55 protein-coding genes (2 of these 55 only partly in view) are annotated in these 57,671 nt (G+C 44.4%); 40 read left to right on the top strand and 15 right to left on the bottom strand.

The features are described 5' to 3' along the window. Positions 1–323: the 5' end (the start) of a substrate-binding periplasmic protein gene (locus tag ABD744_RS17910; protein WP_344799934.1), read on the bottom strand. 427 nt of this gene lie to the left of the window's left edge; 323 of the gene's 750 nt are visible here — the first part of the coding sequence; the start codon lies at positions 321–323; its stop codon lies beyond the left edge, outside the window. A 110-nt stretch (positions 324–433) separates the two neighbouring features. On the opposite strand from ABD744_RS17910, the gene ABD744_RS17905 reads away from it, so the two are divergent. The 4 genes from ABD744_RS17905 to ABD744_RS17890 all read left to right on the top strand — a co-directional run bounded on the left by ABD744_RS17905 (position 434) and on the right by ABD744_RS17890 (position 2,719). After that, a complete protein-coding gene (locus tag ABD744_RS17905) occupies positions 434–1,105 on the top strand; it encodes a TIGR02117 family protein (RefSeq protein ID WP_344799933.1) in 672 nt (223 codons plus the stop codon). A 116-nt stretch (positions 1,106–1,221) separates the two neighbouring features. Then, the gene (locus ABD744_RS17900) at positions 1,222–1,653 is read left to right on the top strand and encodes a T6SS immunity protein Tdi1 domain-containing protein (RefSeq protein ID WP_344799932.1); all 432 of its coding nucleotides are present in this window, start codon (positions 1,222–1,224) and stop codon (positions 1,651–1,653) included. A gap of 470 nt (positions 1,654–2,123) precedes the next feature. After that, on the top strand, positions 2,124–2,540 hold the full coding sequence (locus tag ABD744_RS17895; protein ID WP_344799931.1) for a response regulator transcription factor: 417 nt from the start codon (positions 2,124–2,126) through the stop codon (positions 2,538–2,540). A 14-nt stretch (positions 2,541–2,554) separates the two neighbouring features. Continuing rightward, a complete protein-coding gene (locus tag ABD744_RS17890; protein WP_344799930.1) occupies positions 2,555–2,719 on the top strand; it encodes a hypothetical protein in 165 nt (54 codons plus the stop codon). A 65-nt stretch (positions 2,720–2,784) separates the two neighbouring features. On the opposite strand, the gene ABD744_RS17885 is transcribed toward ABD744_RS17890, so the two are convergent. Then, a complete protein-coding gene (locus ABD744_RS17885; protein WP_344799929.1) occupies positions 2,785–3,783 on the bottom strand; it encodes an NADP-dependent oxidoreductase in 999 nt (332 codons plus the stop codon). A gap of 137 nt (positions 3,784–3,920) precedes the next feature. Between ABD744_RS17885 and ABD744_RS17880 the strand changes: the two genes are divergently transcribed. Both ABD744_RS17880 and ABD744_RS17875 read left to right on the top strand, forming a co-directional pair. Further along, entirely contained in the window at positions 3,921–4,820 is a 900-nt protein-coding gene (locus ABD744_RS17880; protein ID WP_344799928.1) for a LysR family transcriptional regulator, read from the top strand. 155 nt (positions 4,821–4,975) lie between these two features. Continuing rightward, the gene (locus ABD744_RS17875) at positions 4,976–5,656 is read left to right on the top strand and encodes an outer membrane protein assembly factor BamD (protein ID WP_344799927.1); all 681 of its coding nucleotides are present in this window, start codon (positions 4,976–4,978) and stop codon (positions 5,654–5,656) included. Positions 5,657–5,720: 64 nt separating this feature from the next. Here ABD744_RS17875 and ABD744_RS17870 read toward each other — a convergent pair whose 3' ends face one another. Continuing rightward, positions 5,721–6,593 (bottom strand): AraC family transcriptional regulator, encoded by an 873-nt coding sequence (locus tag ABD744_RS17870; protein ID WP_344799926.1) that lies wholly within the window; start codon positions 6,591–6,593, stop codon positions 5,721–5,723. An 89-nt stretch (positions 6,594–6,682) separates the two neighbouring features. Continuing rightward, positions 6,683–7,345 (bottom strand): alpha/beta hydrolase, encoded by a 663-nt coding sequence (locus ABD744_RS17865; RefSeq protein WP_344799925.1) that lies wholly within the window; start codon positions 7,343–7,345, stop codon positions 6,683–6,685. Positions 7,346–7,540: 195 nt separating this feature from the next. Between ABD744_RS17865 and ABD744_RS17860 the strand changes: the two genes are divergently transcribed. The 17 genes from ABD744_RS17860 to ABD744_RS17780 all read left to right on the top strand — a co-directional run bounded on the left by ABD744_RS17860 (position 7,541) and on the right by ABD744_RS17780 (position 24,781). Continuing rightward, positions 7,541–8,545 carry an adenosine deaminase gene (locus tag ABD744_RS17860; protein ID WP_344799924.1) on the top strand — a complete coding sequence of 335 codons (1,005 nt, stop codon included), beginning with the start codon at positions 7,541–7,543 and terminating at the stop codon, positions 8,543–8,545. A 338-nt stretch (positions 8,546–8,883) separates the two neighbouring features. Beyond that, complete coding sequence (locus tag ABD744_RS17855) at positions 8,884–9,303, top strand: RDD family protein (protein ID WP_344799923.1); 420 nt, start codon at positions 8,884–8,886, stop codon at positions 9,301–9,303. Between the two features lie 19 nt (positions 9,304–9,322). Beyond that, positions 9,323–9,751, top strand: a complete 429-nt coding sequence (locus tag ABD744_RS17850; protein WP_344799922.1) for a hypothetical protein — start codon at positions 9,323–9,325, stop codon at positions 9,749–9,751. 151 nt (positions 9,752–9,902) lie between these two features. Next, the gene (locus ABD744_RS17845) at positions 9,903–10,328 is read left to right on the top strand and encodes a hypothetical protein (RefSeq protein WP_344799921.1); all 426 of its coding nucleotides are present in this window, start codon (positions 9,903–9,905) and stop codon (positions 10,326–10,328) included. A gap of 127 nt (positions 10,329–10,455) precedes the next feature. Further along, positions 10,456–11,247 carry a YegJ family protein gene (locus tag ABD744_RS17840; RefSeq protein WP_344799920.1) on the top strand — a complete coding sequence of 264 codons (792 nt, stop codon included), beginning with the start codon at positions 10,456–10,458 and terminating at the stop codon, positions 11,245–11,247. A gap of 224 nt (positions 11,248–11,471) precedes the next feature. Beyond that, positions 11,472–13,334 (top strand): M48 family metallopeptidase, encoded by a 1,863-nt coding sequence (locus tag ABD744_RS17835; RefSeq protein WP_344799919.1) that lies wholly within the window; start codon positions 11,472–11,474, stop codon positions 13,332–13,334. 27 nt (positions 13,335–13,361) lie between these two features. Next, the gene (locus tag ABD744_RS17830) at positions 13,362–14,234 is read left to right on the top strand and encodes a TraB/GumN family protein (RefSeq protein WP_344799918.1); all 873 of its coding nucleotides are present in this window, start codon (positions 13,362–13,364) and stop codon (positions 14,232–14,234) included. A gap of 349 nt (positions 14,235–14,583) precedes the next feature. Next, positions 14,584–14,853, top strand: coding sequence for a ComEC/Rec2 family competence protein (locus tag ABD744_RS17825; RefSeq protein ID WP_344799917.1), 270 nt, complete (start codon positions 14,584–14,586; stop codon positions 14,851–14,853). Between the two features lie 158 nt (positions 14,854–15,011). Then, a complete protein-coding gene (locus ABD744_RS17820) occupies positions 15,012–15,983 on the top strand; it encodes an RDD family protein (protein ID WP_344799916.1) in 972 nt (323 codons plus the stop codon). Positions 15,984–16,084: 101 nt separating this feature from the next. Continuing rightward, positions 16,085–18,256 carry an exonuclease domain-containing protein gene (locus ABD744_RS17815; protein WP_344799914.1) on the top strand — a complete coding sequence of 724 codons (2,172 nt, stop codon included), beginning with the start codon at positions 16,085–16,087 and terminating at the stop codon, positions 18,254–18,256. 193 nt (positions 18,257–18,449) lie between these two features. Continuing rightward, a complete protein-coding gene (locus ABD744_RS17810) occupies positions 18,450–20,597 on the top strand; it encodes a pyridoxamine 5'-phosphate oxidase family protein (RefSeq protein WP_344799913.1) in 2,148 nt (715 codons plus the stop codon). Positions 20,598–20,670: 73 nt separating this feature from the next. Further along, positions 20,671–21,081, top strand: coding sequence for a hypothetical protein (locus ABD744_RS17805; protein WP_344799912.1), 411 nt, complete (start codon positions 20,671–20,673; stop codon positions 21,079–21,081). 1 nt (position 21,082) lies between these two features. Continuing rightward, entirely contained in the window at positions 21,083–21,613 is a 531-nt protein-coding gene (locus tag ABD744_RS17800; protein ID WP_344799911.1) for a MerR family transcriptional regulator, read from the top strand. A gap of 109 nt (positions 21,614–21,722) precedes the next feature. Beyond that, positions 21,723–22,664, top strand: coding sequence for a helix-turn-helix domain-containing protein (locus ABD744_RS17795; protein ID WP_344799910.1), 942 nt, complete (start codon positions 21,723–21,725; stop codon positions 22,662–22,664). Positions 22,665–22,718: 54 nt separating this feature from the next. After that, complete coding sequence (locus ABD744_RS17790) at positions 22,719–23,009, top strand: putative quinol monooxygenase (protein ID WP_344799909.1); 291 nt, start codon at positions 22,719–22,721, stop codon at positions 23,007–23,009. Between the two features lie 108 nt (positions 23,010–23,117). Then, on the top strand, positions 23,118–23,894 hold the full coding sequence (locus ABD744_RS17785) for a substrate-binding periplasmic protein (protein ID WP_344799908.1): 777 nt from the start codon (positions 23,118–23,120) through the stop codon (positions 23,892–23,894). A gap of 170 nt (positions 23,895–24,064) precedes the next feature. Beyond that, positions 24,065–24,781: a hypothetical protein gene (locus ABD744_RS17780; RefSeq protein ID WP_344799907.1), complete on the top strand. Its 717-nt coding sequence runs from the start codon at positions 24,065–24,067 to the stop codon at positions 24,779–24,781. Between the two features lie 10 nt (positions 24,782–24,791). On the opposite strand, the gene ABD744_RS17775 is transcribed toward ABD744_RS17780, so the two are convergent. Next, positions 24,792–25,433, bottom strand: a complete 642-nt coding sequence (locus ABD744_RS17775; RefSeq protein WP_344799906.1) for a glycine-rich domain-containing protein — start codon at positions 25,431–25,433, stop codon at positions 24,792–24,794. A gap of 38 nt (positions 25,434–25,471) precedes the next feature. Next, entirely contained in the window at positions 25,472–26,353 is an 882-nt protein-coding gene (locus ABD744_RS17770) for a LysR family transcriptional regulator (RefSeq protein WP_344799905.1), read from the bottom strand. Positions 26,354–26,472: 119 nt separating this feature from the next. Here ABD744_RS17770 and ABD744_RS17765 point away from each other — a divergent pair, with 119 nt between their 5' ends. Next, positions 26,473–26,904, top strand: coding sequence for a PACE efflux transporter (locus ABD744_RS17765; protein ID WP_344799904.1), 432 nt, complete (start codon positions 26,473–26,475; stop codon positions 26,902–26,904). A gap of 132 nt (positions 26,905–27,036) precedes the next feature. Here ABD744_RS17765 and ABD744_RS17760 read toward each other — a convergent pair whose 3' ends face one another. Beyond that, a complete protein-coding gene (locus ABD744_RS17760) occupies positions 27,037–28,077 on the bottom strand; it encodes an MBL fold metallo-hydrolase (RefSeq protein ID WP_344799903.1) in 1,041 nt (346 codons plus the stop codon). A 190-nt stretch (positions 28,078–28,267) separates the two neighbouring features. Between ABD744_RS17760 and ABD744_RS17755 the strand changes: the two genes are divergently transcribed. After that, complete coding sequence (locus tag ABD744_RS17755) at positions 28,268–28,876, top strand: TetR/AcrR family transcriptional regulator (RefSeq protein WP_344799902.1); 609 nt, start codon at positions 28,268–28,270, stop codon at positions 28,874–28,876. 18 nt (positions 28,877–28,894) lie between these two features. On the opposite strand, the gene ABD744_RS17750 is transcribed toward ABD744_RS17755, so the two are convergent. Next, positions 28,895–29,758, bottom strand: a complete 864-nt coding sequence (locus ABD744_RS17750) for a substrate-binding periplasmic protein (protein WP_344799901.1) — start codon at positions 29,756–29,758, stop codon at positions 28,895–28,897. A 242-nt stretch (positions 29,759–30,000) separates the two neighbouring features. Here ABD744_RS17750 and ABD744_RS17745 point away from each other — a divergent pair, with 242 nt between their 5' ends. Continuing rightward, positions 30,001–32,043, top strand: coding sequence for a 5'-nucleotidase C-terminal domain-containing protein (locus ABD744_RS17745; RefSeq protein WP_344799900.1), 2,043 nt, complete (start codon positions 30,001–30,003; stop codon positions 32,041–32,043). Positions 32,044–32,131: 88 nt separating this feature from the next. Here the strand turns inward: ABD744_RS17745 and ABD744_RS17740 are convergent, their stop codons facing one another. After that, positions 32,132–32,998 (bottom strand): PhzF family phenazine biosynthesis protein, encoded by an 867-nt coding sequence (locus tag ABD744_RS17740; protein WP_344799899.1) that lies wholly within the window; start codon positions 32,996–32,998, stop codon positions 32,132–32,134. Between the two features lie 137 nt (positions 32,999–33,135). After that, on the bottom strand, positions 33,136–33,750 hold the full coding sequence (locus ABD744_RS17735; protein WP_344799898.1) for an SMI1/KNR4 family protein: 615 nt from the start codon (positions 33,748–33,750) through the stop codon (positions 33,136–33,138). 360 nt (positions 33,751–34,110) lie between these two features. Between ABD744_RS17735 and bfr (ABD744_RS17730) the strand changes: the two genes are divergently transcribed. The 3 genes from bfr (ABD744_RS17730) to ABD744_RS17720 all read left to right on the top strand — a co-directional run bounded on the left by bfr (ABD744_RS17730) (position 34,111) and on the right by ABD744_RS17720 (position 35,981). Next, a complete protein-coding gene (bfr, locus tag ABD744_RS17730; RefSeq protein WP_344799897.1) occupies positions 34,111–34,581 on the top strand; it encodes a bacterioferritin in 471 nt (156 codons plus the stop codon). Positions 34,582–34,583: 2 nt separating this feature from the next. Then, a complete protein-coding gene (bfr, locus tag ABD744_RS17725) occupies positions 34,584–35,054 on the top strand; it encodes a bacterioferritin (protein WP_344799895.1) in 471 nt (156 codons plus the stop codon). 192 nt (positions 35,055–35,246) lie between these two features. Continuing rightward, a complete protein-coding gene (locus ABD744_RS17720; RefSeq protein ID WP_344799894.1) occupies positions 35,247–35,981 on the top strand; it encodes a substrate-binding periplasmic protein in 735 nt (244 codons plus the stop codon). A gap of 28 nt (positions 35,982–36,009) precedes the next feature. On the opposite strand, the gene ABD744_RS17715 is transcribed toward ABD744_RS17720, so the two are convergent. Then, entirely contained in the window at positions 36,010–37,539 is a 1,530-nt protein-coding gene (locus tag ABD744_RS17715; protein WP_344799893.1) for a sensor domain-containing diguanylate cyclase, read from the bottom strand. 74 nt (positions 37,540–37,613) lie between these two features. Further along, positions 37,614–38,423: a pseudouridine synthase gene (locus tag ABD744_RS17710; RefSeq protein WP_344799892.1), complete on the bottom strand. Its 810-nt coding sequence runs from the start codon at positions 38,421–38,423 to the stop codon at positions 37,614–37,616. 194 nt (positions 38,424–38,617) lie between these two features. On the opposite strand from ABD744_RS17710, the gene ABD744_RS17705 reads away from it, so the two are divergent. Next, positions 38,618–39,853 (top strand): PAS domain-containing protein, encoded by a 1,236-nt coding sequence (locus ABD744_RS17705; RefSeq protein WP_344799891.1) that lies wholly within the window; start codon positions 38,618–38,620, stop codon positions 39,851–39,853. A 232-nt stretch (positions 39,854–40,085) separates the two neighbouring features. After that, positions 40,086–42,551 (top strand): phosphatidylinositol-specific phospholipase C domain-containing protein, encoded by a 2,466-nt coding sequence (locus ABD744_RS17700; RefSeq protein ID WP_344799890.1) that lies wholly within the window; start codon positions 40,086–40,088, stop codon positions 42,549–42,551. A gap of 94 nt (positions 42,552–42,645) precedes the next feature. Here the strand turns inward: ABD744_RS17700 and ABD744_RS17695 are convergent, their stop codons facing one another. Continuing rightward, positions 42,646–43,530 carry a LysR family transcriptional regulator gene (locus ABD744_RS17695; protein WP_344799889.1) on the bottom strand — a complete coding sequence of 295 codons (885 nt, stop codon included), beginning with the start codon at positions 43,528–43,530 and terminating at the stop codon, positions 42,646–42,648. Positions 43,531–43,699: 169 nt separating this feature from the next. On the opposite strand from ABD744_RS17695, the gene ABD744_RS17690 reads away from it, so the two are divergent. The 4 genes from ABD744_RS17690 (at position 43,700) to ABD744_RS17675 (ending at position 47,808) form a co-directional block, all read left to right on the top strand. Then, on the top strand, positions 43,700–44,368 hold the full coding sequence (locus tag ABD744_RS17690) for a type 1 glutamine amidotransferase domain-containing protein (protein WP_344799888.1): 669 nt from the start codon (positions 43,700–43,702) through the stop codon (positions 44,366–44,368). 435 nt (positions 44,369–44,803) lie between these two features. Further along, positions 44,804–46,438: a M28 family metallopeptidase gene (locus tag ABD744_RS17685; protein ID WP_344799887.1), complete on the top strand. Its 1,635-nt coding sequence runs from the start codon at positions 44,804–44,806 to the stop codon at positions 46,436–46,438. A gap of 169 nt (positions 46,439–46,607) precedes the next feature. Beyond that, positions 46,608–47,039, top strand: a complete 432-nt coding sequence (locus ABD744_RS17680) for a GNAT family N-acetyltransferase (RefSeq protein WP_344799886.1) — start codon at positions 46,608–46,610, stop codon at positions 47,037–47,039. A gap of 271 nt (positions 47,040–47,310) precedes the next feature. Then, complete coding sequence (locus ABD744_RS17675; RefSeq protein WP_344799885.1) at positions 47,311–47,808, top strand: hypothetical protein; 498 nt, start codon at positions 47,311–47,313, stop codon at positions 47,806–47,808. Positions 47,809–47,824: 16 nt separating this feature from the next. Here ABD744_RS17675 and ABD744_RS17670 read toward each other — a convergent pair whose 3' ends face one another. Continuing rightward, the gene (locus tag ABD744_RS17670) at positions 47,825–53,116 is read right to left on the bottom strand and encodes an AAA family ATPase (protein WP_344799884.1); all 5,292 of its coding nucleotides are present in this window, start codon (positions 53,114–53,116) and stop codon (positions 47,825–47,827) included. Positions 53,117–53,296: 180 nt separating this feature from the next. Here ABD744_RS17670 and ABD744_RS17665 point away from each other — a divergent pair, with 180 nt between their 5' ends. The 5 genes from ABD744_RS17665 to ABD744_RS17645 all read left to right on the top strand — a co-directional run bounded on the left by ABD744_RS17665 (position 53,297) and on the right by ABD744_RS17645 (position 57,125). Next, positions 53,297–53,878 carry a class I SAM-dependent DNA methyltransferase gene (locus ABD744_RS17665; RefSeq protein ID WP_344799883.1) on the top strand — a complete coding sequence of 194 codons (582 nt, stop codon included), beginning with the start codon at positions 53,297–53,299 and terminating at the stop codon, positions 53,876–53,878. 73 nt (positions 53,879–53,951) lie between these two features. Further along, positions 53,952–54,872, top strand: coding sequence for a hypothetical protein (locus tag ABD744_RS17660; RefSeq protein WP_344799882.1), 921 nt, complete (start codon positions 53,952–53,954; stop codon positions 54,870–54,872). 217 nt (positions 54,873–55,089) lie between these two features. Beyond that, a complete protein-coding gene (locus ABD744_RS17655) occupies positions 55,090–55,737 on the top strand; it encodes a substrate-binding periplasmic protein (RefSeq protein WP_344799881.1) in 648 nt (215 codons plus the stop codon). Beyond that, a complete protein-coding gene (locus tag ABD744_RS17650) occupies positions 55,730–56,131 on the top strand; it encodes a hypothetical protein (RefSeq protein ID WP_344799880.1) in 402 nt (133 codons plus the stop codon). Before ABD744_RS17655 ends, ABD744_RS17650 begins: the two co-directional genes overlap by 8 nt. A 31-nt stretch (positions 56,132–56,162) precedes the next feature. Further along, a complete protein-coding gene (locus ABD744_RS17645) occupies positions 56,163–57,125 on the top strand; it encodes a ribonuclease Z (protein ID WP_344799879.1) in 963 nt (320 codons plus the stop codon). A gap of 39 nt (positions 57,126–57,164) precedes the next feature. Here ABD744_RS17645 and ABD744_RS17640 read toward each other — a convergent pair whose 3' ends face one another. Beyond that, on the bottom strand, positions 57,165–57,671 hold the 3' portion of the coding sequence (locus tag ABD744_RS17640; protein ID WP_344799878.1) for a LysR substrate-binding domain-containing protein. Its footprint extends 426 nt past the window's final position; 507 of the gene's 933 nt are visible here — the last part of the coding sequence; the start codon falls outside the window, past its right edge; it ends in the stop codon at positions 57,165–57,167.

Here is a 57,671-nt window from a genome sequence, read left to right as displayed (position 1 = left end):
GGGTCTGTAAAAGCGATGTCTTCAGGTTGCTGGGGGTTCCACTTCGGAGAGTCCGCAAAATTCAGGTCTATTTTGTGTTCATCGAACAGTTGATTAAGCCGACTGATCGGTTGCAAGGTAATGATGGCTTCATGACCTGTTTTGATCATCAGCTCGTTCAAAATATCTACGGATATTCCTTTCAGGTTTCCCTCTGAATCCTCCATCGCATAAGGACTCCAGTGGGCCGTGGACGCTTCCAGAATTTCTGATACAGAGGGTGTACTCAAACATAAAAAGCAGAGCATCAAGCAAGTGTTGCCTTTTATTTGGGAGAGAGACATTGATCAAATCCTGCTATATCATGAATTTTTCCTTGAGTTCTCTAAATCTAGTTGAGGGCTTACGACATCACAAAAATAATTGTATGAATGCTTTTGTTGTAATGATACGAATGATTATAGTCGTCGGTGTACTTGCATTGACTGCTTGTTCAACCCTGCCTAAAGCCATTGACGCTCAGAACCCAGATGTTCTTGTTCCAAGTCAGCAGCCAGTTAAGTTGCATCGGGTTTATATTGTCAGTCATGGCTGGCATACCGGCATAGTGATTCCTGCTCAGGAAATTCAACGAGTCATCCCTGAGCTGAGAGCACGTTTTGGAAATACCGGCTATCTGGAGTTTGGGTGGGGGGATAAAGGTTTTTATCAATCTCCTGAAATCACTGTGGGTTTAACGTTACAGGCCATCTTCTGGCCGACAGATTCTGTGGTTCATACGGTGGCAGTGCCTTCAGACGTTGAAGCGTATTTCGGAAGCAGTGAGGTTTCAGGGTTGTGTTTGGCTGAACTTGAATATGCGGCTTTGGTTGAGTTCATATCCGAAAGTTTTGCCCGAGATGCATCAGGCTCAGTGATATCAACCAAGACCGGCCTTTATGGCGAGAGTCAATTTTATACCGGAATTGGAAATTACCATTTAATGAACACCTGCAATAAATGGACGGCCAAAGGGTTGCAGAGTGCCGGTCTGGATATTTCTACAACGTTTAAACTGACGGCGTCGAGCATCATGAGCTATTTAGCTGATCAGCAAGCGTTGAGTAGTGGACAGGGTTGCCGCTAAGACAAGGCTATTCGTGTTTAATCTTTAAAGTTACGGCATAATAGCTGAAATTTGTTTCGGTTCTGAAGGCCTGCGTACAAAGGGCTATCGTGCCAAGTTATAAAAGATGAGTGATTATGAATATTTTAGATGAAGTAAGCGCGGCTTGGGGTTGGACTGGCATTGTTCCTGATGAACTGGTGACAGAAAATGAGTTTGGCAATTTAATCATTAAAGATCCAGAAGATAAATTCTGGCGGATATGCCCGGAAGAGCTTACCTGTGAAGTTGTTGCTGACTCTATCGATGCTTATAACGTGCTTATTCAGGATGATGAGTTTAACGAAGACTGGTTCATGGCGGACATGGTTGCGATTGGCGAGAAGAAACTGGGTGAGCTTAAGGAAGGTCACAAATTTTGTCTGGTGGTTCCTGGTGCTTTGGGTGGTGACTACGATGCGAAGAATATAAAAAGTGTTGCCTTTGGCGCTCTGATCAAAAAGTCTGGGGAAGTAGGCAAGCAACTGCATGATTTACCAGAGGGCGCTGAATTTAAGTTTGAAAAATAGGTTTTTTTTTGAGTTATTGAGCGTCATATCTTATGCGCTTTCAACTACGGATTTTCGAATTATTTCGGTCTGAGTTTTTAATTGAAGACTATCTCCTTGCTATTTTTTCATGAATTCAAAGAGGTAGTTTTTATCTTTTCATCCATGCTTTCTCAAATTTGGTCTTTTCAGAAATACAACTTTCAGTGCTCAATATTGTTTATCTTACACTTTGTCGGCTATTTAAGGCGTATGTAAGTGATCTATCAATACTGCTGTAAGTAAAATATGCCTTTTAGTATTGATGTGCTTGATCTTGTCTAATTTAAAGTTACTTCAAGAAATATTTGCTCGGGAGCTGGATGAGAAGTGCCACCTCAGAGGGTCGTTACCTTTCGTTTATAAGAACTTGATGTAACCAGTAGGTGGCTGTTCGTAGGTTGATATGTTCGTAAGTTGATGGTTATCGAGAATACGAAGAGAGCAAGGGGATGATATTTACTCACAAGGTCTTGATTGTTGGAGATCAGCAGTCGATTAAAATGTTAGTCAGTAATATTTTGTCCGATTACGACGAGTCTTTGGATATTGCGCTGGTAAATGATGGCCGGCAAGCATTGATTTCGATTGCTCATCACTTGCCGGATTTGGTGATTACAGATTTAGATATGCCAAATATGGATGGTATGGAACTTATCAATTACCTGATGAACATATCTTCCCGACCTAAAATAATTGTCCTTGTTGATTACAAGTTACCCAGTAAACAAAAAACGTCAGCCTTCTCGAATCACGTGATTGAGCGTTCGGGTGCCGATTATCGTTTAAGTAAAAGTGATATACGGACAGGACTGATTCCGTGCGTAGCTAAGTGTTTTTCACATAATTATGCAGGCTTGTCGTCATAACGGTGGAGATGACTATGGAAAACAACTCTCAATTAACATCCGGGGTGAAATTGAAGCTTGAGGTGGTTCAGGTTTTAATAAACAAAGGATACACCATACATGAGGCTGCAGAAGCAATGGATGTTCGGGTGTCTGTGATCAAGCACTGGTTGAATCAGCTGAAGCCAAATGAGGATTGATTCGGATGATGTTAAATTGAATGATTTCAGGCCTCTCCTGAAATCATTCAATGTCAGATTGTAATTTATAATTGTACGATCAGTTTCCCTTTATTCTCTCCGGTAAAGAACAGGTTTAAACCGTCAATGGCTGACTCCAGCCCTTCAAGGATATGACTTCGGTGTTTGATTTTACCTTCCATGACATAAGGTGTCAGCTTGGCGAGTAACTCAGGAACCTGGTGGAAGTGGTCTGGCATGGCGAAACCCTGAACGGTGATTCGTTTTTTGATCAACGGAATCCAGTTTGGCCCTGGGCTTGGCTCAGCTTTTGAATAGTCTGCAATCATGCCGCATACGACAATTCGACCATGATTATTCATTCGCTCAAAGATCAGGTTTTGAATTGGGCCACCCGTGTTTTCGAAGAACAGATCGATGCCATTTGGGGTCAGAGCGTCGAGTTGTTCAGAAAGGTTGCCAGATTTGTAATTGATGGCCGCATCAAACCCTAATTCATTTACGATCCAGTCACATTTTTCATCGGAACCTGCTACGCCAATTACGGTAAGACCATCAGCCTTGGCCAGTTGACCGACCAGTGACCCCACAGAGCCAGCAGCTCCGGTAACGATTAAGGTTTCACCCGCTTTAGGCTTACCAATATTAAATAAACCTTGAGTGGCGGTTAGGCCTGGCAAAGCAAAAATGGATAGCACGGTTTCATCAGGAAGAGGGGCCTGAACTTTGTTGATGCCTTGTCCTTCGCTCAATGCGTATTCTTGCCAGCCCAGCATGCCCATGACTCTGTCTCCGGCTGCGAAGTCTGGGTGATTGGATTCTACCACTTCACCTATACCTGATGAGCGCATGACTGACCCCAGCTCGACTGGTGGAATATAACTGTCGGTGGCGGGACTCATCCAGCCAAACATGGCAGGGTCTAATGACATGTGCGTTTGTTTTATCAATAGTTGGCCTGGTTCGGCCTTTGGAATGTCTTTTTCTACCACTTCAAAATACTTAGGTGTGATAGGTCCTGGCTCAGGGCGTGCGATTAGGTTAATGGCTTTATAGGTGCTCATTGGTCACTCCGTTTAGGTTTTTGTTCGTGTGGTGATCTTGTTTATTCGATGCTGGCTATTATTGATTGATAATATGCTGTGATATATGGCCGTATTTGTTAATCTTTATTGTCATTAAGACAATAATTGAGGCTTTTGTGGATCAGTTAAAGGCGTTGAAATATTTCGTTGAAGTGGTAAATACCGGAAGCTTTACCAAAGCGGCTAAGGCATTTGGTGTGCCACCGTCTTCTTTATCGCGTCGTGTAGCGGATTTAGAAGAGGCGTTAGGTGCGACCTTGTTGAAACGGACCACCAGAACTGTTTCTGTGACTGAAATCGGCCGAATGTATTTTGAGCAAATCAGCTCTATTTTAATGGATCTGGCGGCCAGTAATGAGGCGGTCAGCAGTTATCAATCCACACCTATGGGGCAGTTGAAGATCAGCGCCATGACTGGGTTCGGTGAAACCATTTTAATGCCTTTAATGGACGAGTTCAGCGAGCTTTATCCCGAAGTGGTTCTGGACATTACGCTCAGTGATACGGTTTCTACCTTAAGCAGGGACGACGTTGATATTGCAATACGTGGTGGTTATGCGCCGAATGAGCGTGTTATTGCCATTGAGCTTATGAACAATAACTTCATTCCAGCGGCTTCGCCTCAGTACCTGGAAAAGCATGGCACGCCAACGCATCCTCTTGAACTTAAAACGCACAAAGGTTTGTATTACCGTACACCTGTTGGCCCAACCCCTTGGATATGTACTCTGGATGGACAGCGTCATGATGTTTCGGCGCCTGCCGCTGCCATTTCTAATGCAGGAAAATGGTTGGTTAATAAAGCGCTTAAACACCAAGGTATTCTGATGGTGCCTCGGTGGGTTTTGAAACCTTATTTGGATGAGGGGTCTTTGGTTGAACTGAATATCAGACCTCAGGTCAGTATTACCGAAAATCCTAACTTTGGCGTGTTTCTTTTGTACCAAAAGCAACGCTATTTGGTACCGAAAATTAAGGCGGCTGTCGATTTTTTGGTGGCCAGAGTGAAGGCGTAAGTAGGAGGAAAGTCTTATTTTGGTCGATGTCTTACAGACAAACGGGTACTTTCGTTACTTAAGGTAACGGGAATTGAATGGTACAATGCGTTCCAAATTTTGAAACATACTCTGTCTAATGGATTAGATAATTGCTGCAAATATATGGGGCCGTTATGAACCTTTTGCCTATTAAATTTTTCTGGATTTCGATTTTGTTCGTTGCTTCGACAGTGACGTTCGCTCAGGGGGCCAGTCAGTATACTTCCTATCAACAAGCAGAATATGAAGAAGCAAAAGCATCTCGTTCGGTTGCTGCCCTTAATCGCTTCATTCGTAAATACCCGAACAGCAAATTAACCAGAACAGCTGTCTATGAAAGAGACCGCTTAGCGTATTTTGCATCAGCAAATTCCGGTTCATCTGACTCGGTTCAAAAATTTATTGATACTTACCCCAACAGTGCTTGGTTACCAAAAGCCAAATACATGCTCAAGCAGTTAAGAAAAGGTGAAAAATCTAAACCAGCACCTAAGAGCCTTGTCAGTAGCAGTGAGGATGGTTCGGAGCAAGTTGCGTCTAACAACAGCATGGACAGAGTAAGAAAGGCGTTGTCTGTCTATGAAACCAGCAACTCCGAGCGTCAAAAGCAACAGGAAGAGAAAGAAAAGCAGCAGGTATTACTGGCAAAGCAACAGCAGAAATGTGTTCGTTTGGGCGATCGCCTCAAAACTTATGAAGAGGGCCGTAATTGGTACAGCCTGGACGCCAAAGGTGAAAGACGTTATTTATCCGAAGATGAAGTGCAAAGAAATCGTCAGAATGTTCAGAGGAAGTACAATCAGCATTGCGGTTAATACACCACAGAGCTATTTTGATAAGGCTGCCGCAAGTGCAGCCTTTTTTATGAGCGTATGACTGCTATTTTAAGGCTAGGTAGATGTCCGTGAGTAAATCATTGGGAGCAACTTCTCTCGGGTTGTTCAGGTAATCTTCGAATGCGGGTTGATTGCCAGGCTCACGACCTGATTTAGGAAACCACTCGCCATATAGCCAAGCATACGCTTTATGCATATCTGAATAAGGTCCTTTAAAGCGTAACACTGCATATTCGCCGCCCTGTATGGTAGCCAGAGCCATGTTTTCATCTAGATCAATGTCATTTGAGCCACAGAGAGTAACGCAAGCAGCGGATCGGAGTTCGTTCTCCGGCACAGAGCTTGGGTCATCATAATAGACGCCTAAAACTTTCATTTCTGGATTGAACAGACCTTTTACTGCCAGCCAGCCAAATAACTTTTCAAACGCGTGCCCTATGTTGATGTAGGGGCCGGTATGAGGAAAACTGATTACTTCAAATGCTTCGACTTGCTTTATGTTAACTTCGTGCATGGAGGTACTCCTTGTCGTGCCTGAGGCACATCGGTCATTAATGTGAAATTGGGTATGACTGCCTTGTTTTCGATATTTGGCGGGTGGCATACCATAGGTTTCACTGAAAGCACGGGAAAAGGATTGCAAGCTGGTGTAGCCGGAAGTTTTTGCAATTTCGGCTACGGCCGAATCACTATTGGCCAACTTTCCGGCTGCTTTGTGTAAGCGCAAGCGCTTCACCGTCGAAGCAAGCGTCTCGCCATAGGTGGCATGGTAAATTCGATGCCAGTGATAAGGCGACATGCAAGCAACTTCAGCAAGTTTATTAAGATCTAATGGTTGATCCAAGTGATCATAAATGTAGTCAATAACCCATTGAAATCGTTTTTGATAGAGTGCTGTTGAGGCTTCGCCACTCATGGAATGTCCTTATTCGTATTGCATTTCAGTGAAGATAAAACCATAACACCAGGCTTTTTAACAAATCTTGCTGAGTTAACAGCAAGGCGCTACATCTTCAAAAGTTTCACCAGAATGTCACGGATGTCTCCGATTTGCTCCATACAAACATTGTGCTCCATATTGTATCCTTGATACTGGCAAGAATAGCCCAGATCCTTCAGGGTTTTATGCGCTTTTCGCCCCAGTTGATCTATGACTACCGGGTCTTGTGCACCGTGCTGAATGAAAATAGGCATGTTTTTATTTTGATCGCTTAGCTTTATGGAGTCCGACGTTGCGAAGTAAGTGGATAATGCCAATAACCCGGCAAGCGGCTTTTGAAAGCTTAAGGCGGTTTGGTAGGCAACCGCACCACCTTGGGAGAACCCTATCAGGACGATTCGCTCAGACGGAACCCCTCGCTCAATTTCACGTTCAATCAATCTGACGATTTCGTCCGACGACGCTTCGAGCTGTGCAACGTCGACTTTTCTGTCAATGTTCATTTCGAGAATGTCGTACCAGGCAGGCATGACGAACCCACCATTGATGGTGACCGGGATGCTCGGGGCGTGAGGAAATACAAAACGAACAGCCGCATTTTCAGGCAGGTTTAGCTCAGGCACAATCGGAGCAAAATCATTGCCATCTGCGCCCAGCCCGTGAAGCCAAATGACCGATGCAGTGGCGGGTTGGCTTGGGTTGATTTCCAGGCAAGGTATTAGGCTCATTATTGTGCTCCATGATGTGAAATTAGGGGGTCTATGATTGCTTCTGAGTTTACCCTCCTTTGCTTCAATCACCTATAGTTAAGTCGCTTCTTCCACAAACTGAATTTAATGCATGGGTCACTCAAGCCTTTTAAGGCGGATTAAGTTAAAATCTGTCTTTGTAGTCAAAAATTAGATCGATGAGAGGGATTGAATATGTCTGCGCTGACTGAAAGCTGGTTGAACGCATTACCGAAAGTAGAACTGCATTTGCACCTGGAAGGCAGTCTTGAGCCTGAACTGATGTTCGCTTTGGCTCAAAGGAATCAAATAGAGCTTCCGTTCAAAGACGTTGAAGCCGTTCGAGCAGCTTATGAGTTCAGTAATCTTCAGGATTTTTTGGACATCTACTACCAAGGCGCAAATGTATTGATTCATGAACAGGACTTCTACGATCTTACCTGGGCCTATCTCACTAAGTGTAAAGAGCAAAATGTTGTTCATGTGGAGCCGTTTTTTGATCCTCAAACGCACACAGATCGCGGTATCGCTTTTGAAACGGTGATTAATGGAATTAGCAGAGCTTTAAAAGACGGACAAGAAAAGCTGGGCATTTCCAGTGAATTGATTATGTGTTTTTTGCGTCACTTACCTGAAGAAGCCGCCTTCGATACGCTTGCTATGGCAGAGCCTCATTTAGATAAGATCATCGGTGTGGGGTTAGACAGTTCAGAACAAGGGCACCCACCAGAAAAGTTCAGCCGTGTGTTTGCTAAAGCTCGGGCGCTTGGCTTGCTGACGGTTGCCCATGCCGGTGAAGAGGGGCCAGCAGACTATGTATGGACAGCGATTAATGACTTGAAAGTTGGCCGAGTCGATCATGGTGTCCGTTCCAGTGAAGATGCCGAGTTGATGAAACACCTGGCTGAAACACGAATGCCTCTGACAGTATGCCCGCTTTCCAACACCAAGTTGTGTGTATTTGATGACATGAGCCAACACAATATTCTGGACATGTTAGCTCAGGGTATTTGCGTTACCGTAAATTCAGATGACCCAGCCTACTTTGGTGGCTACATGACTGAAAACTTCGTTGCGCTGGCCATTGATCTCGCACTGGATGAAAGTCAGGCTCGAGCATTGGTGCAAAATAGCATTGAAGGCGCATTTTGTGGTGACCAGCGAAAATCAGAAATGGCTGCACTCTTGAATGGTTATTAGTTAAATCAATCTGATGCCAATGGCTGAGTTACGGCCTTGGCATTTTCTTGGTTTTTGAATTACTTTGCTGTTAGCCTGCCAAGTAATTGTTCTGTTACTAGAAACAATTGAGCTCTGTTGTGTCCAGAAATACGAAGGATAATAATAAGAAGAAGGTTTAAAAATTAACCCTGTGCAGCAAAAGTAAAAAACAAAGAAAGGCGGGGGCACAGTTCTTATCTGCGAAAAATCTTATTCTTCGTATGGCGAAGCAATTTAAGAAATATATGATTCGAGTACTATCCTCTTGCACCAAATTCATGTTTTCCGTCAGAGCGGAAATGGTTAAAGGTTTATATATGCAATATCCATCGGTATCGAAACGGTACTTTGCGGCAGTGATTGATGTCTTTGTAATTTTGGGTATTTTTTACATTGCGTCTGAATCCCCTGTTGCGAGTTTAGCAAAAGCGAATATCTTTGTGGTGTATGCCATTGTCTTTTTGTACGAACCTGTTTTTACCTCAAAATTATGTACGTTAGGTCAATTTATGATGGGCTATCGTGTTCGCACACTGGGTGATTATAAGCGTATCGGCGTCTTTCAGGCATTGTCGCGTTATATAATAAAAATACCTCTCGGTATTATCTCGATGTTAACAATTCCTGCGCGAAGAGCTCGAAGAGCGATACATGATTTGGTAACCAGTACCATTGTCGTCAGTAATAAGGCTTTAGAAGGTCAAAGAAGTCAGGAAATGGCTTCATCTGATAATTGATTAACTTAAAATACTAAGTATGAATATTACTGACTATGTTTGGGAATGGGCTTTTCAGAAAGAAGAAAGGTTGGTTTTTAGTCTTTTTTCATTTGGAGAAGCTCTTGAGCTGCTGTCATGTGATCCTTTGCTTCAAATTGACACACTAGAAGGAGAATGCCCTTTTTTGACGTTATGGTACAACTGTTGTTGTGAAGTTTTATCTTTCAGGGAAAAGCTCAATAACCGCTCTCTTTCGTCGTTTTACGATGAAGAACTGCATAATGCTTTAGATGTGTTATCACAATCTTTCGAAGAGCTGACTATAAATGAATGTGCCGAAGGGACGGTAGATATTTTATACATGAACGGATGGTGCAAAATCAGAAGTTTAAGTAAATTGCCTTTGACGCTTATTCATTGGGAACTTTTAAGAGAGTTAAAGGGGGGCCTTTATAAGGTGCTGTGAGTTACGTTAAGAGAATCTTGAAGCATTTGGGTTTCTGATGTTATCGAAAGGGGCGTCAGGATAGCTAATAGATTCGTTCTTCGGTTTTTATTATCCTGCTCGTTAGCGCAAAGAATTCAACGAATGACACATCTATAGAAGGAATTATGATATGTCGATGAGTCTATACTTGTTTTTGACCTTGGATACGCCACTTAAAACAAAAAATTTGAATGAGGCGGCCAAGAGTTTAGGTGTTCCCATCGTCTACGAAGAAAACATTGATTTAGCGGGACATGCCGGTTTTTTACCTGCTGTACTGAATGGCTTAAAGACAGGAGTTGAAGTCTACAAAACACCGTATTCACAAGTGGCTGAGTTATTAGCTTCCAGTGACAGTGTTGATCCTGACAATACCGTTGTTATTGAATTTCGCTGGGGTGGTGATTTCTATGAAGGGACGACGGCTCTGTACACGGCAATGATATATTCTGCGAAATATAATGGCGTGGCATTTGATCCAATGAGTGGCAGGTACTTAGGTGCGGATCAATTAGTCCAAGGTGTCGAAGCATTTTTAAGTTATGGTGAACAGTGATTCGGCGCTAATAAGCGCTTCATGTCAGATGAATCCTCGAGTTCTCACACCAAATTCGGGGGCTTGGCCTGGGGTGTGAATGTTCAATTTTTTACCCATTTTTTATGAAACAAGATAAGGATGCCAAATGAGCGATCAAGGAAATATGATTTTACTCGATAGTAATGATCCGAAAATGTACGAGGCAAGCAAAAGCGCCCAAAAAGAATTTAAGTATTTTTGGCGTGAAGTGTCTTGGGAACGCAGAAGAATTGTACCTGCTTTGGAATTGGCGTGTGTAAAAGTTGCTTTTCGAACAGATCAACCGAAAGGAGAAGCGCCTGAGCTTGAGCATATGTGGGTCGGTGATATTGATTTTGATGGTGAGGTTATTTCTGGCACTTTGCTCAACGCGCCAAACTGGATTTCCGGTTTGAACGAAGCCGATTCAGTGACGGCAAATATTGCAGACGTTGGAGACTGGATGTTTGTCATTCAAGGCAAGGTTTACGGTGCTTTTACTGTTAATCTGATGAGATCGCGAATGAGTCCCGAAGAACGACAAAACCACGATGCCGCATGGGGTTTTGATTTTGGCGATGCATTTAATATTCTGTTGGAACATAAGCCTGTGAACAAAAGTGCTTTCGGCACCTCCGGTGCGGGTGAAACGATAGAATCGCCTGAACACCCAATGAGCTTGAACATGGGAGACTCTTTAGCTGAGCAGTTAAAGTCATCCAGTGAGTTGTTAACGTATTTGGATGAGAAGGGTTGGAGCATCTTGCACCAAGAAGCTTTGGCGGGCAATTCCACTTCCGTAAAAGTATTGTTGGATCATGGTGCAGATAAGACTCTAAAAACGCAGACAGGTGAGACGCCACTGGATTTGGCTAAAAAGCTGAATTGGGATCACGTTGTTGCCGTGTTGGAGAGCTAATGTTTAAGAACTGGTGCTAGTTGTTAGCCAGGTTCATTATTAATCTGATCTTGAACTTAAGAAAGTCAAACATCAGAAACAGGCAACAGTTACATCAAGTCTGAACTCATACATCTGAACCAATACAATTGACATTTTTGTCAGGTGCTTGTCTGATAGAGTTCTGTTAAACATGCCCTATGGATAGGGTTTTCGTAGAAAAGAATTTTGAATAAGGGATTATTATGAGTAACCTTCCGGATATGTCTGACTTTGAACGGCGCGTTCAGGCCGCTGAAAAGCTGGCTCAGACCAACCCCTCTCTCTATAAACTCAAACTGCTTTGCTATGCCTTATTGGGCTACGGCGTGATTTTCGCGCTGTTGTTTGCTTTGTTTGGCTTAATCGGCGGGATGATAGGTATGGCCGTTTACAGCACGGCACTGTTGCTGCTTCTGGTTAAAAAGAAGCTGATTCTGTTTATTATTCCGGCCATTTGGATACTGTTTAAATCCTTGTGGGTCAAAGTGGAAGCGCCAAACGGTTACCTGCTGACAAGGAAAAAAGCGCCACGACTATTCGATGAGTTAGATCGGTTAAGAACGGAACTGAAAGCTCCGAAGATTCATCAAGTGATTTTAACACCGGAGCTAAACGCTGCAATTAGCCAGACGCCAAGATTAGGCGTGTTGGGTTGGCAAAAGAATACGCTGATCATAGGTTTGGAACTGTTACTGATTCTTTCTCCTGAACAGGCCAGGGCCGTGTTGGCTCATGAGTTTGGTCATTTATCGGGGAACCACAGCCGGTTTAATGGCTGGATATACCGGGTTCGAATGACCTGGCATCGAATCATGTATGCATTTCAAAACGATGACGGTTTTGGTGCCAAGCTGATGCGTAAGTTTTTCGACTGGTACACACCAAGGTTTTCTGCGTATTCCTTTGCTTTAGCTCGTTCGAATGAATACGAAGCGGATCAAATATCGGCACAATTGACATCTCCACAGGCCGCAAGCAAAGCCTTGATCAATACTCACGTCACCGGCCCCTATGTAGATGAAAATTATTGGCAGTTTTTCTTTAAAAAAGCCGATCGTATGGCTGAGCCAGATCATGGGCCGTGGCAGGGGTTAAGTCATTTTCTGGGTGAACACGTGGCCTCACGCGATGAGCTTCAGAAGAAAATGGAGCAAGAACTTACGAATGAAACCGGGATGGAAGACACGCATCCGGCTTTAAAAGACCGAATCGGCGCTTTGTCTGCAACCGCAGCTGTACCGGAACCGGTAGATCAAACGGCCGCTGAAATTTGGTTGGCAGATGAATACCAGGGCATTATTCGTGATTTTGATACAGACTGGATTGCTGAGCACGGTGAACGCTGGAAAGAACGACACGAGTATGTGGTGGAAAGCCAGGCGAAACTGACTGAACTCAATAAGCTGAATAAGGACGAGCTCTCCGATGAGCAGCTTTGGGAGAAGGCCTCTTTGGTTGAAGAGTTTGTTGATAAAGAAGAAGCCTTTGATTTGTTCACTCAATTTCAAGTTCGCTATCCCGATGACCCGAATGTTGCTTTCGTACTCGGACGTCTTCTGTACGATAAGAACGATGAAGCGTTATTGGATCAGATGAAAATCGCGCTTAATCAGCCAAACCTGGTTCACTCAGCGTGTGAGTACGCATATTACTTTTTGATCAAAGCAGAGCGTATAGAAGACGCAAATTGGTGGTTAACTAAGTCTGAAGAGCAGTCCCACATTGACGAGATCAGTGAAAAGGAGCGCTCTCAGCTCACGCTAAAGTGCAAACTGGTTAAAGCTGAAATTGATGAAACGATGAAGCAACACATCATCAAAACATTGTCGGCCAACAAGAACGTAAAAAAAGTATGGATTGCCCAGAAACCCATGCAATATTATGCTCATGTACCTGCTTATGGCATTGCTATCGAGTTTAAGCAACGATTTGGCAGCGTCGATAAGCTGGTTCAAGAGGTGTTGGAGCAGCTGGATCTGGATTGCAGCTACTTTGTTGTACCTAAGTCGGGCGACTTTAAAAAACTTGCCAAGAAAATTATTAAACTGAAGGATCGCTTGGTTTAAGCGCTGCTTCCTATAAGGAATACGGTTATGGCATTAGTCAAACAATGGGTTTTGTTTCTACTCATTTTTGTGTCGATGGTTACCCCAAGCTTTGCAGACTCGCCTGTGTGGAAGGTATCCAAAGGTGATCATCATCTGTTTGTAGGAGGCACAATCCATTTGTTATCTAAATCGGATTACCCTCTGCCACCGGCATTTGAACAAGCCTATAAGCAGGCCTCATTGCTTGTGTTTGAGACGGATCTTGAAGCGTTGACTGATCCGGAATTTCAGAAATACATGATGAATGCTGTCACCTACCAGAACGGCACTTCCTTGAAAGAGGTTCTCAGCGCAGAAACCTACGAAGCGATGGCAAATTACCTCTCTGAGCGCGGTGTACCTATGGACCGTTTACCCAATTTCAAAGCGGGAATGATGTCTGTGACTATGTCGCTGGTCGAGCTTCAGCGTTTGGGTATGACTGGTACAGGCGTGGATGAATTTTATAACCTGAAAGCGTTACAGGATGAAAAGGGCATCGGTGAGCTGGAGACCGTTGAAACGCAGGTAGACTTCATCGCCAATATGGGTGAAGGCCAGGAGGATGAGCTGATTCGGTACACCTTAGAAGACCTAAAAAATCTGAACGAGTTGATGAAAGATCTCAAACATGCCTGGCGGCACGGGGATTTAGCAAAAATGGAAAAAGATATGATGTTGCCGCTAAAAAAGGATTTTCCTGATGTGTACCATCAAATGTTGGTCGAGCGTAACAATGCCTGGTTGCCTCAGCTTGAAAACATGATGAAAGATAAGCGTGTTGAGTTTGTTTTGGTCGGCGCATTGCACTTAGTCGGTGAAGATGGCGTTATTCACCAGCTGAAAAAGCGAGGCTATAAGGTTGAGATTGTGAAGTAACTTCTATGAAGGCTTTAAATCGCAGAAATCTTTCTTCGTTTTCTGGGCCAGTTAAAGTCTGAACGACGTCAGCTTGAGCTAAGAAGATTGGCTTAAGCTGACACTCAAAACCTGAAAATTATTTATTTGTTCGCTTGTTTTTGATCTACAATTCTTCGCCTCTGTCTTACGGAATTATCAACTGAAACAAAGGGTTAAATTCTCGCTTTAGTTTATTTCTTTGCCTGCATTATTTTGATGTCTAATTTGGGTTGCTGTGTTGTATGGTTGTCGCTGCCTATCGCAACTACGCTTACACAAAGCAGTATGAGTGATCCGTATTTAGGGAATAAATAACAGGAGCAGGCAAATGCAGGGACAGGAACTCACCTGGATACACTTCTTAGCCATCAGTGGTGCTGTTGTCGCCATGTTGATGGGCATAATTCTTACTTTCTATCGATTGCATGTCCTCGAACAAAATTTCAGCGCGAATTCGATTAAAGCTCTGGGTGTGTTGGTGTTTCTCCCAAGTTTGGTTATTTTTGCTGTGTTGACCAACTTTGGAAGTGAAACATTGGCTGCATTGCTGGGGACAGTGGCTGGCTATGTTTTGTCTTCTTCTGAAAGAGATAGCTGAATTTTTAAGCGTTATACGACCTTGACGTATGACCCCCTTTCAACCACGCTAGAAAATCAATTTTTCTAAAAAGTAGGTGTCTTGGCTCCGTTGCTAAATTCTTATTATGTTGTTCTAATGCGACAAAAATGCATTTGCCAGTAGGTTGATAGATAGGAATGAGTGACGCAGTGGAACAAGCATGGATAGCTAATTTTTGGAGAAGGCTGGGCGCCTTTTTTCTCGACTCATTGATACTTTGTGTTGTTGGGTTTCTTTTAGGGCTTTTTCTTGAAGACTACTTCGTAAAGCTGGGGGACTGGGGACGATTGGTTGGTTTTGTAATTGCTTTCCCCTATTTTGCAATTCTGAACAGTACCCTAGGCTCAGGTCAAACCTTGGGTAAACGCGTCTTGAAGATCCGTGTGGTTAATGCCCAGAACACAACGTTAAGCCTGACTTTATCTGGTATTCGCTATGCTATTTTGAGTGTTCCTTTTCTTTTGAATGGAGCCGGGTTTGGCTCTGACCAAAGTATTTTGAGCACTGTTTTTCTATCTATTATTTCTTTGGCTGTTTTTGGTGGCGGGCTCTCCATTTTATATCTTTATCTGTTTAACCGGAAAACCCGACAGTCTTTGCATGACATAGTGGTGGGCAGTTATGTGGTGAATGTTGACGTTGAGAAACAAGAGACAGAAGCTATTTGGAAAGTACATTACGGGGTAGTGGCTCTACTGTGTATCATTTCACTTGTTCTTCCAGGTGTTTCCTTCTTTGCTCAACAGAATCAAGTGCTTGAGGATATGTTGTTTCTTCAGAGAGAAGTGTTAAAAGAGCCGCTCGTTTCCCAGGCAAGTGTTATGAAGGGCGTTTCTAATTTTAAAATGTCTGATGAAGAAGCTAAAACTGTTACCTATGTTAATGTTCGGGCATTTGTAACGGATAAGAACATTGAGAATGAAACACTCGCCCGTGAACTGGCATCGTTGGTGGCTAAAAGTTACCCTGAGGCACCTGGCTTAGACTTGATTCGGGTAACGTTTACCTATGGTTATAACATTGGAATATGGTCTCAGTGGTATAACTATTATTATAACTTCAACCCAGCCGAACTTTCTGAGAAGGCGGTTACTGATCATTTGAAATAATGCGTTTTTGGAATGCAGTAGATTATTAAACAAAAGAGTTCGCCTCTTATGGATTGCTGCTTATACAATAGTGCTGATTAGGTGCAAAGCAGGTATAAGCAGTGAGCTATCGTAAAGAATTACCCGAGAAATATTATCTTCAGCACTTTGAAGAGTTTATTGCTTACATTTCTTCTGTTTGCGGTTCTTTATTGGATGATAAAGACAAAGCTTATCTTTCGTCGTATCAGGCGCTGCCTGAGCCAGCACAATGTTTGCTTGTACGGCTGTTGAATCGCAATATCACTTTAGTGGATGTTGAAACGTTAAGGTACGATGAAATTCCTGATATTGAAGCTCAGTTAGATACATTGGGCCATGCCGGTTTTATCCGATATGTCTCTGAATCGGACTGGCCCTTGGTGTTGTCTTCTTTGAACAAACACCATCTGACTCAGCTTCTGGATGTTCACCCCTGTGTTTCTTATAAGAAGTCCGCTAAGAAACCGGAGCTGATAGATTTGGTTGAAGCGCATTGCTCATACCCGAATGCCGTTGATCTGGGACTTTTTGATAACCACATAGTTAAACGACAAATGCCTGTCTTTGAGTATTGGTTGTTTTTGTTTTTTGGCAATCTTGATAGCCGTTTAAAACAGTTTTCGATGCGCGATTTGGGGGTGATTCAAACACGATCAGACGCCAACACTCCGATAAATCATTCGGCACGATTCGATGATCCGGATGCCGCCAAAAGCGCATTTATTTACGCCAAGCGTGCAAAGCAGTTAAAAGATATTTCGGATCAAGCGCTTGAGGATGATCTGGCGTCTTTAGTACGGGTGGAACCCATAGTTGGCGCTCAGGCTGAGAATTTTGCTAATAAGTACTTTCTTAAACTTTCGCGACGGCTTGAAAAAATAAGCGTGGATCATGCAATTTCTGTTTTGGAATTTTTAAAAACACCAGAGGCAGAGGAGCAGTGGATACGTCTTCAGTACAAGCAAGGTAAAAGAAGTGAGGTTCAGGCTCGGCTGGAGCACTTACTGGATGACGCTCAATCAGAGCATATTTTGCTGTTTGCAGAAGACTTTCTCGCCCGTAAATTCAATCAGAAGAAAACAAGTCCTTACACTGATGTATTGAGGGCGGCAAAGGTTCTGTCGGTTGAAGAGCTGTACCGTAATCATGTGGAATTGGGTGTTCAGGCACATTATCAGAACTCATCTACCGAGGTTTATTTTTCTGAGAATAATGTTTGGCGCAGTCTATTTGGTTTGTTGTTTTGGGAGATTATTTTTGATCCGCAAACCAATGTTTGCAATGAATTCGATGATCGTCCACAGGTGTTGATTGAGAACACATTCTATTCGTTATTTTCCCCCGGAATAGAGCAGCTTTTGGCTCTGTTGGGTGATGCCCAAAAAGCTGAGAGGCATTTAACGAAAGTGGCCTCTGAACAGTATGGAAAACATAACGGGCTGTTTTATTGGCAACCGGATGTGTTGGAGAGTGTGCTGTGCTTGGTTCGAAATGCTCAGCCAGAACCTTTGAGTGAGTTACTGAGATTGATGGCCAAGGATTATTATAATCATAATGACGGCTTCCCGGATCTTATGATTGTTGAGAAGGGCCAGTTAAGGTTTGAGGAGGTGAAAGCGCCGGGTGATCAGCTAAGGAAAAATCAACTGGTCATGATTAATACGCTTAAAAGCTGTGGCTTCGATGCGAGCGTGACTCGGGTAGAATGGTTTATTGATCCGAGCCAACCTTATGTGGTGGTCGATATTGAAACCACAGGCGGTAAAAAAGGCGTGCACCGCATTACCGAGATCGGTGCGGTAAAGGTGGTTGCCGGAGAAGTCATTGACCGCTGGCAAAGCCTGATTAACCCTCAGCGGCATGTCCCTTCGTTCATTACTCAGCTGACGGGTATAACCAATGAGATGGTGGCTGAGGCGCCCTTGTTCTCGGAGGTCGCGGAAACATTTTTTCAGTTTATGGAAGGGTGTATTTTTGTCGCCCATAATGTGAATTTTGATTATGGCTTTATCAAAGATGAATTTGAACGTGTTGGACAGCGGTTCAATATGCCAAAGTTATGCAGTTGCAAAGAAATGAGACGGCATTTTCCAGGGTATGAGTCTTATGGTTTGGCGAACTTATGTCGTGAATTCGATATTAATCTGAACAGTCATCACCGGGCTTTATGCGATGCAGAGGCTGCAGCCGAACTGCTGAATTTATTCAATGCAAAGAGGTTGTCCCAATCAGACTCCAAGCCGCCCAAGTGAACCAATAACAAAGAGCTTTAGTCGAACTTCTTCCTGACCTGTCTGCTCTCTGTAAGAACGCCTGAACTTTATTAGAGTATCGGGCTACTAATTTCTTAATTATTTGAAATTCGTAGCCTGTTTTATTCTGAATGTTCCAACGCTGCGATTTTTGATTGGCCTTTAAGGCATATAGACTAAAAGGGATTGATGCATGGGCAAGGCTTCAGAAATAACGCCGTTAGATAACTATGATTCAGCTTCGCCGTTTCATCGTGGCGAGCAGACTTTTCAGGCAATGACTGGCGTTCGGGATAAGATGGAACGCTTTGGTCGTCAGGTGATTCGTGATTTCATGCCGGATCAGCATCGCGAATTTTACCAGCAGTTGCCTTATGTGTTTGTGGGTCATGCGGACGATCAAGGATGGCCTTGGGCCTCCATTCTCTTTGGACAGCCCGGGTTTATTCAGTCTCCGCAGCCAACGAGTTTAACCATAGACGCCCGGTCGCTCGAAGGTGATCCTTTAACAGAAAGCCTTGCTAATAGTGAGGCGCCGATTGATTTAGGCTTGTTAGGGATTGAATTGACCACCCGGCGTAGGAATCGTTTATCTGCGTCTGTGGAGCTGGGTACTGACCAGCGGTTGAATGTGTCGGTTCGGCAAGCATTTGGCAATTGTCCGCAATACATTCAAACCCGAGATCTCGAATGGCTGGACGATTCAACACCCAATTCGGCGGAAGTACTTCCGTTTGAGAAGTCACTTGATCAAGCGGCTGTTGACCTGATTACCCGCTCGGACACCTTTTTTGTGGCCAGTTATGCCAGCAAAGGCGAGGTCACTAATGAACAGAATAAGGGGGTGGATGTTTCGCACCGGGGAGGAAAGCCCGGTTTTACCAAAGTCGATAACGGCACGACATTGACCATTCCTGATTATCTGGGAAACTTCCACTTTAATACCTTGGGCAATTTACTTGAAAACCCGAAAGCGGGCCTGTTGTTCATCGACTTTGACTCTGGGGATATTTTAACGCTGACAGGGCGGACCGAAATTTTATGGGATTCGCCGGAAACGGAATATTTTGAAGGGGCTGAACGATTATGGCGATTTCGTGTAGAGTCCGGTCGCTGGTTAAAAAATGCGTTACCGTTTCGTTTTACATTTGGCGCTTTTTCTCAAAACAGTTTATTAACCGGATCATGGCCGGAAGCAAAAAAACTGGCACAATCTGAACGAGAGAGAAATCAGTTTCAGCCTTATGTAATCCAAGAAATCAAAGAAGAAAGCAGTGTTATTAAATCGTTTTATCTTGAACCTCGGTCATCGGATTTTATTCCCGCGAGGTTCAAGGCGGGGCAGTTCATTACCTTAAGAATGCCAGTTACCCAAGAAGACCAAGGCTCAACCGTGGTTCGTACCTATACGGCTTCCAGTGCACCCAGTGATGGTTTTTTAAGAATCAGCGTTAAGAAAGAGCCAGCTGCATCTGATGATCTGCCGGAAGGGCTGGTGTCTAACCGATTACACAGTGATTTTTCTGTGGGGGATGTGGTCGAGATAAAATCACCTTCTGGTGTATTTACGTTTGACCCGTCGGAAACCAGACCGGCCGTTTTAATTGCCGGTGGTATTGGTATCACGCCAATGATTTCAATGGCCAGAGAAGCGCTTGCTTATGGGATTAAAACTCGCAGTATGCGAGCTATTACGATGATCTCGGCAGCAAAAAATGCTGAGCAGCGTGCGTTTTTTAATGAGATAAGTGCGTTGGTTCAAAGCTCTGATGGTCATGTTAAAAGCTATTGGTCATTGAGTAATCCAGAGCCGGGTTTAAAGCCGGGAAGGGATTTTCATCATCACGGCCGAATCTCCAAGGAATTGCTGCAAGCAGTACTTCCTATCGATGATTACGATTTTTACTTATGTGGCCCGGTCGGGTTTATGCAATCGGTCTACGATTTGTTATTAACGCTTGGAGTTCAGGATAACAATATTCACGCAGAAAGTTTTGGGCCTTCGTCGTTGCACCGTCGACCGGAATTAACCAAAGATCAACCGTTACAGGCTGAAATAGCGGATGAAGCTGTGGTTGTGTTCTCCAAGTCAGGTGTAGAACAATCCTGGACGAAAGAGGATGGGCCGATCTTAGATTTCGCCGAATCTCATGGATTAACCCCCGAATTTGGTTGTCGAACCGGCCAGTGTGGTTCGTGTAAAGCGGTCGTGAAAGCCGGACATCTGGTGCACACTCAGGAGCCTGGCGTTGAGCTAAATGCCAATGAAGCTTTGCTGTGTTGCGCTGTGCCCTCCGAATTGGATGACAAGCCGATGCCGGAAGTGGTGATAGAAATCTAAACTTAAATGACAGCTTGACCTGACTATTACTTCACTCTTTATGATGCCGTTAATGCATTATAAAGAGGTGAGTATGAGAGACGTTAGCCGTGAAATCAGCGATCAAGCGTTTATTGCGCAATTTGAAAACCTGACACTTGATCCAGTGTATTTTGATCACGTCGGACATTTGCGTTTAACCTGGTTGTATCTGAATCAATACACGCTGGATGTGTCGATTCAAAAAGTGTGTGAAGGTATCAATGTCTATGCAACGCATTTGGGGGCACCCGACAAGTTCCATGTGACGATTACCCAAGCCATGGTGTGCCTGGTTGCCGCGCGCATGCAGCCACAGGAGCGAAGTTGGCAGTATTTTTTAGCAAATAATCAAGATATTGTTGAAAATGCACTGTCAGTGTTATGTCGTGACTACACTAAAGAGCGGTTGCTCAGTGAAGAAGCCAGGCACGTCTGGCTGGAACCGGATTTAGGGAGGAGCTAGTTTGTATACGATTGGTCAATTAGTGTATTCGTTTGGTCTCTCTCGAAGTACTCTTTTGTATTACGACAAAATAGGGCTGCTTCAACCTTCTGCACGCAGCGAGGCGGGTTATCGCTTATACACACAGAAGGAGTATGATCGGCTGGCTCAGATTTTGATTTATAAAGAGTCAGGACTTTCGTTAGCGCAGGTCGCTGAGGTGTTGGACGGTGCCGAGAATACGACGGCCAGAATTCTTGAGCACAGGCTGGAAAGTCTTAATCAGGAAATTTCTGGCTTAAGAAAAAAGCAGCGGCTGATACTTCATATGCTGGGTCAAGAGACCTTATTTCGATCCGCTAAAGTGATGAATAAAGAGCAATGGGTGGGGATTTTGAGTGCATGTGGTATGAGTGAGGAAGATATGCGCCAATGGCACATAGAGTTCGAACGTGCTTTGCCGGAGGTGCACAGTGATTTTCTTGAGTCATTAGGTATTGAGAAGGAAGAACGGACTAAAATTAAGTCTTGGTCTTCGGGTAAAACAACCTAAATCTGGATGCTATCGTTTTGAGGCCTTGCTATCCTCTGGTATAACTCTTCACTACTAAAAACTTATTTATTTACAAAGCCTTATTTCCTCAAGAGCCTATTGCATTTCTATGAAGTCGATTTCTGAATACACCCAATCGAACATTTTGGTGATTCCTCAAGCGCTGTATTCCATGAAGGACGCCTCCGTGGTTGCAGCCCACAGAGATTCTGTTGTGTTTTATAAGTGCTTGATGGATGACCTGGAAAATGTTGAGTTCTATACCAATAAGGCGTGCGTGGTGTTTATTGATGAAGGGCGAGAAGTGCTCACTAACAGCAGTAATACTGCGACAGAACTGGTAGCCGGTCATGCCGTTTTGCTTCCTAAAGGGCTGAATCTGCACTCAGACTTTGTCAAAACGACGAAGTCTCTGAAAGCTTTTCTTGTATTTTTTGACGACGATCTGGTGTTCGAATTTCTTAGCAGAAATAAGGCGATTATCGAAAAACCAAAGGGCGGAGAACACTTATGTGTGGTGAAAGATAATGGTTGCATGAGGGCTTTTTTTGATTCACTGCAAACCTCTCAAATGCTGGGGGTGGCCTCTCCGGCATGGTTTGATATTAAGCTTCAGGAGCTGCTGCACCTGCTGCTCGCTTTGGGTGCCGGAGGCGCAGTGCAAAGCTTACTGCAAACCAACAATCAAAAGTTACCAAGACGTAACTTATCTCGCATGCTGCAAAATAAAGACAATCTGAAATTGACGGTGGCGGACTTGGTGCATCTATCAGGTCGAAGTCTTTCCAGTTTTCACCGTGACTTTAAGAAAATATATAACGTGCCGCCCAATCAATGGTTGATTGAACAACGGCTCGCTTACTCGAAAGATTTATTACTTCGCCAGTGCGCATCGGTAACTGATGTGGCTTTATCGGTGGGCTACGAGAACGCTTCGCACTTTATCAAGGTGTTCAAAAGCCGGTTTGGAACCACTCCAAAACAGTACATTGAAAATTCAAAAAAAGTAATCAGTGACAGAAAAACGGCATCCTTGACTGCTATTGAGTAGTTCGTACATGTGTCTCTCTTTAAAGTTGAAGCTCAATTATTTAAGGAGAACGTTATGAGCGTACGAGTGACTCTGAATTGTCAGGTCAAGACTGACCAATTTGAAACCTTATTCCCTTTTTTAGAAGATAACTTGCCGGTTGTCAGAGGCTTTAAAGGGTGCATTCAAGTCCGAGTGTTTTTTGATGCTTTATCGCATGAAATGTTGCTTGAAGAAGAATGGCTAAGTCAGGATCATCATCAGGCTTACCTCCGCTTTATTGATGCGAACGGGGTATTGGCTCAACTGGCTTCGTTCTTAGAGCAGCCTCCAACGATTAAGTATTTCAACCATGTCGAAGTATGAAGGCGGATTTCAATGGATGAATATCTTCATTTTCCGATGACCGTTTACTTGCTCTTATAAGGTTCGGCTAGACTTTAAGCGATTGGTTTGACCGTTGCTGAGGTGTCTATGCGTACTTTCTTGTGTTTAGTTTTGATTCTGGGTCATTCGCTCGTTATGGCTCAGGAACCGAAACAGCTCAAAATAGAGCGAGAGTTTATTAAGTCGATGACCATAGTGGCGCCGGTTTGGAAAAACTTCACCAATGAAGATGGCTCTGGTTTGTATTGGAGTGTGGTTAAAGAAATTTTTGAGCCAGTGGGCGTTAAGGTTGAAACGAAAAGTGTGCCCTGGAACCGGGCGATGAAGATGGTCAGTAAATACCGTGTTTACAACGCCATTGCCGGGGAAACTCTGAAAACAGAAGAGGCGCTTATTTTTCCTGATTACCCGATTGATGTGGAGTACCTGGCAGTCTTAACTAAGTCAAACAAACGAAATGCGTTTAAAGGTTATCAAAGCTTCAAAGGGAAAACGGTTGGTTGGCTGAAAGACTATGAACTGATTGATAAGGATAAGCGTAATTTCACGCTGAAAGAGTACCGGAATATTGATCAGGGTATTCAATACTTGATTGCCGGAAAAATTGATTTTTTGATTGATGAACCGGATGTCGTAGACGAGGGCGTGAAGAAGAATGGCCTTAGCCCGGTTGACTTTCAAGTGGCTCAAATGCCGGATGGCACTGAAATTTTTGTGGGCTTTAGAGTTGATCAGATTTCTGAAGAACTGATTAAGATTTATAACGAACGTGTTCCCGTATTGGTTAAATCCGGAAGAATGGAAGCCATTTATAATCGGTGGGGGCTGAGTAATATGCCAACGTCGTTGAAGGGGCAAGATTAACTAAGGAAAAAATGATTGCAAAGGGCAAGGGGTTGCCCCTTGAGCCAGACTGACATGATTAACCGAAAGTCACGATATAAAGCCTAAGCTGTGAAAATTTAAGTAAATAATTAAAGTTGGCTGTCTTTTTGCTTTTTGAGTGTATTCATCACTTCAGGGAGAGGGCAAACATGGACAATCATTACAGTTTACGACCAACCAATGTCTCAGGTGTAGGGGTATTAACCACACCAGCTAAATCATCCTCTTTGGTTCCTTTGGCAGAAGATTACCCTTCAGCCGTTTCGTCTATCCAGGTATCGCTTAGTCAAAGTGCACAAGACCCGAACTCAAGTGCCGCCAGAGCGGTGGATCAGTATGAGCAAATGGCGCAGCAATACGGCAGACAACCAGATGGTGTTCAACCGGCTAAAGAAGTCGACATAAGGGACTTGGAACCGGTAAAACTTTTTACTGAAGCAGACGTTCAGGCGTATGAAAAAACCTTATCCAACAAATTGGCGGCGGCCGGGGTGGATACGTCCATCCCGATTAAATTTGGTTTTGATTTCGAGGGGAACGTCATCGTTAAGAACGACCACCCTGACAAAGACAAAATTGAGGCCGTATTCAAAGACGATCAAGACCTGCGGAATGGCATGGTGCAAACAAGTAATCACTATTTGTTCAAAGAATTATATCGCCTGAATCAAGAGTGGGCGGCTAAGATTGAGAGTGGTGTCAGTGAAGAGGCCGCCGCTAACTGGTTACTTGATTCGGCAAAAAAGGCGACGGCAAAAGCGGCTGAGGGAGTAACTTTCCAAGGTGGTAAAACGGTTGACCCATTTGGCAACAGAGGTGGGGGCGAACTTACTTCATCTATGAAACAGGCTTATGGCGTGGTCTAACTTGTTGTAATTAATCTCCGCCGCCGCAACCTCCACCACAGCTGCTACCACAGGAGCTTCCGCCGGAATCGCCAGTGCAGCCTCCGCCACAACCAATGTGGCTGGCACAATAGCCACTTTGATTTTTGTGTTTGCAGTTGAGTGAGTAGTTGAAACCGTCCGGAATTTTCAGAGAGGCGTCCATGGCAAATAACATCGGCAGTTGTTTGGGTTTTATCGGACTGATGACTTCTCGATGACAGCTGATTCGCCACACACGTTTAATGCCGTCTTGTGCGAGGGTAGGGGTGCTCATGGCCTCAGCGGGAGTATGGTGAAGAAACCGGCCAAGGCAATGCTTGCAAAATAACTCGTAGTGTTTGGTGAATAAAATGAACTCATGCCAGGCAAGGTCGACAGCCTGGGAGGGCATAGCGACCATCTTACGACCGGCGAGATTGCAAATGTGAAAGTATTCTCTTAAACCAGACATCACCTGATTGACCTGCTCTTCGGAGAGGTGAGGGTATGTTTTGATGATTTTTTCGGGAATGGACTTAGGAAACTGGTAGCTGTCTATTCGCACTGCTCGTTTCCGTTTCAGCGCCTTTTTATATTGATAAACCCCAATTAATACAATGATAATCGCAAAGGTGATGATTAAGATGTCCATGTATTCGTCCTAAATGATCCAGGTGCTTATTATCTGAATTATTGATCAAAAATATTTTTAAGGCCATTAGCCAGCCAGGATAATGCCGGGCCAGAGGTCTTGTTCTTTTGCATAACCCGATCAATAGGCGGGTTCCAGGGCTTATGGTCGAAACTGAGTGAAATCCGGTGTAGCTCTTTTTTCTGGATGCCCGTTTCTGCCATATGGTAGGGCAAGTAACTCCAGCCCATTCCCTGTTTCAGCAAGTCGTAAATCATGTAAAAACTGTTGCTCCACCAGACTTGAGTGGACAGAGCTACAAACTGGGCCAACTCCCGACCGTCGACACCTTTTAACATGATTTGGCGGTGGGGCAACAGATCCGGGACGTTTGCACTTTCCAGTTGTGCCAAAGGATGATTCGGGCTACACACCGCATAGAACGGGAGGTTGCCCAGAAAACACAAATCCACTTCTTTTGGAAAAACCAGATCACAAAACATGAGGCCTAAGTCTGCTTTCCCTGAATGTACCAATGCGGCAATGTCGGGGCTGGCAATTGAGTGTAACTCTATCCCTGTGGCAGGAAATATCTCAGAAAACTGATGAAGCAGGGTGTCGAAGGCGGGCACCATTAAGGCACCATCGACGGCCAGCATTAAATGGGTTTCTTGTGCGTGAGACAGTGAGCTTGCAGCACTGTTCAGTTCATGTGTTTGGAGAAGTATCGCCTGAGCATAAGACAACAGTCGTTGTCCTTGTTTGGTCAACGTAGGTTTCCGTGAGGTTCGGTCAAAGAGCTGATTTCCAAGATCTATTTCAAGGTTCGCGATACCTTGGCTAATGGCCGACTGCGCTTTTCCTAGTTTGCGGGCACACGCAGAAAATGACCCGGTCTCAGCGGCTTCCACAAACATTTTCAGTTGTTCCAGGTTATACATAATGATCGAATCCTAAATACGGTAACCAAGCTAACTATCATTAAAAGTGATAGTAACTAACTTTCTATTATCTTTCATCTTTATAGAATTCAGCCTACACGTTAATTGAGGTGAAAGAAATGTCCATTAAAGAACGAATTTTTCATTCCTTATTGTTCGAAGCTGTGGCTTTAATATTGTTGGCTGGGCTGGCATATCTGATAACTAAGCAAGACCCGCTTAAAATGACGGGGTTAGCTGTGACGATTTCAGTCGTCGCTATGATTTGGAATTATCTATTTAATCTTGCCTTTGATCGTATGTATGGCAGTGATCGTATTAACCGAACCCTGGCAATGAGAATCGGTCACGGCATTGCTTTTGAGGTAGGAATGCTGGTGTTTTCATTCCCAATCATTATGGCTGTCCTGCAGTTGGACTTCTGGACCGTACTGGCATTGGATTTTGGTGCCGTGATCTTTTTCCTGATCTATGCCGTTATTTTTAACTGGGTTTACGATGTGGTTAAAGACCGGATTTCTGGCAGTGTACCGCCTGTTCAGCAGGTGTGATTCCGTATACAACCGTAGCAATGGCTTCTGAGCATGTGATCTCTGTAAGGAAGTTAGTTAGCTCACAGCTAGATCACGAGAGCCGAACATCTGTTCGGCTTTTCTTGGTTGAGTTGGCGAAGAAACTCTCAATCAATTTTTCAGTGGTTGCCACCAGGCCAGTGTTTGGTTTTTATCGTGGATGGTCACTCTGTCGCCCATTTTAGGGGTTAATAAATCCACATCTTTTTCTTGTGCCAGCTGGCTGATTTGATCGAATGGGTCTGTCCATTCATGAAAAGCTAAATTGAACGTGCCATTGTGCACGGGCAACATCTTTTTACCTTTTACATCCAAATGCGTTTGCAGGCTTTCTTTGGGCTGCATATGCACATCTGACCACATTTTGTCGTACGCCCCGGTTTCGATTAACGTGAGGTCAAAGGGACCAAAGCGCTTTCCGATTTCCTTGAAACCGTTGAAATACCCGCTATCACCGGTAAAGAAAATTTTGGTTTGAGGCGAGTTGATCACGTAAGAGGCCCATAATGTTTTGTTCCCATCCCCCAAACCCCGGCCTGAAAAGTGCTGGGACGGTGTAGCCGTAATAGTAATGTCGCTTATCTCGGTTTGTTGCCACCAGTCGAGTTCTTTGATTTTCTCTGGATGAATTCCCCAGGATATTAAATCCGCGCCATTGCCCAATGGAACGATGAACTGGTCTACACGGTCAGCAAGTTGTTGGATGCTGGCTTCATCAAGGTGGTCGTAATGATTGTGTGAAATGACCACCGCTTTAATGTGAGGCAGCTGATGAATACTAATCGGGGGTTGGTGAAATCGTTTTGGTCCCATCATTGAAAAAGGCGAAGCGCGCTCCGAAAACATGGGGTCCAGCAAAACGAATTCGTTGCTGATTTTCAAAAGCATACTGGAGTGGCCGAGTCGCCACACGGAATCTTGCTCAGTGGAAAGTAAATCTTCAGTCAACATAGGGGTGACAGGAATCACCGCTGAAGGCTCGGTATTGACTTGTGGCTCCGTGATGTATCGTTTTAGGATCTTCCACGTTTTGCCCCATTCAAATCCGGGTGTTCGCTTGTCGTTGTAAAATTTGCCGTTCGCAAAGTTACTGGACTGGACTTTATCGTTGAGGTTTTCGGTGATATTTGCGTTCAAGGAACACGCCGACATGGTAAGCCCTCCTAATAGGCATAAACCTGCGATCACGACTGTTGTTTTCGTCTTATGTGGCTTCATGGAGCTCTCTGTAACAGGTTGTATAAAAGTAAACTACACTGGCTAGTTTACATAAGGATTTTGAAAAGTAAACTTGGAAGTGTAAAATTGCCGATGAAATGTAATTTATGAATGGGCTAACGCATTGGATAAAAAGCTATCTGTGTCTGAACAAAAACGACACGCAATTTTAAACGGCGCCAAACAAGCGTTCATTGATCAAGGGTTTGCCGCGACCAGTATGGATCATGTCGCGAGCATTGCTGGTGTTTCCAAGCGGACGGTATACAACCATTTTTCAAGTAAAGAGGATTTGTTCTCAGCCATAGTTCTGGAGTTGGTTGCTTTATTCAGTCAAAGTATGGCTTTTACGTTTCAAGCGGATCGACCCGTCCGAGATCAATTAATCGCAATTGCTGATGCGAAAATTCAAGTGATGTTGAATGAAGATTTAGTGCAATTGGCGAGACTCGTATTATCGGAGACGATTCGTTCGCCGGATAAAATGTGTGCTCTTATGGATAAAGCTCAAGAGGGAGATGACTTGTTCAGCCGTTTTTTGGAGGAAGCAAGACAGCAGGGTGCACTGCAGATAGAAGATATCTGTTTTGCGAGTAACCAATTCACCAGCTTGATTAAAGGTGCCGTATTTTGGCCCGTTGTGGTGATGGGTCAGCCGAAGCCATCAAAAGAGGCGCAAGCGGTCATCGTTGAGCGAACGGTGGATATGTTTCTGGCGTCTTATGAAAAATAATTGGTAATTACCACGTTCTTAATTTTTGTGGTCATTGTCTGCTGGGTAAGCGGATTGCAGATAGCTTTCAATCATCCGCTCCAGCTGACCGTTCATTGAGAGCGTTTCTAACGTGGTGTTCAGGGTGTTTGACAATGCCTGGTGGTTGTTAATCTTCTTCGAGATCGCAGCGTACGTCTTTTGCTTACCTAAGGCAGGCGTCAAAGTTTGCAGTTTGGATCGTTTTTTGGAGTAACTGGGACTGTTAAGATAATGTTTCAGTACGAGTTGGTTGAAGATCATCAGGTCGATTCTGTCCAGTAGCAACATGTTGAGGCCTTGAGTGTAAGAGTTTACCTGAATGATATTTAAGTTCGACAGCTGATCTATGTTGAGGGTAGAGCTGGATCTGCGAATTTTACCTATTCGATAGGAGACTAAATCCTCCAGTGTTTGGTAATGAATGTCCGTCGCACTGTGTTTGATGAGAAGCACCTCAGATTCAATAATGGGGTAGGAAAAGTGGAACAACACTTCTCTCTCTGGTGTTTTGTAGGTGGCTGCGAGAATGTCTGCCCGTCCTGTCTTTACCTCCTCGACTGCCCTGGCGAAGGGCTTAACCTTAAATTCTAAGTGATAACCATGGCGACTCAGTGCTGCCCGCAAGACTAAGCCCAAAATGCCGTGATCTTTGTGTTTGTCAGTAAAGTAGGGAGGGAATTCAGCCCCGACAACCTGGAGGGTCGGTGAGTCTGAGCGCGTTTCACCATAAGTCATCCCGGTGGCGCAGCATAGCCCTATCAGGGTCAAAATATAATAATTAAGCTGAACAATGGGTTGAACCCTTGCTCCAAAAACCTCAATAATAAACTGCCTCGTTAATCGTTGTTTTAAAATGCTCATTGACAGATTGCCATACCTAAGGGGCACACTGACTCCGCATTTTGTTGATTATTGTTTTGCTGTAGATGCTTCTGCAGTCCCTGCAAAAATTCCATTCTTATCTCCAAATGGCCAGATACTTAGATATTTATTTTTATGTTATTTCATAATAGAAGAAGTCTTTAAAATCTTTTAATAAAGTTGTCACTATCTGGCTCATAGACTGGCTCGTAAATTACCAATCATTTTCAAAGGATTGATTTATGAGTCTTAACATCAGGTTTGAAGTTTGTGCACTTTCATTGGCAATGGCTGCGTTATTAACGGGTTGCAGTGATAGTGACAGCTCTTCAGGTTCTTTTGACGCTAACGCGGCATCCTCTGCGGGAAACTTTACATTACAGTTGCTGCATAATGCTGATATGGATGGCGCGACAGGTGCACTGGACAATGTCGAGTCGTTTTCGGCAATTGTAGGCGCACTTCGTGCTGATTACCCGAACAACACTTTGTTGTTGAGTTCTGGCGATAACTATATTCCTGGCCCCAGGTATTTTGCGGCATCAGACAATGCCATGAACTTTATCAGTGGCGTTGGTGAGGCAGGTAATGGCCGTGCCGACATCGCCTTTATGAATGCAATAGGGTATCAGGCTTCAGCGGTTGGCAACCACGATCTGGATGGTGGTACGGCTGAGTTCGCAAGCATTGTTGCGGCAAGTGGCAACTACGCCGGAGCTAAATTTCCATATTTAAGTGCTAATCTCAATTTTTCAACGGATGCGAATCTGAGCGATTTGGTGAAAGCTGACGGCCAGAATGCCGGTGATGTTCCGAATGCTTTGGCGAAATCAACGATCATTGAGGTGGGTGGAGAAAAAATTGGCGTGGTTGGCGCAACCACTCCAACCTTAGCCAGCATCACCAATACCGGAGACATTGATATTCTGCCTGATTCCACGACGGATCATGTGGCATTGGCTGCGTCGATTCAGCCTGCGGTTAATGCATTGGTTGAGGAAGGGGTCAATAAAATTATTCTTCTTTCCCACATGCAAGTGATTGAAATTGAAAAAGATCTGGCCGAATTACTGACGGACGTAGATATAATCGTTGCCGGAGGCTCAAATACTTTACTGGCAGATGCCAATGATCGCTTGTTGGTGGGGGATACAGCGGCAGACAATTATCCGTTGAGTTTTGACGATGCAGATGGCAATCCAACTTTAGTGGTGAATACCGACGGCGATTACAAGTATCTTGGGCGCTTAGTTGCCGAGTTTGATGCGAGTGGTGTTTTGGTTATGTCGTCGTTGGATGAGGCAGTAAATGGTGTTTATGCCTCAGATGAAACGACCGTTGAGAATTTGAGTGGTCACATAAATTCCGAAGTTACTGAGATTGTCACGGGTTTACAGCTGGTTCTTGCGGAGCGTGATGGCAATATTCTAGGTAACTCCAGCGTGTACCTGGATGGTCGACGTGGCCAGGTCAGAACTCAGGAAACGAACTTGGGGAATCTCACTGCGGACGCGAACCTGTGGCAGGCTCAGCAATACGATAACACCGTACAAATCTCCATTAAAAACGGAGGGGGAATTCGAGATGATATCGGTTTAGTATCGTTTCCTCCCGGATCTACAAATGCAGATGATCTTACTTTTTCGCCGAACCCAGCCAATGCCCAGGTTGGTAAGGGAACCGGCGATATATCCCAGTTTGATCTGGAAGGCTCATTACGTTTTAACAACAGCCTCACGATTATGGATATTACCGCTCAAACGTTATTTGATGTGTTAGAGCATGCGGTGTCCGGGGTTGAGAATGGGGCTGGTCGTTTTGCTCAGGTGGCAGGTGTTCGCTTCAGCTTTGATCCCGCTCGAAATCCGCGCATGGCGGATGGCGCTACCGTTACTCAAGTGGGTGAACGTGTTCGTTCTGTAGCTGTGTTAGATGCCGATGGTAATGTGGTGGATGCGGTTGTGGAAAATGGTGTTTTACAAGGTGACCCAGCGCGTACTTTCCGAATTGTTACGTTAGGATTTTTGGCAAGTAATAACGAAGGCGTGGGTGGTGATGGTTATCCTTGGTCGTTCCCGTTGGTGAATGAAATTGAGCTTGAAGATGTTTTGGATGAAGACGGGTTAGCTACTTTTGCTGATCCCGGTTCAGAACAAGATGCGTTGGCGGAATATCTGCAAGCGAACTTTGCAGCTGATACTTCGTTTAACGTCGTTGAAACGGACCTTGCAGATGATGAACGCATTCAGAACCTAAGTGCAAGAGCCGATACCGTATTGCCTTAGTTTTTTGTTCATAAAGTCAAGCATTCTAAAAGTATAAGCCCGCCACTGGATTACTGGCGGGTTTTATTTTGAGTGCTGGTGAATCCGACTAACTGGAAAAATGGATGTTTGCAATCGAATGAACGTCGCCACTGATCAGGATTTCAAGTTCTGATTCTTGGTCAGATACCAGACAATTTATTTTGCTTGGTCGACTGACAAAACGTCCCTGACTGATTTGAAAGCTTTGCCGGGTTTTAACCAAACCCGCCTGGTGCAGAAAGGCAGCGGCCGGACCAGCAGCACTGCCCGTGGCGATGTCTTCCACCGTTCCTTCGTTATTCCAGGTTCGGCCTTCAAAAGTGTTTATGTCTAACACATAAACGAACTTGGCTTTGTGTTGCTCAAGCAGTGCTTCAAAGTCGGGAATTGATATTTTGGCGTGCTCTATGCCTGAAGTGATCGGGACGATCAGGTAATCCAGTCCAGTGGATACAACCTGACAAGGCATGTCGGCTCTACTGGACTCGGGCAGGTTCAGTGCATTAAACACCTCAACTCGACTCTGCTCATCTAAGACCCCCAAAAACTCCGGTGTACCCTGATTCATTTCGGCGGTAATAAACCCTTCTTGTTGAGTACTAATCATCTCAACTTGTTTCTTATTAAGCTGAATTGTCCAGTGATGGGTTGCTTCAGAACCATACTCTTCATGAAGATGTGCGGCGAGACCAATAAGCGGATGGCCGGCAAAATCTAACTCTTCTTCCATGGTGAAAATTCGGGCACGAACAGGAGAAGTACCAGGTTCACTTAATACAAAGATGGACTCAAATTGGCGCATTTCACGTGTCAGACTCAACATATCTTGTTCAGTTATATCCGAACAGTTCCAGAAGATGGTTAAGCCATTGCCTGCTAATTTTGAGCTGGCGAATACATCGACCAGTTTGGCTTTGATTGAGTGGAGCTCCATGCTTTGTCCTGCTTATCGTTGAAATGATCAAAACAGTCTAGCACCCGAAACTGAACGCTTTTAGGTACAGTTTCGGGTTGGATTTAAAGCACAGTTATGCCTTGAACTTAAAGCTCATAGAGTAGATAAAGTGAAGGTTAGTATTCGTCTAAATAATTCTCAAACACACCAACCCACTCATCATAGTAGGGTTCGGCGTACTTTTTAATGAATGGAAACAGCCATTGGGCCGGGATTTCAAGAAGATTGAAGTCATCGTCCATCGGTTGGTCTATGCCAGGGAAGTTAAGTGCGTGTTCTACCGCAAAAGCGCAGGCAAGAAATTCGCCAATGGAGTCAGCAATCGGGCAGAACTCCCAAACACCCGTGCCGTGAATGGCACTGTAAACAGGGGAGTTAGGTCCCTGGTCTTTCAACGAAACAATGATTGGGTCTGCGCCTTCGTGGCCAATCAGAAACCAGTCGTCATCCCAGTTTTCGATTTTTTCATTGGTTTCCGGGTTGAAGTTATAACCCGGCAACGTCCAGGACATTTTGTCTCGGGATAATAATTCAACGGGCGGACCGACGCTTTCAATGGCCAGATTTAGGTTTGGGCAGACGGTTTCGATATAGGCTTTGAGTTCGGGAGGGAAGGAGATCCCTTTTTCGTTTTCTAGCGCTTGGCGCTCGGCAATATCAATGCCTTCTGCCAATTTAAAGTCTGTGGTAATGAAACTCTTAATGAGTGTAATGGATTCTTCTAAATTCATAATAAACCTTATTTAAAAATTGCCTGATATTTGAATTCAGATAATTAAAAAGTGAAGTTACTGCCTTAAGGCTAATAGTATCAAGATATTTATTTTAAGCCAGATTTGGATCAATTTTTTCAAGAATAATTCTTATTGAAATTGGCTTTTATTACGAAGATCTTGTCCAATTTCTGATGCGGAATTTGGATGGTAATTGAACGCGAAATACAAATGATAATGACTCTATTTTTTATTCTAAGTTGCTTATTTATAAGGAATATATTGATTTCTTCTTTATATGAAAATAGTCTTGTTTCTATCTCAAAATGATCTATTATCTTGTCATAAATCAGTACATTCAGGTAACAGGACAGAACCATGAAATCCAAACCCAATATTTTAGCTGCGTTGAATCGAATTCTTACATTCGAATTGACTTCGATTAATCAGTACTTCTTGCATGCTCGTATTTATAAAAACTGGGGATTGGAAGAACTGAATGAAAAAGATTACAAAAAGTCCATTAAAGATATGAAGCAGGCGGATCGTATTATTGAGCGTGTTTTATTTCTTGAAGGATTGCCCAATTTACAAAAGTTAGAGAAGTTGCGTATTGGTGAAAATACCGAAGAGATGCTTCAGTGCAACTTGGATTTTGAAGTCGAGCAGATCGCTGCGTTGCGTGAAGTGATTGAGCTGTGTGAAAACGAGCAGGATTATGTCAGCCGTGAAATGCTTGAGAAAATTCTGGAAGAAGAGGAAGAGCATCTCGATTGGATTGAATCTCAGCAGTTCCTGATTGCCAATACCGGAATCGAAAATTATCAACAATCAATGATGGAAGATTAACCATGCAAGGCAGTAAAAAGGTAATAGACCTTCTCAACAAACAGTTGACCTTGGAGTTAACCTCCATGGATCAATACCTGGCCCACTCCAAAATGTACGAAGATTGGGGCATTAATAAACTTCATGACAAACTATCGCATGAATACGAAGAGGAACTAGACCACGCGAAGAAGCTTGCAGAGCGGATTTTGTTTCTTGAGGGGACGCCTGACACCGCATCAAGAGAACCGATTCATGTCGGTAAAGATGTAAAAGAAATGCTTCAAAACGATTTGGAAGCTGAGCGTGTGGTGGCTGAAAGCTTAAGAAAAATCATCAAGGTGTGTGAAGAAGAACAAGACTATGTCAGCCGTGAGATTCTTGAAGCGCTGCTTGATGACACTGAAATGGATCACATCTATTGGCTTGAACAGCATCTCGGATTAATCGACAGGATTGGTTTGCAGAATTACATCCAGTCTCAAATGTCATAAACAACCAAGTGTTGTATTAATGTAAGAAGCACAAACCAAGAAGAACTTTTGGTTTGTGCTTTTTTTTGTGCTTTGAAACCGGTAATCATAGACTCAACTACAATAGGAACTAATGGCTTACATAGACGCGTTTAAGTGATGGGGCTTCAGGCTTTATTCCCTTTGGGCACACAGGTTGTGATGGAGGTTGTGATGTTTCGGTTTCTGGTGGGCTTTTGTCTGTTGTTCTGCTCTTTCATCTTACGAAGTGACGACGTTGTGATGGCGTTTGGCGATGCAATACCGCCGTTTTCGTTTCCTGAAACGAACTCTGGTATTGAACTGGAAGTGATTGGCGCAGCGTTAGCGCATCGAAATCATCGGCTGGTTCCTAAATATTATCCATTGGCTCGGGTGCCAGTGGCTTTTGCGCTTGGGGAAGTTCAGGCTGCGATGACCGACCTTGGAAAAAAGATGGCGAACCCTGTTTATCATGGTGACCCGGCGGTGGTCTATAACAATGTTTTGATAACACTGAAAGAGCGAAACATAAGCATAAACAAACCAGAGGACTTAACAGGCTTGTCTGTGATTTCTTTCCAAGGTGCATTAAAGCGTTACCCTCAATGGTTAGAACCGATTAAAACTGCAGGTAAGTATCTTGAACAAAACAACCAGATGTTACAGGTGCTTACGCTGAATGAAGGTCATTACGATGTGGTGCTTAGTGACAAAAATATTTTTCAATATTACGCGTTGCAGGTAAAACTGAAAAAAGGGCACGATATAAACCCGGTACAATTTCATAACTTTGTTGAGTTGAACCCTTTAGATTATCGCCCTGTTTTTTGGGATAAAGTATTGCGCGATGACTTTAATGAAGGTTTGGCATATTTGAAGGAAACAGGCCGATATAAAGCGATTTATGATAAATACCTTAAAGAATAATCGCTGAGCCACGCGGGTATTTATCACGCTAGGGTTCAGATTCCACCCGGTTTCTACCATTCTTCTTAGCTTTATACAGAAGGCCGTCAACTCTGGAAAACATTTTCAATGGGTCTTCTTTTGGATGTCGCTCTGTTACCCCGACAGAGATGGTGACTCCATCAGGTACATAGATTTTAACTTCGTTCATGGACTCCACCGCTAACCGAAGCCGTTCTGCAAAGGCGTTTAAGGAGTCATAATCATTGCCATTGCTTAAGATCAGAAACTCTTCTCCTCCGTAGCGGTACAAAAGATCATTGGTGCGGCTGTTTGTTTTTAAGGTTTGCGCCACCATTCTCAGCACTTTATCGCCTATGTCGTGGCCATAAGTATCATTGACGGATTTGAATTTATCGATGTCCATCAATAACACGCCAAGGTGATTGAACTCTCCTCGGTCGTGGGTTGATATGGTGTGTGGCAGAAACAAATTGAGGTGGGTTCGGTTGTTGAGGCCTGTTAGCGCGTCAATGTAGGTCAGGCTTTGTATGGTGAAATGGTATCGAATAAAGCGATCCAGAATAAGTACGAAAATTAAAATGATTGTTAAGACGTATAACGCCTCATCTCTTTCTTTAGCTAGTGACTCAAATACATTTTCGGCGTCTGTAAATACAAGTAATTGCCAGCCGTCGTGTTCGGAAATAGGCAAGCTCACTAACTTGGTCCGGCCTTTGAACAGTTGCGGAATGCGATAGACGTTAATGCCATATTGGCTGGTTTGGTGAATATGAAGGCTTTGATTGGCATTGATCCAAAGGCGATGTACGTGGTCAGCTTGACTGGCTTCTGGCGGCGTGGCTTTGGTTTGCGCCTGTGGTGATGCGTGCCCGGAAAATATCAGATTAATCGGTTTGATATTATTTGTGCCTAAGCGCATAGCTTCGTTAAATTTGTTGGCAATAAACACTTTAGATGAGTGTTTGCCTAAGTTCTGCCAGGTCGATGACAAGGAAAAGTCAATGACAACGGCGCCTATGGTTTCGGGGCCGTCGTCGATTCGAATGTAGGCGTAAATATCGCTGCTTTCAGTTTTCTTATCGTAAAAGAAGGCAATGTTCTGGCCATCATTCATTGCTTTTGTCAGATGGTAGTTTATTTCCTGAGCATTGGTGCTGAGATACCCTTGGTATTCGTCTTCCAATAAAATAACTTTCTGATCTCTGTTGGCGATGAGAACAATGGCCCCTTTGATTTCTTCCAGCAGAATTTTTAAATGGGACATTTTGTCCGTACTTAACTCGGCTTCTTGCTGCTGGCTGGCGATGGCTTTTACTTCAGGTTGAGAGGCTATCAATTTGGATAAAACGATGAGGTTATTTAAAACGTTATGAATCCGTTCCTGAGCGGCGATGGCGGCAGACTCAGCAATTTGGTCTGCAAGTTGGTCGTGTTGTTTTTGTTCTTCCATGAAGTCCAGCCAATGGAAAAACATAAAAAACACAGTAAATAAAGCCGACAGCGACCAGCAGAGAAGCAATGCCTGTTTCTTGTTGAGTCGTTGAACAAAGGTCATGTGTACGGATGGCTCCGGAAAATGTCTTCAGGTTTTCCCAGTATAGCGTTATCAACGTTGTCTGGGGCAGGAGTTCATAACTTTACACTTTTTGCTTGCAGTTCTTCTGAAGAATCAACCGATTGAGAAACGGCATTGAAAATGTCGCTCAGTTCGGCAGGCGTTAAATCACGCCACTCATTGGGTGGTAAATCATTCAAATGAATATTCATAATACGGAGGCGCTCAAGCCGCAAAACCTTAAAACCAAGGAACTTACACATTCTGCGTATTTGTCGGTTTAAGCCCTGGTTCAGAGTGATTTTAAAAACGGTAGGGCTTTCCAATGCCACAGTACAGGGGTTGGTTATGGTGCCGAGAATGGGCAGTCCGTTAGACATGTTCTTAACAAATGAATTGTCTAAAGGGGAATCGACGGTGACTCGGTACTCTTTGTCGTGGGCGTTTTCTGCACGCAAGATTTTATTCACAATGCTGCCGTCGGTGGTAAGAATCATTAATCCTTCGGAGGCTTTATCAAGGCGGCCGACCGGGAAGATTCTTTCGTGATGAGCAATGGCATTGATGATGTTGTTTTCAACGTCAGGTGAGGCCGTACAAGTAACACCGACGGGCTTATGGTAAGCAATATACACGTGTTTGAAATTGGTTTTTTCTCTTGGGGTAATGACCTGATCATCCACCTTGACGATGTCATTCGGGCCGACTTTTGTGCCTAGCCGGCAAAGTTCACCATTGATCGTGACCCGGTCTGCTTTAATCAGTTTATCTGCCTTTTTTCTTGGGCAGAATCCGGAGTCACTGATGTATTTATTCACCCGTGTGCCTTCGGGCTGGGCTAAATCATGAGGCTCGGGGGTAGGGTGAATGTTTTTATCGGTCATGGTCTTGCACTGGACGGCTTAGCTTGTGTTGATCAGGGGCGTATTAAACCATAAAACCAAGGTACTCAGGGGGTGATATTTCTTTTACAGGACTTCCAGAGGTTGGTCTATTCTCATATAGTTAGATAAATTGCCCTTTCATTAATGTTTCATGGTTAACTTGCTTTCTTTCATAGGGACTACAGGCGTAGCGAATGAAGTTAAACAGACACCCGTTTCTTGTCGCATTCATTTTGGCTTGTTTGGTCTTTTTTGCCGCAACGCTGGCTCAGAACTCTTTTCGGGAACATCTCCATCAACAGGAGATTTCTCTGGCACAAAAACGACTCGACCAATTCGCGATTGCTTTGGCTCAGGGCGTCAGGCAGCGAACGGCATTAACTCATACCTTAGCTGCATTTGTAAAAAATAACTCTGATTTTAATGAGCATGACTTCAATGTCATCAGTTCGTCGATTGTGTACGAATTAAAAGGTATTCGCAGTCTTCAGTTAGCCCCTAACGGTGTGGTGCAGTATCTGACCAATATGGATCTTAATAAACGAGCCTTGGGGTTCAATCTCTTTGAAAGTCGTAGCCGGGATTTAATTCAATCGGCGGTGGATCAAAAATCGTTCATCATCGAAGGCCCAATGGATCTTGTTCAGGGTGGTTGGGCGATCGCCATTCGAAAGCCTGTCTTTGTGGACTCTGGTGACGGTAAGCCGGACTCTTTTTGGGGATTTGCAACGGTATTGGTTGAACTGCGTGCTTTGTTATCGGAGGCGGGACTGGAACCCATTGAAGCGGATTATGACATAGGCATTCGGGGCAAAAATGCAGAAGGGGCGTCCGGTAGTATTTTTTTTGGTGCCTCTGCTTTTTCGGAACCCTTGATTTACTCTACGGTGAAGTTACCTGTTGGAAGTTGGTTTTTGACGGCCAAGTTTAAGGATGGCTACTCGATGGCCGGAGAAGTGCAAAGCTACTATCTCGGAACAGCCAATGCGTTATTGGCCTTAATATGTGGTTTTGTGTGTTATGTGTTGTTAAGTCGGCCACAACGAATGAGGGTTGCGCTGCAGGGAGCGACAGAGCGAATTAATTCAACATTGAATGCCGTGACAGACGGACTGGTTGCAGTCGAGGCTGATGGTACTGTGTACTATCTCAACAGTGTTGCTGAGCGCATGACAGGTTGGTTTCAGGCGGATGCGCAAGGTATCTCTGTTGAGCAGTTGTTTGGTTTGTCCGGAAGTCAGACCGTCGAGCAACTTGAAAAATATCGGGGGCAGGTGCTGGCCAGCGGTTTCACGGTGAACCTGGTTCAAACTTCTACGATTATTTCGCAGCGTGGTACGGTCATTGAAGTGGTGCCATCCATTTCCGCGATACGAAACTCAAACGACCAGATTATTGGGACTTTATTGATCCTGAGAAAGGCGCTTTAGCGACTGTTTGGCGACTTTCTTGTTCAGACCGTTTTCAGTCCGAAAAAGACTTTTCGGGTTCATCTTAAAGATTTGTCTCTGAAATGGCCGAATCGGACACTCTATTTGTAAGAAATTGGTGTGATTATTTACGTTACGGCTCTTGGCAGTTTGATGGCGGCGGGATCGATGGTCGCTCGTTTTAACTTCCAATTATGCATTTAAAATAACAACAAGAAAAATGGTAACGTACATGTACAAACGTCCTTTGAATAAGGCTGTGGCAGCTGCTTTGGCTGGTGCAGTATCGGTTGGTTCAGGCCTGTTTGCCTCGAATAGTTTCGCTGATGCAGCGATTGAAAGCTATTTAGACAGTTGGCAGTATCGTGCACTCATGCTCCAAAGCGAAATTGATAAGTTTACGCCTATGTCGGAAGCCACCGTGCTGATGACTCATAACTCTTACAACTCAAACCACTATGCAAACCTGGGCAGTTATGTGGACCCAAACCAAATTCACAGCATCACCGAACAACTGGATATGGGGGTTCGCTTATTGGAGCTGGATACGCACTGGTTCAGCGGCGAATTAACCGCATGTCACGGTACAGATACTCATACCGGATGCAGTGAGTTTGATGGCCGCATGGAGGAGCGAATCGGAGAAATTAATACCTGGATTCGCCAACCTGAAAGAGAAGATCAAGTGTTGTTTATTTATTTTGAAGATCATGTGGACGGTCGGTACGCCGAGATGTCTGACATGATTGATAAATACTTTGGTGATCTGGTTTATCAAACCAAAAACTGTGGCGAAAGTTTTCCGGTCAATGTCTCTAAAGCCGATATTTTGAACAGTGGCAAGCAAATCGTGATTTATGGCGGCAGTGGCGGTTGCAGTGGCGCCGATACGTCTTGGAAAAACTACTCCTTTGGCCATTTATTCAGCACGGATAACAGCGAGTTGTCCGGCGCGCCGGATTGCCGAAACAATAATTTTAACCCGAGTGTGATCGGTAGCCGAATTACGCGTATCTATGAGGATTCAACCACATTAAGTGACTGGTTTGGTGATCCGCCAAAGGCGATTGATGCCGATTACATGGAACGTTTGGTCACCTGTGGTATGGGCGTGATAGGTCTTGATCAGTTGGATCATGATGACAGCCGCCATAAAGCCGCCATTTGGAGTTGGAATCAAGGTGAACCAAATGATGCGGGAGGCGAAGACTGTGCTGTTCAAACCGCTTCGGGTCGTTTCAATGATTTAAGTTGCGACGCTTCCAAAAACTACGCTTGTCTGGACAGTGCAGGTAATTGGCAAGTCAGTTCGGCTAGTGGAGTATGGGCAAACGGGGCCAGTGTTTGTGCGACGGAATTTGGTGGTACTTTTGGTGTCCCTAAAAATGGTTATCAAAACTATTTATTAACTCAGGCCAAAGGCAATAACGAAGCCTGGATTAATTATTCGGACGTTGACCAGGAAGGAAAGTGGGTACCGGGCGATGCAGGGGCGTTAAATATTCCTGCAAAAGCGAATCCTGTGGTGTATCGCCAATTAAGAAACGGCAAAGGTAAGTGTCTGGATTTGGAAGGCCGCAGTACAGATGTTGGAACTTCGGTGCACCAGTGGGGTTGTCACTCTGATCCGGCGGATATGGACAGCCAACTTTGGTATCAAGACAATCAAGGCCGTTTGCACAGTAAACTGAATTCTGACCGCTGTGTTGAAGTAGTAGGCAACAGCACGGGCGAAGGTACGGACATTGAGTTAGCTAATTGCGATTCAGGTGCTAACCAGCAATGGCAGCGAAGTACGAATAACTCTTTAAGACCCGCCCACGCACCGCATATGGCGATGGACATCAGTGGCGGTGGGAACAGCACCGATGGCAGCGACAGCCATATCTGGACCTATCATGGCGGCAAAACTCAAATGTGGTATTGGTACACACCGGCAACGTATGACAAATGGGCTCCGGATGCTCCGGCTGAGCCAGGCCAGGCAGTGAATGGAAGCTGGTCCGGTTCAGGTGGTCGAAGTGTGGCCAGTTTGAATAACCCGTTGATCGACTTAAAGTTGGATACAAACGCCACAGTGACACTGACATTGGTGTCTTCGGTAGATACCTATTTGTATTTGCTGGATGCCAACGGCAACCAAATCGCGGTGAATGACGACGGCGGTGATGCCCATCGTTCTCAAATCACCATGGATTTGAATGCGGGTATGTACATGTTAGTGGCTGCAACCTACGACTCCGGTAAGAGCGCGAATTTTCAGCTGACAACGTCTGCCGGCGTGGTTCAGGCGTTTGAATACCAGCGATTGAAAAACGGCAAGGGTTACTGCCTTGATATTGAGGATGAAGGCACAAGTAATGGTTCAGACCTTCATCAATGGAGTTGCCAAAGTGATAACTATCAAAAATGGTATCAAGACAGCTTAGGCCGTTTGCATAATAAAGCTGCTCGCTTTAAGTGTGCGGATGTCTCTGGCGCAGGAACTGGCAATGGTTCTGATGTTCATTTGTGGTCGTGTCATACAGGCAATAACCAGGTTTGGTTGCGCAGCACCAATAACTCTTTCCGACCTAAGCATGCGTCAGGTAAAGCACTGGACATTGATGGCGGAAACACCTGGAGTTATCGTGGCAGTGACTCCCATATCTGGGGGTATCATGGTGGCAAAACCCAACAGTGGGTTTGGATTAACTGATTCCGATTTAACTGTATTGGTTGATTAGAACGCCGATAGTTAAAAAGCCTCAGTGAGCATACCGCTTGCTGGGGCTTTTTAAATTAAGATCAGTCTATTCTTCTCGCCAGTCTTTAAAGTGATTTAATAAGTGGTTAATGGCCAACCTTGCTCGGGAAGGCAGGTATTTACGATTGGCGTATACCACCCAAGTGGTGAGATCTTTGGTTCCAAAAGAAGTCAGTATCGGCTGTAAGCTGCCGTCTGAGAGGGCGCTTCCGAGACTGGATTTGGGCATGTAAGTGATGCCTAAACCGGATTGGCAGGCCAGAATCAGACTGCGTGCGCTGTTGGTTTTGAGTTTACCTTTTACTTTGATTTCCAGGGGGCCTTTATCTGTATCGAATAGCCATACATCGCTGTTGGCAATCAGACAGTTGTGTTGAGCTAGTTCACTTGGATGTTGAGGTTCGCCATAATTCGCCAGATACTCAGGGCTGGCGGCGGCAATTAAACTGCGATGGGCTAATTTTCTTGCGACCAACCCGGAATCATGTAATCGCCCGTACCGGATGGAAAAATCAATGCCTTCTTCCACGAAGTTCACCATGCGCGAGTTGAAGTCCATCTCAAGGCTCAGCGCCGGATGGGCTGACACAAATTCAAGCAGAGCGGGCGCTACATATTTTTCTGCAAACTCGCCAGCGGCGGACACTCGTAACGTCCCACTTAACTGAACCTGTTCACTGGATACGCGCTCGTTGGCTTCCTCCAAACCATGCATTAACTCGGTACATCGTTGATAGTACTGGTGGCCAGCTTCCGTCAGGCGCACTTGTCGTGTGGTTCTGGCAAACAGTGCCGTACCCAGGCTGGACTCCAGCGCTGCCACTCTGCGGCTGACATGGGAGGTAGAAACCCCTAAACGCCTGCCAGCGGTGGAGAAGCCTTGAGTTTCAGCGACCGCGATAAACTCTGCAATGCCTTCAAAAGAGATCATTGTTGTTCCTGAGCAATAGTTATTATCAGTTTCGGGTAATTATCATTGTTTGTGATGGAGTTTAAGATGGCTTCATCAACTTGCCAAGTGTCATCAAGTATTGACCAATCACTTGGCTGGAATCCAGAAAAACACTGAAAGATACCCGGAAACGGGTTAGGAGAAGAACATGGGCAAAGTTTTAATTTTAGTCACTAATCACGCGACCTTGGGTGAAACGGATCAGAAAAATGGCACTTACACCCCTGAATTAACCCATGCTTTGCATGTTTTATTGGACGCAGGTTTGGAGTACGACATTGCTTCCATTCAGGGGGGTAAAGCACCGCTCTATGGCGAAGACGTGGTGGATGGCGTGAACGAAGTGGTGCTGGCCAACGACGAATTTTTAACGCGCATTAATAATACCATTCCGGTTTCTCAGCTAAATGCAGACGATTACCGTGCTGTTTTTTACCCAGGTGGTTTCGGGCTGTTATCTGACTTGGCCTTGAATGACGAGGTTGCTTCAATTACCGCCGGTTTATACGAGAGAGGGGCGGTGGTCGGTGCGGTATGTCATGGCCCTGCCGGACTGCTACCTATCACGCTGTCGGATGGCAGTTCGATTCTCTCAGGAAAGACGATCACGGCTTTTACTCGTGAAGAAGAAATTGATTTTGGAACCATCGAACACATTCCTTTCTTATTGGAAGAAGCGCTGACGCGTAAAGCGGGTGCGTATCATAAAATTGCGCCATGGGGAGAGCACGTGGTTGTGGATGGTCGTTTGATCACGGGGCAAAACCCTGCATCCGCTGCGGGCGTGGGTCATGCATTGGTGAAAGCCCTGGCCTGAGGCGTTCGTGTATAGTTGTGACATAGATAGTTGTGACATAGATAGCTGTTCGATAAAAACCAGCCGAATATTGGCTGGTTTTGTGCTTTAGACTTTCTTTCATCGGAACTCAATACGGATGATTAATAGATCAATATCTCTTAATTGAGTAATTCTGGTTTCGTTATCAACAACGTCCGGAAGCCTTTTATTTTAAGGAAAACCGGGCTTTTTCTTCGAACGCAGGGGGCGGTTTACCCTGTCATTTTTATCAGCTAAGAATTCTAAAACGCTGTGCTATACCTTGATGAACTCCGGTGCTTTTACCTGAATTGCGGAATCAGTGTATTCGAAATTTTGACGAATATTACTGCTCGGTGGTTCAACCTCAGGTCAGAAGGGGCTGGAATCTAGGAACGTTTGAAATAATCATTCAACAGATCAATGGAGTGGTACATGCTAAACGGAACAATGAACTCAACACTGCTTGGTAGCGCGTTAGCTGCCTTAATCACCACCGGACTTTCAACGCCATTGATGGCGGAAGAGGCATCGATTAACCCGGAAGTTCTCAATAAATTTTGGAGTCCTGACCGATTATTCCCTTTTGAGTGTTCGTATGGGTTGTTAAATAACTCACCTTGGGGAATCCCTCGTTGTATGCAAGCGGACAATGTGATGGCAAAGCTGCGAATGCTCAATGATATTGCGAACGCCAATGACGGTACTCGCGCAGCTGGTTTACCTGGCTATCAGGCTTCTATCGATTACGTCAAAAGTGAACTGGAACAAGCGGGTTATGAAGTGACGTTGCAGTCTTTCCCGTTTTCGGTGTTTTATCCGCAAGGGCCAGGCACGCTGGAATTGATAGCGCAGGATTCATCCAGTTATGAATGGGAAGTGGACTTTGGTTACTTGTCTCAAACTGACGCCGGAGATGTGACCGGACCAGTAGCAGCCGTCGATTTAGCATTAGGCGAAGGGAATGCGTCGACCAGCGGTTGTGAAGCCACTGACTTTACTGATTTTCCTGCAGGGGCTATTGCTTTGATTCAACGTGGGGCATGCGCTTTTCAAGTGAAAGCTGAAAATGCAGCGGCGGCGGGTGCTTCGGGTGTGGTGATTTTTAATCAGGGCAACAGTGATGACCGGAAAGGGTTGTTGAGCGCGACACTGGGCGATGATTACTCAGGTGGTATCCCTGTGTTATTTGCGACCTACGATCTTGGGGTTGAATGGTCGCAACTGGCGGGGCTGGAGTTGCACATGATTACGGATGTAATCCGAGAGCAGTCTGAAACCTTGAATGTAATTGCAGAAACACGGTTCGGTGCGGAAGACAACATCATCATGGCAGGTGCCCATCTTGATTCCGTGTTTGAAGGGGCCGGGATTAACGATAATGGTTCTGGCAGTGCAGCCTTGTTGGAACTTGCCATTCAGATGCGTAATACCTTTCCCAACAATAAAGTTCGCTTTGCCTGGTGGGGTGCAGAGGAGGCAGGTTTAGTAGGGTCTACCCATTACGTAGAGAATCTTGCTGAGGATGAAAAGGCCAAAATCAAGGCGTATCTAAATTTCGATATGATAGGTTCGCCTAACTATACCTACGCCATTTATGACGGGGATGGTTCGGACTTTGATTTGGAAGGGCCGGCCGGCTCCGCTGCAATTGAAACTATGTTTGAATCATATTACACCATGCGGGGCTTGCCGTTTGAAGGCAGTGAAATCAGCTTCCGGTCAGACTATGCGCAGTTTTTCTTAGAAGAGATTCCCTTTGGAGGCTTATTTTCGGGCGCTGAAGGGCTTAAAACGGAAGCTCAAGCAGAGACCTTTGGTGGTGAAGCTAACGTTGCTTACGACCCCTGTTATCACCAGTCCTGTGATGACATTATGAATATGTCAGAAACCGCATTAGAGATAAATATCGACGCAGTGGCCTTTGTCACCACCTCTTTGGCTCAGTCTACGCAAGTGATTGATGATGAAAAAATGGCTGACAAAAAACCGGAAGCTTTAAGCCTTCGAAGCTTTTCAAGCGCATCCAAATACGACATGACTCATTGGGGTAAGCATTGGATTAAATAATTTAATTCGAGCTCTTTAACTCCTGACGCTTTATGCCCGACGATTGTCGGGCTTTTTGAACGTTCTGTGATTGAATACAAATAATATACTTGGGGAGATTCGATTGATAATATTCGCGCTCGCGGCTGCACTTATTATCTGGATTTAGACTTCAGCCTTGGGAGTATTTATGATTGTAGAAAGTGTGCTTCCTGAATATTACGCAGAATTGCTTGATGTTTGGGAGAATTCAGTCCGGGCAACACATGACTTTATTACAGAAGACGATATTGAGTTTTTTAAACCGATTATCATCGAACAGGCCTTCCCTAATGTAACGTTAAAGTGCGTTAAAAATGAGGACGGATCAATTCTTGGTTTTGTGGGCGTCCATGAGCTGAAAATTGAAATGCTGTTTATTTTAAATGCCGCCAGAGGGCAGGGAATTGGCACACTGCTTTTGGATCATGCCATTAAGCATTTGGGCGCCAAACAAGTGGATGTTAATGAGCAAAATCCGTTAGCGGTCGGTTTCTATCAACACATGGGTTTTAAGATCGTCTCCCGTTCGCCGTTGGATGATATGGGCAAACCTTTCCCTATTCTGCATATGTCTCTGTAAGTCTCGGCTTCATTTAATTATATCCGTAAGAAGAAACTCCTAAGGCTAATAATCTTGGGTGTTTCCGTTTCCTTTCTATCATTTTCAGATCCGACGTTTTGCCTTGCGGGAATGAGTTTCTGCGTTGTTTTGCGTCGAGCCAGGAATTCACAAATAGATCATTCAAAAATAGATCATTTACAAACCGGCCATTCACGAATCGGTTGAGGGTGAGCTACCTTTAAGATGGTTGATACAGATATTTGGGCAAGGTGTGTCCGTAAGGTGTTGAATGGAATTCGATTGGAAGAAATTAGGCCATTGGCTCGCTCAGATCATCCCTCCGCTGTTATTACTTGGCTTTTTCAGTCGAAGTGGCCCTGGCTTTTGGTTTTTACTGGGCATTCCCGCATTATGTTTTTTGATCAGCGTTATTTCGCTGGTTATAAAACTGTTCAATCTCAAAAAAAATAGGTCTCGAATTGTTCGGCCCGGATTGGTTTTAATCATTTTCAGCGGCTTGTTTTCAGCGGCAAATTATTCCTATCAGGTGGCGGTTGAAGAGGCTGACGAAATTTTTCATTCGTTTAATGAAGATTGTCGGCTTAACTCCGAGTGTCCACTTAGGCCTGACGGTTGGGAGGAGGTTGAGGCGCATCGGCGTTACCGATTGCAGGTCGGAGGTGAGATTAAGTACCCGCTGACTTACACCTATCATGGAGATCACTTCAGTTTGTATTTGCATCAATCTGTCGATATGGGAAAGCACTATGAGGGTGGTAATCTTTAGGCCGTTTTGACGACGCTTATTTCGGATGGGACTTTGTTATTCTGGGAAGGCTGATATAAAAGTGAGCACCCATGTTCTGGATTTTGTTACCTGGTTCACAGCGAATACTCCCCCCGAATTGTTGGGTAATGACGTTATAAATGATATGTAGTCCTAACCCTGTGCTGTCACCCATGTTGGTGGTGAAGAAGGGATCAAATATTTTCTTTCTGTGTTCTTCTTTGATACCGACTCCGTTGTCGTAATACTCAATGTGAATTTCGTCTTGATCGTTGTCGTTAATCGAATGAACCTGGATTGTGATTTTACCGCCTTTTTTATGATTGAATCCGTGGTGGATAGAATTGCTCACCAATGTGCTGATGATCAGAGAAAATGCTAAAGGATAGCTTTGCATTTCCAGTTCTTTCGGGCAATCAATCTCCACGATGTGTCGGTTTTTATTGAGTTCATCAGATAAGCTGTCCAGGATGTCGAGTATGTATTCATACACATAAAAGCGGCTCTTTTGCTCCTCTGATTGATCAACTGAAATGGTTTTAAAGCGAGTAACTAATTCTGCAATGTGATTGATGCTTTTTAGTAGCATGTCCATGACTTCATTGCTTTGTTCCAGAAATGTTTCAAAGTCATGCTTGGTCATAGTGTTGGCGTTGTACTGTTTTGTAATGTGTTCGAGTTTATGTTGCATCAGCGTACTGGACGTTACGCCTATGCCAACAGGAGTGTTGATTTCATGTGCGACGCCACTGACCAGTTGCCCCAAAGACGCCATTTTTTCTGCTTCAATGAGTTGATCCATGGTGTTTTGTAATTCTTGGGTTCGCTCGGCGACTTTGTCTTCCAGTTGGGCGTAGAGACGGGCATTGACGATTGAAATTGCGGCCTGGGAAGCAAGGATTTGTAGAACGTCTTGATGTTGTTGAGTAAATGCCCCGGTGACGAGGTTGTTTTCCAGATAAAGAATACCCAGCAACTTACCTTGATTAAGAATGGGCATGCATAAGAGAGACTTCATTCGGGTTTTAATAATGTAGGTGTCTTGAGTGAAATTTCCGTCGTTGACCGCATCATTGAGTACCTCACAGGTTTTACTGCGCTCAACGAACCTGATGACTGTTTCCGCCATGCTGTCGCTGTCAGGGGGTAGTGCCTGGTCTGAAAGTACCGTTACTTGCTCATTTTGCTGAACATCAACGATGCCTTGAATGTGTAATTGGTCATATTCTTCAAAGAGCAATATGGCTCTTTCAGCGCCCGCTGATTGTATCAGTTGCTTCAGAAGCGCTGTAATTAGCTGATCAAGTTGTACTTCACTTGAAATGGCCTGGGAGCCTCGAGTAAGGCTCATTAAATCCAGTTGCTCCTGTTCTTCCCGGATAATGGATGAAGGTGAATTGCTTTGAGGGGCGGAATCTCCTAAGAGCGCCAGTTCCGGGTAGCGTTTAATGAGGCGGTCAACCTGGAGATGATTTCCCCAACGCTTGTAAAGCTTTTTGGCTTGAACCGCGTAAAGCAGTGCCGAGTGAGGTCGGCCAAATTTCATGTGGTATTCAGCAAAGCGTTCGTTGCTCAGAGCTTCATTAAAAAGGCTGATGGTTTGTGACAGGTGAATTGCATTTTCGAAATACCCCAGTGCTTTCGTTTGCCGGTTTTTACTTTTGTATAACTCTGCTTTCAGTAAGCTGTAATGCGCGGCAAAATTATCCGGGCGATTATTTTGATAAACCCATAGGTAAAACTGGTTTAGCTTAAAGTACAAGCTGCTTTTTATGCGTTCCAAGAAGGTCAGAGCAGATTTATCGAGTGCCAAATAAGCCAGGGCATAGATATGACGGTGAATTGCATCTAATCCGATGCCATAGATTTCATACATTTTAGCGAATAAAGCCAGGCCCTGAAGTACACTTTTTTTGTGATCCCCACTCATGAAACTGTCCAGTTGTTTAAGCACGGCGTAATAGGCTTCAAAGGTGACGTTTTGTTGTTGTTGAACGTAGGCTGCATGCTGCTCTTCGTCAAAATCCGATGGCGTATTTTGTGCGTGATCGTTCTGTTCTTGCGGGTTCTGTTTTGATTGGCTGAAATCGTCGGGGTCGTCTGCTTGGAGAGTAGAAGCGCCTTCGGAACCCAGCTGGCTCTGGATGAAATGAAGCAGAAACTTTTGATTGGCGATGACTTGCTGGTCGCCGTTTTTAATATGAAACTTCAGCCACTTTTCATTTTCGTGGTATACGGTTGTCAGATCGTCGCTTCCAAAAAATAACGATTGGGCTCGGGTGAATACCACACAGAAGTCGGACCATTGTAAAATGCCTTGCTCGGCATTTAAGGCGCGGGCGGGCTCCAGTAATTGTTTATATTGGCTAATGGGTTCTGTCCAGGGGCCGGCAAAGCTGCTCATCAGCATCATATTCCGGCCTTTGATCGGTTTGTTTGGGTATTTTTCTTCGATGGCATAACTTAAATCGTAGTATTTTCGACCGCTTTGGATGCGTTTGAAAATGCCTGTTTCGACCAAGCCTGTCATTGCAAAGCCAAACGAAGAGTAGATGTTATTGCCGTATTTTAAGCTCAAATTGGCCATCCGCAGAGAAATCAGGCCCATCAGGTTGCCATTGATCATGTAGCATGAAGGTACCATGTTAGCGATGATTGCTATGATGTCGAGTATTTTGGGGTTGGTGGTTTGGGGGAGGTCAATTAAGGTTTCCGTTGGGCGTAATCCTTGCCGTATTTTTAAGGTGAAGTATTCTTTTAAAATGGCAAACTTGCTGGGTTTTGCCGGTAACGTGAGCCCGTATTCTTTCAGTTTATTTAGGGCAAAATGAATGCCTTCTTCATGTCGACTGTCCGCAAAAAGCAGATCCTGATAAAGCTGTACAAGCGGGGGGATTTGAGTCTGGTTTTGTACTTTATCGAGGCAAAGACGGATGATGTTTTCTGAAAGTTCAAACTTTGCTGTCGTATAAGCCGCTTGCGCTAATGCATAGTGCAGATCATAAGCATAATCAGGGTGGTGTTGCCAAATGGTGTTATCCAAGTAGTTTTTGGCTTGCAACAAAAAGTCTACAGCGGGTTCAAACGCGGATGACTGCTTGGCTTTGATACCTGCCTGGTAATTGTATTTTGAACGTTCTAATTTCTGTTCGGGCTGGGTGATAAGCTCACTTGAGTTGTTCAGGTGCTCAACGATGGTGAATATTTCCGCTTCAATGGTATCCTGATCGAAGGTTTCAAGCATAAACTTAGCCACCAAGGCATGGCGCTTGGTTCGCTCTTTTTTGGGCATTAACGCATAGCTGGACTCGTGAATTTTGTCGTGAGCAAACTTCAGACGGTCTGTCTGCTCTTTAAGTAATCCGTCCTGTATGGCAGGCAGTAAGGCCAGGTAAGTGCTATCAGGGTCTTGATTTAACCCCAGACTGGCTAAATGGATCTGGAATTCAGCACCAAGAATGCCTCCCATATTGAGTGCGCTTTGTGTTATTTGTGAGTACTTTTTCAGTTTACTGGTCATCAGTATGACAACATCACTGCTTAAACGGGCTTGTTGAATATTTTGCATATCCCACTGCCAGCCTCGTTCAGGATCAAACATCACAAGCTGATCCTGATAAAGCAAAGAGAAGAGCTGACCAAGAAAGAAAGGGTTTCCTTGTGTTTTTAACATCAGTTCCTGTGCCAGTGGCCCAATCTGTGGGATGTCTTTATGCAGGGTTTCACTGACTAAATGTTGTATGTCGATGAGCGTAATGGGCTGCAGGGCGATTTCTTGGGTATGCGGGTCTTCATGTCTGTCATGAAGTATCAGTGTGGTAAACGGGTGGTGGCTGTCTACTTCGTTATCTCGATAGGCCATGATGAGCATCATGTAGGGACATTGACATTTTATTAAATGATCAATCAGATTGAGACTGGCCAGGTCCGCCCACTGAAGATCGTCCAGAAATAAAATAAACGGATGATCTCTGGATGAGAAGGCTTTAACAAGCGCTTCACAGGTGCGGTTAAAACGGGCCTGAGTTTCAACGGAGTTAAGTTTTTCCAGCTCAGGTTGTTTACTAATGAGCGCCTCTAAAATGGGTAAAACTTCGACGAGGCACTGACCTTCACCGTTGAGAGCCTTAATTAAAATGTCTGCCCATTCATCTACTTGGTTTTGTTGTTTAGTTAATATCTGGCGCACGATGTCAGTTAAAGCCTGGAGAATGGCGCTGTAAGGTTGCGCTTTTTTAAACTGATCGTATTTGCCTTGTGTGTACAGCCCCCGTTTGGCAACTAACGGTTTTTGTATTTCGTTAATTAAGGCCGATTTTCCGACCCCTGAGTAACCGCCGACAATCACGGTTTCAAAATTACCCGCAGCACTGTTCTCAAAGGTGTTGAGCAGTAATTGGATCTCGTGATTTCGCCCGTAAAGTTTTTCAGGAATCTGAAACTTGCTGCGCAAATCCATGGCACCAATCTCAAAGTGTCTGGAGATCTGGCCTGTTTGTTGTAGCTTTTCAAGACAGGCAAAGATGTCGGCATTCAGCCCGGCAGCACTTTGATAGCGTTTTTCGGCTTCTTTGCACAACAACTTCATGACAATTTTTGAAATGGTTTCAGGAATTGTGTTATTTATTTTATGCGGTGGTGGCGGTTGTTGAGCAATGTGGGCGTGAATCAGTTCAAGGATGTCATTCGACTGGAAGGGGCACTGGTTTGTCAGTAGCTTATAAAAAACCACTCCTAATGAATAGAGGTCACTTCGGTGATCAACACTTCGGTTCATTCTGCCGGTTTGCTCGGGTGATATGTACAGGTATTTAGACTGCTGATCAGATTGTTCTTTGTGAAGAAAAGTCTGGCTGATGCCATAGTCGACGATCGTCGCCTTGTTGTTTTCCGGATCAAATGTAATGTTGCTGGGGTTTATTGCCTGATGGCTTATTTTTTTACTGTGAATTTCTTTGAGTCCTGTACTGACCTGAACAATAATGGTGAGCACTTGAATTAAGGAGAAGTTCACTTTTTCAGATAACATGGATTTAAGTGAAGAGGCCAAGTATGGCTCAGTGACAATCGCGACGCCTTCGTCGATGTAGACCAGATCTTCTATTTTCAGTAAATAAGGCGATTGAATGGCTTTTAAGCAATTAAATGTGTTGTTTATGTAAGGCAGGTTTGTGTAGTTGGCTACCTCTGTCTGATAATAGTTCAGCTGAACGCGTTGCTGATCACTTATACGGACGGCGTCAAACACTATTTTGTTATCAGAGTGCTGTTGCTGATCCTTTAATTCATAATCCTTAAACAAATGCATATGAGTGCGTCTGATCGATTTGTTTGAGTAAAATTGCACGCCGGATTGAAATGAAAAGTGCGTTCAAGTGATTGAATATAATCAGTGTAGACTAAAGCACTGTGTTCATCAGAAGATTCGATTTCGGCATAATTAGAATCAGGATTCATCGAGTATGATCCTATTACAAGAGAAGAAAGAATGAGTGACAGTTGGGATGATTACGCATCGGAATGGGATGCAAATAAAGATGCCGTTTTATACGCAGATAAAGCGTACCAAACTTTAATTAATGTAGTGAATCTTAAAGGTTTAAGAGTATTGGACTTTGGTTGTGGCACTGGCTTGTTGTCTGAGCGAATGGCTCCGTTGGTGGATCAGATTGTTGCCTTGGACCCTTCCCCGAAAATGATATCAGCCTTAGATGCTAAGCAATTGCCTTGCGTTGAAACGTTGGCGGCTGAACTGACGGAAGAACTGATAACCAGTTCATCTGTGTTTGAAACGCCATTTGATTTGGTTGTGGCTTCTTCGGTGTGCAGTTTTCTGCCAGATTATGAACAAACGCTATTGCTACTTAAGCGTCTTCTTTCTGATAAAGGTATTTTTATTCAATGGGATTGGTTAGACCTGGATGGATCTGGAACTGGGCTCACGGAAAACCGAATTAGTACCGCGTTAGATGGGGCAGGCTTTAAACGTTTTAAGGTCAGTCAGCCTTTCAGTTTGACCAGTGATTATGGAACCATGAGCGTAGTGATGGCAGCGGCAGGCGGTATTTAAACTCAATGAATAAAAGTGATGGTCTTCCTGGCTTGATGATTGATGTGGGTGATATGACAACAGGCCAGTGGTTTTGATTGATCTAAGGTCTGTGTTGAAAAAAGTGATCAGCAACTCAATTGCAGCCAGTTCTCTTTTGGTCTTGAGCTTGAGCCCGGTGGTGTATGCCGGCTCGCCTTACGTGTGGTATACCTTTAATATCCCTCCGTTTGGATCGCCTGAAAAAGTTGGGATTGGTTATGACCTTGCGCATGCGTATATCGAGGCCGGGTTTAATAACAAAATTGTATTGGCGAACGCGGCTCGCTGGCAACGAGATATGCAAGATCCGGAAAACGATCGGTTTTGTAGCTCGGGCAGTTGGAAACTGCCTGATACCGACCACCGTGTTTATTCGGATTCCATCATGAATACTGTGGATTACGGAGTTGCGGCCCGGCCTGAAGTCTATCAACTACTCTCGAATAACGGGGCGACACGGATTGCGTCCATCCGAGATGTTATCAGGGATTCACATGATCTCAGGCGTTTGCTGATCATTAATGGTCGTCCTGTGTTTGGTTTAATGGGTGATCTTATTAAAACCACTAAGACCGGTGATATCCGTTACATGACGGCAGCCCAAGGACCAGTAAGCTTGCTTCGGATGGCAAATACACCAGGCAGAAAAGTGGGCAGTGTATTGGTGTTTCCTGAAGAATTTCAGAATTTCACGAGATTGTTTCCGGATCATGATCTTGAATATATGATGCTTTCTGAGGGCGTAAACTTCGCACCGATCCGTGCCAGTTGCCCTGATACTCCAGAAGGAAGGAAGATTATTGCTGCGATTAATCAGCTATTGGACGACGGTCTTAGGGATAAAACATTCCAGTCTTTTTTGAATGTGCTTCCTGACTTTAAAGAAATCAGAGAGCAGGCTTATGCGAATCAGCGCTGTATTCAAGACGACACTTGCCAAGACCCTTTGACGAATCTGATCAACAGGGAGTAAAAATACGATATAAATGTCGGTATTTTCGGGCTTAACCACTATCGTCTATTCTGTAAATGAATGAATTTCGAGATTCTATGTAACTATGGCGTATGGCAGGTTTGGTATTTTATGTTTGCTCTTGTCCTGTTTGTCTGCTCACGGAGATAGCATTGTTCTTGCCGCCGACTTTTGGTGTCCGATCAATTGCGAACCGGGCTCAGCCCAAGAGGGCTATATGATTAAGATCGCCCGAAACGTATTTGAGCACGAAGGCCATCAGGTGGAATACAGAGTTATTCCTTGGAGTCGAGCGATTCAAATGGCTCGGGAAGGGAAAGTGGATGGTGTGGTTGGGCCATATGTTGAAGATTGTCCGGACTTTGTATTTCCTGAAAATGAATTGGGAATGATCGGTTTTTCATTTTTTGTGACTGCTGAAAACAGCTGGCGATTCAGTGATATATCGTCGCTTCATTCGATGAAGTTAGCTGTTGCGGCGAATTATTCGTACGGCGAGCAACTGGATCAATATATTTACGAGAATAAAACCAACCGGGATAGAATTCAGGTTAACTATGGCAATACTCCTGTGAAGAATAATCTGCGAATGTTGCTTTCAAATCGAGTGGATTTGGTCGTGTCTACAGAACCTGTTTTTTGGCATCTGGCTAAACAATTGAGCGCTACAAATAGGTTGAAGAAGGTAGGCGTTGCAACTTCACCCCAAAAATCATATATCGCTTTTTCTCCCGAGCTTCCGTCCTCTGGTAAGTACGCAACTATGCTTTCCGATGGGGTTGATCGTTTAAGACGGTCCGGTGAACTGGATGAGATTTTGGCTGAATACGGTCTCAAGGACTGGCGGGAAAGGGTAGATGAGTAACGATAGCGGCGCAGGTTCATACCCTGAAGGACAAGCCCTTTATGTTGTGCTCTTTAAGTGCAAAGTTCTGCCTGAATGCAGTTTTGTTATGGATGACTCTGCCCATTTATTCGGGGTATGTCTGGTTTATGAAAAATCGGAAACCTTCGCAAAAGAGGTGGTTAAGGCTGAGCTAGCGAATGATCACTTGGTACTTGGTCACGTGTTTCTGTGTTCATTGTTTAGATCTCAGGAATGGCGTGAAGACATTCCAGAGCATAATGAAATGCTCGGTCTGGCCGAAAAAGCGTGTCGTGAGCGGCAGTTGTGTTTTGGTACTTTTATTTCTGAAGAAATAATTGCAGAGCAAAGGTTGGATGCTTGGCTTGCGCTGTATTCTGCTGACGCACTTTGATGAAACTTTTTATATATTGGCTTTTTATTACATGCAAATTCAATTTTTAGGTACCTCGTCTGGTACGCCAACCAAAGCCAGAAATGTTTCTGGTCTTGCAATTAAAAAAACAAATTCAAAATCCTGGTGTTTGGTTGATTGTGGCGAAGGCACTCAGCATCGTTTATTAGAAACAAACCTCACTCTTAAAAACCTGCAGGCAATTTTTATTACCCACATCCATGGCGATCACTGTTACGGCTTACCCGGTGTGTTGGCCAGTGCTGCTATGGCTGGCCGAACAGCACCTTTATGGCTGGTGGCACCGGCTAAGATTCGGTCGTTTGTGGAGGGTGTTATAGCAAGTACTGAATTGTGGTTGAATTTTGAAATTCAGTTTGTGGATGTTGCAGAGGCGTCATCATTGCCTGCTGACTTGGACTTTAAACTGGAAGTGATTCAACTCTCTCATCGGGTTCCTTCGTTTGGGTATGCGTTCAGTGAGAAGGTTTCTGGACGGAAACTGGATGCTGACCAACTTCGGAAGGACGGTGTTCCTTCTGGGCCGTTATGGGGGCAGTTACAACAAGGGCGATCGGTTACTTTGGACGATGGTCGAGTCATTTCAGGTGAAGATTATTTTTTACCGGCACGAGTTTCCAGGAAAATAATCATTGCCGGAGATAACGACAATCCTGATCTTTTGTCTGAGGCTATGAAAAATGCCCATGTTTTGGTTCACGAGGCTACCTATACCCATGATGTACTTGAAAAAATAGGGCCTGGCCCACAACACAGCTCGGCCAAATTAGTTGCCGATAGCGCGGAGAAAAATGAACTTCAGAATTTGGTGTTGACCCATTTTAGCCCGAGGTATGGTGCTCAAACCGATTCAGCCATGTCGATTAATGACATAGAAAACGAAGCTCGTAATTCTTATTCAGGTCACTTATTTTTAGCCAATGACTTGGACTGCTTTGAACTTCAAACAGATGGTTCTTTGGCAAAGGTTTGATGACCTAAGTGCTAGCAATCGAATACTTGGTATTCAATGTTAACTGAGCTCTTTTAGATCAAGAATTTTTGTATCTGAATCAAGTTTTGGTATTTCATCAAACAATTTTTTCACCCATAGGTATAACACATCCAGTTCTGGTCGGGGCTTTTCAGATTTCGGCGATACCAGCCAAAACCCTCGATTGATTTTGATCTGCATAGGGAAGGGCAAGTGGAGTCTTTGTTCGTTAATCCAGCGATTGGCTGTTGGAAAGATCCCAAGCGCTATGCCTAAATCGTTTGATGCCGCCTTTAATGCGGCGAGATAGGAGTCACATGTGATGATATCAAATGGCTTTGTTTCCTCTCCTTTCCAAAAATAGGAACCCCATCCGCTCATGGCCGGTTCAGCATAAATGAGCCGGTGCTGATGGAGTTCTTCAGGGTTATTCAGTGGGTGTGACTTTGCGTAGTTATGACTGCATACAGGAGCCACAAATGCATTGGAGAGGGGGCGGCAGTCTAATTCTGGCCAGTTGCCATCGCCGAATCGAATGGCGGCATC

Source organism: Litoribacillus peritrichatus (assembly GCF_039537985.1).
Taxonomy (GTDB): Bacteria; Pseudomonadota; Gammaproteobacteria; order Pseudomonadales; family Litoribrevibacteraceae; genus Litoribacillus; species Litoribacillus peritrichatus.
This window is presented reverse-complemented; position numbering and strand designations above follow the sequence as displayed.

Bases quoted from the DNA above. Each gene is read 5' to 3' on its own strand.
- ABD744_RS17695 (WP_344799889.1), bottom strand. From the start codon at position 43,530: ATGATCTCTTTTGAAGGCATTGCAGAGTTTATCGCGGTCGCTGAAACT.
- ABD744_RS17765 (WP_344799904.1), top strand. From the start codon at position 26,473: ATGTCCATTAAAGAACGAATTTTTCATTCCTTATTGTTCGAAGCTGTG.
- ABD744_RS17740 (WP_344799899.1), bottom strand. From the start codon at position 32,998: ATGGAGCTCCACTCAATCAAAGCCAAACTGGTCGATGTATTCGCCAGC.
- ABD744_RS17850 (WP_344799922.1), top strand. From the start codon at position 9,323: ATGAATATTACTGACTATGTTTGGGAATGGGCTTTTCAGAAAGAAGAA.
- ABD744_RS17780 (WP_344799907.1), top strand. From the start codon at position 24,065: ATGGACAATCATTACAGTTTACGACCAACCAATGTCTCAGGTGTAGGG.
- ABD744_RS17895 (WP_344799931.1), top strand. From the start codon at position 2,124: ATGATATTTACTCACAAGGTCTTGATTGTTGGAGATCAGCAGTCGATT.
- bfr (WP_344799895.1), top strand. From the start codon at position 34,584: ATGCAAGGCAGTAAAAAGGTAATAGACCTTCTCAACAAACAGTTGACC.
- ABD744_RS17870 (WP_344799926.1), bottom strand. From the start codon at position 6,593: ATGAGTGGCGAAGCCTCAACAGCACTCTATCAAAAACGATTTCAATGG.
- ABD744_RS17770 (WP_344799905.1), bottom strand. From the start codon at position 26,353: ATGTATAACCTGGAACAACTGAAAATGTTTGTGGAAGCCGCTGAGACC.
- ABD744_RS17735 (WP_344799898.1), bottom strand. From the start codon at position 33,750: ATGAATTTAGAAGAATCCATTACACTCATTAAGAGTTTCATTACCACA.
- ABD744_RS17790 (WP_344799909.1), top strand. From the start codon at position 22,719: ATGAGCGTACGAGTGACTCTGAATTGTCAGGTCAAGACTGACCAATTT.
- ABD744_RS17795 (WP_344799910.1), top strand. From the start codon at position 21,723: ATGAAGTCGATTTCTGAATACACCCAATCGAACATTTTGGTGATTCCT.
- ABD744_RS17845 (WP_344799921.1), top strand. From the start codon at position 9,903: ATGTCGATGAGTCTATACTTGTTTTTGACCTTGGATACGCCACTTAAA.
- ABD744_RS17705 (WP_344799891.1), top strand. From the start codon at position 38,618: ATGAAGTTAAACAGACACCCGTTTCTTGTCGCATTCATTTTGGCTTGT.
- ABD744_RS17700 (WP_344799890.1), top strand. From the start codon at position 40,086: ATGTACAAACGTCCTTTGAATAAGGCTGTGGCAGCTGCTTTGGCTGGT.
- ABD744_RS17905 (WP_344799933.1), top strand. From the start codon at position 434: ATGATTATAGTCGTCGGTGTACTTGCATTGACTGCTTGTTCAACCCTG.
- ABD744_RS17685 (WP_344799887.1), top strand. From the start codon at position 44,804: ATGCTAAACGGAACAATGAACTCAACACTGCTTGGTAGCGCGTTAGCT.
- ABD744_RS17810 (WP_344799913.1), top strand. From the start codon at position 18,450: ATGGGCAAGGCTTCAGAAATAACGCCGTTAGATAACTATGATTCAGCT.
- ABD744_RS17830 (WP_344799918.1), top strand. From the start codon at position 13,362: ATGGCATTAGTCAAACAATGGGTTTTGTTTCTACTCATTTTTGTGTCG.
- ABD744_RS17720 (WP_344799894.1), top strand. From the start codon at position 35,247: ATGTTTCGGTTTCTGGTGGGCTTTTGTCTGTTGTTCTGCTCTTTCATC.
- ABD744_RS17715 (WP_344799893.1), bottom strand. From the start codon at position 37,539: ATGACCTTTGTTCAACGACTCAACAAGAAACAGGCATTGCTTCTCTGC.
- ABD744_RS17665 (WP_344799883.1), top strand. From the start codon at position 53,297: ATGAGTGACAGTTGGGATGATTACGCATCGGAATGGGATGCAAATAAA.
- ABD744_RS17760 (WP_344799903.1), bottom strand. From the start codon at position 28,077: ATGTCGGCGTGTTCCTTGAACGCAAATATCACCGAAAACCTCAACGAT.
- ABD744_RS17805 (WP_344799912.1), top strand. From the start codon at position 20,671: ATGAGAGACGTTAGCCGTGAAATCAGCGATCAAGCGTTTATTGCGCAA.
- ABD744_RS17645 (WP_344799879.1), top strand. From the start codon at position 56,163: ATGCAAATTCAATTTTTAGGTACCTCGTCTGGTACGCCAACCAAAGCC.
- ABD744_RS17875 (WP_344799927.1), top strand. From the start codon at position 4,976: ATGAACCTTTTGCCTATTAAATTTTTCTGGATTTCGATTTTGTTCGTT.
- ABD744_RS17745 (WP_344799900.1), top strand. From the start codon at position 30,001: ATGAGTCTTAACATCAGGTTTGAAGTTTGTGCACTTTCATTGGCAATG.
- ABD744_RS17775 (WP_344799906.1), bottom strand. From the start codon at position 25,433: ATGGACATCTTAATCATCACCTTTGCGATTATCATTGTATTAATTGGG.
- bfr (WP_344799897.1), top strand. From the start codon at position 34,111: ATGAAATCCAAACCCAATATTTTAGCTGCGTTGAATCGAATTCTTACA.
- ABD744_RS17675 (WP_344799885.1), top strand. From the start codon at position 47,311: ATGGAATTCGATTGGAAGAAATTAGGCCATTGGCTCGCTCAGATCATC.
- ABD744_RS17690 (WP_344799888.1), top strand. From the start codon at position 43,700: ATGGGCAAAGTTTTAATTTTAGTCACTAATCACGCGACCTTGGGTGAA.
- ABD744_RS17670 (WP_344799884.1), bottom strand. From the start codon at position 53,116: ATGCATTTGTTTAAGGATTATGAATTAAAGGATCAGCAACAGCACTCT.
- ABD744_RS17820 (WP_344799916.1), top strand. From the start codon at position 15,012: ATGAGTGACGCAGTGGAACAAGCATGGATAGCTAATTTTTGGAGAAGG.
- ABD744_RS17865 (WP_344799925.1), bottom strand. From the start codon at position 7,345: ATGAGCCTAATACCTTGCCTGGAAATCAACCCAAGCCAACCCGCCACT.
- ABD744_RS17860 (WP_344799924.1), top strand. From the start codon at position 7,541: ATGTCTGCGCTGACTGAAAGCTGGTTGAACGCATTACCGAAAGTAGAA.
- ABD744_RS17885 (WP_344799929.1), bottom strand. From the start codon at position 3,783: ATGAGCACCTATAAAGCCATTAACCTAATCGCACGCCCTGAGCCAGGA.
- ABD744_RS17655 (WP_344799881.1), top strand. From the start codon at position 55,090: ATGATTAAGATCGCCCGAAACGTATTTGAGCACGAAGGCCATCAGGTG.
- ABD744_RS17750 (WP_344799901.1), bottom strand. From the start codon at position 29,758: ATGAGCATTTTAAAACAACGATTAACGAGGCAGTTTATTATTGAGGTT.
- ABD744_RS17890 (WP_344799930.1), top strand. From the start codon at position 2,555: ATGGAAAACAACTCTCAATTAACATCCGGGGTGAAATTGAAGCTTGAG.
- ABD744_RS17785 (WP_344799908.1), top strand. From the start codon at position 23,118: ATGCGTACTTTCTTGTGTTTAGTTTTGATTCTGGGTCATTCGCTCGTT.
- ABD744_RS17900 (WP_344799932.1), top strand. From the start codon at position 1,222: ATGAATATTTTAGATGAAGTAAGCGCGGCTTGGGGTTGGACTGGCATT.
- ABD744_RS17680 (WP_344799886.1), top strand. From the start codon at position 46,608: ATGATTGTAGAAAGTGTGCTTCCTGAATATTACGCAGAATTGCTTGAT.
- ABD744_RS17650 (WP_344799880.1), top strand. From the start codon at position 55,730: ATGAGTAACGATAGCGGCGCAGGTTCATACCCTGAAGGACAAGCCCTT.
- ABD744_RS17840 (WP_344799920.1), top strand. From the start codon at position 10,456: ATGAGCGATCAAGGAAATATGATTTTACTCGATAGTAATGATCCGAAA.
- ABD744_RS17855 (WP_344799923.1), top strand. From the start codon at position 8,884: ATGCAATATCCATCGGTATCGAAACGGTACTTTGCGGCAGTGATTGAT.
- ABD744_RS17710 (WP_344799892.1), bottom strand. From the start codon at position 38,423: ATGACCGATAAAAACATTCACCCTACCCCCGAGCCTCATGATTTAGCC.
- ABD744_RS17835 (WP_344799919.1), top strand. From the start codon at position 11,472: ATGAGTAACCTTCCGGATATGTCTGACTTTGAACGGCGCGTTCAGGCC.
- ABD744_RS17825 (WP_344799917.1), top strand. From the start codon at position 14,584: ATGCAGGGACAGGAACTCACCTGGATACACTTCTTAGCCATCAGTGGT.